This window comes from Xylanibacter brevis P6B11 (assembly GCF_000621825.1).
In the GTDB taxonomy this organism is placed as follows: Bacteria; Bacteroidota; Bacteroidia; order Bacteroidales; family Bacteroidaceae; genus Prevotella; species Prevotella brevis.
In genome coordinates this window covers 346,029-403,699 of sequence record NZ_JHXG01000003.1, presented here as the reverse complement: position 1 = coordinate 403,699, position 57,671 = coordinate 346,029, and the positions used below count along the sequence as shown (strand labels likewise).

The 57,671-nt window shown below is 52.0% G+C and carries 43 protein-coding genes (2 of these 43 cut by a window edge); 27 read left to right on the top strand and 16 right to left on the bottom strand.

The window, feature by feature from the left end:
• Both T496_RS0101660 and T496_RS0101655 read right to left on the bottom strand, forming a co-directional pair.
• A protein-coding gene (locus tag T496_RS0101660) for a cytidylate kinase-like family protein (RefSeq protein WP_027449206.1) crosses the window boundary here: on the bottom strand, nt 1-78 show its start. Its footprint begins 543 nt before the window's first position; 78 of the gene's 621 nt are visible here — the first part of the coding sequence; it begins with the start codon at nt 76-78; its stop codon lies beyond the left edge, outside the window.
• Nucleotides 75-1,427, bottom strand: coding sequence for an MATE family efflux transporter (locus T496_RS0101655; RefSeq protein ID WP_027449205.1), 1,353 nt, complete (start codon nt 1,425-1,427; stop codon nt 75-77). Before T496_RS0101655 ends, T496_RS0101660 begins: the two co-directional genes overlap by 4 nt.
• Nucleotides 1,428-1,549: 122 nt before the next feature.
• Between T496_RS0101655 and T496_RS0101650 the strand changes: the two genes are divergently transcribed.
• The 10 genes from T496_RS0101650 to T496_RS0101600 all read left to right on the top strand — a co-directional run bounded on the left by T496_RS0101650 (nt 1,550) and on the right by T496_RS0101600 (nt 11,119).
• The gene (locus T496_RS0101650) at nt 1,550-2,959 is read left to right on the top strand and encodes a S8 family serine peptidase (RefSeq protein ID WP_027449204.1); all 1,410 of its coding nucleotides are present in this window, start codon (nt 1,550-1,552) and stop codon (nt 2,957-2,959) included.
• Nucleotides 2,956-4,191: an exodeoxyribonuclease VII large subunit gene (gene xseA, locus T496_RS0101645; protein ID WP_027449203.1), complete on the top strand. Its 1,236-nt coding sequence runs from the start codon at nt 2,956-2,958 to the stop codon at nt 4,189-4,191. The genes T496_RS0101650 and xseA overlap by 4 nt, the downstream gene beginning before the upstream one ends.
• Nucleotides 4,188-4,367 (top strand): exodeoxyribonuclease VII small subunit, encoded by a 180-nt coding sequence (gene xseB / locus T496_RS0101640; RefSeq protein WP_044109015.1) that lies wholly within the window; start codon nt 4,188-4,190, stop codon nt 4,365-4,367. Before xseA ends, xseB begins: the two co-directional genes overlap by 4 nt.
• Before the next feature lie 86 nt (nt 4,368-4,453).
• A complete protein-coding gene (locus tag T496_RS0101635) occupies nt 4,454-5,470 on the top strand; it encodes a branched-chain amino acid aminotransferase (RefSeq protein WP_027449201.1) in 1,017 nt (338 codons plus the stop codon).
• 35 nt (nt 5,471-5,505) lie between these two features.
• Nucleotides 5,506-5,835 carry a CD225/dispanin family protein gene (locus T496_RS14615; protein ID WP_081783500.1) on the top strand — a complete coding sequence of 110 codons (330 nt, stop codon included), beginning with the start codon at nt 5,506-5,508 and terminating at the stop codon, nt 5,833-5,835.
• Nucleotides 5,835-6,224: a DUF2752 domain-containing protein gene (locus T496_RS0101620; RefSeq protein ID WP_044109014.1), complete on the top strand. Its 390-nt coding sequence runs from the start codon at nt 5,835-5,837 to the stop codon at nt 6,222-6,224. The genes T496_RS14615 and T496_RS0101620 overlap by 1 nt, the downstream gene beginning before the upstream one ends.
• Nucleotides 6,225-6,348: 124 nt before the next feature.
• Complete coding sequence (gene trmB / locus T496_RS0101615) at nt 6,349-7,113, top strand: tRNA (guanosine(46)-N7)-methyltransferase TrmB (protein WP_027449199.1); 765 nt, start codon at nt 6,349-6,351, stop codon at nt 7,111-7,113.
• Between the two features lie 12 nt (nt 7,114-7,125).
• On the top strand, nt 7,126-8,865 hold the full coding sequence (locus T496_RS0101610) for a leucine-rich repeat domain-containing protein (RefSeq protein WP_027449198.1): 1,740 nt from the start codon (nt 7,126-7,128) through the stop codon (nt 8,863-8,865).
• A gap of 23 nt (nt 8,866-8,888) precedes the next feature.
• Nucleotides 8,889-10,016: an Mrp/NBP35 family ATP-binding protein gene (locus T496_RS0101605; protein WP_027449197.1), complete on the top strand. Its 1,128-nt coding sequence runs from the start codon at nt 8,889-8,891 to the stop codon at nt 10,014-10,016.
• Nucleotides 10,017-10,291: 275 nt separating this feature from the next.
• The gene (locus T496_RS0101600; protein WP_027449196.1) at nt 10,292-11,119 is read left to right on the top strand and encodes a hypothetical protein; all 828 of its coding nucleotides are present in this window, start codon (nt 10,292-10,294) and stop codon (nt 11,117-11,119) included.
• Nucleotides 11,120-11,195: 76 nt separating this feature from the next.
• Here the strand turns inward: T496_RS0101600 and T496_RS13175 are convergent, their stop codons facing one another.
• A complete protein-coding gene (locus tag T496_RS13175; protein ID WP_155808573.1) occupies nt 11,196-12,347 on the bottom strand; it encodes a phosphatidylinositol-specific phospholipase C domain-containing protein in 1,152 nt (383 codons plus the stop codon).
• Between the two features lie 236 nt (nt 12,348-12,583).
• Between T496_RS13175 and T496_RS0101590 the strand changes: the two genes are divergently transcribed.
• Nucleotides 12,584-13,117 carry a hypothetical protein gene (locus tag T496_RS0101590; protein WP_027449195.1) on the top strand — a complete coding sequence of 178 codons (534 nt, stop codon included), beginning with the start codon at nt 12,584-12,586 and terminating at the stop codon, nt 13,115-13,117.
• Between the two features lie 264 nt (nt 13,118-13,381).
• On the opposite strand, the gene T496_RS0101585 is transcribed toward T496_RS0101590, so the two are convergent.
• The 6 genes from T496_RS0101585 to T496_RS0101560 all read right to left on the bottom strand — a co-directional run bounded on the left by T496_RS0101585 (nt 13,382) and on the right by T496_RS0101560 (nt 21,526).
• Nucleotides 13,382-14,635 (bottom strand): ABC transporter permease, encoded by a 1,254-nt coding sequence (locus tag T496_RS0101585; RefSeq protein WP_027449194.1) that lies wholly within the window; start codon nt 14,633-14,635, stop codon nt 13,382-13,384.
• Complete coding sequence (locus tag T496_RS0101580) at nt 14,619-15,788, bottom strand: ABC transporter permease (protein WP_027449193.1); 1,170 nt, start codon at nt 15,786-15,788, stop codon at nt 14,619-14,621. The genes T496_RS0101585 and T496_RS0101580 overlap by 17 nt, the downstream gene beginning before the upstream one ends.
• On the bottom strand, nt 15,789-16,778 hold the full coding sequence (locus tag T496_RS0101575; protein ID WP_027449192.1) for an HlyD family secretion protein: 990 nt from the start codon (nt 16,776-16,778) through the stop codon (nt 15,789-15,791).
• Nucleotides 16,779-16,840: 62 nt separating this feature from the next.
• On the bottom strand, nt 16,841-18,286 hold the full coding sequence (locus T496_RS0101570) for a TolC family protein (protein WP_027449191.1): 1,446 nt from the start codon (nt 18,284-18,286) through the stop codon (nt 16,841-16,843).
• Between the two features lie 7 nt (nt 18,287-18,293).
• Nucleotides 18,294-19,163 carry a coiled-coil domain-containing protein gene (locus T496_RS0101565; RefSeq protein WP_027449190.1) on the bottom strand — a complete coding sequence of 290 codons (870 nt, stop codon included), beginning with the start codon at nt 19,161-19,163 and terminating at the stop codon, nt 18,294-18,296.
• A 191-nt stretch (nt 19,164-19,354) separates the two neighbouring features.
• Nucleotides 19,355-21,526 (bottom strand): GH92 family glycosyl hydrolase, encoded by a 2,172-nt coding sequence (locus tag T496_RS0101560; RefSeq protein ID WP_027449189.1) that lies wholly within the window; start codon nt 21,524-21,526, stop codon nt 19,355-19,357.
• Between the two features lie 153 nt (nt 21,527-21,679).
• Between T496_RS0101560 and T496_RS0101555 the strand changes: the two genes are divergently transcribed.
• From T496_RS0101555 to T496_RS0101535, 5 genes are all read left to right on the top strand, one after another.
• Nucleotides 21,680-21,904 (top strand): DUF4492 domain-containing protein, encoded by a 225-nt coding sequence (locus T496_RS0101555; RefSeq protein ID WP_027449188.1) that lies wholly within the window; start codon nt 21,680-21,682, stop codon nt 21,902-21,904.
• 15 nt (nt 21,905-21,919) lie between these two features.
• Complete coding sequence (locus T496_RS0101550) at nt 21,920-23,440, top strand: cytochrome ubiquinol oxidase subunit I (RefSeq protein ID WP_027449187.1); 1,521 nt, start codon at nt 21,920-21,922, stop codon at nt 23,438-23,440.
• Nucleotides 23,441-23,487: 47 nt separating this feature from the next.
• On the top strand, nt 23,488-24,672 hold the full coding sequence (locus T496_RS0101545) for a cytochrome d ubiquinol oxidase subunit II (RefSeq protein WP_044110339.1): 1,185 nt from the start codon (nt 23,488-23,490) through the stop codon (nt 24,670-24,672).
• An 84-nt stretch (nt 24,673-24,756) separates the two neighbouring features.
• Nucleotides 24,757-26,610 carry a DUF4954 family protein gene (locus tag T496_RS0101540; RefSeq protein ID WP_027449185.1) on the top strand — a complete coding sequence of 618 codons (1,854 nt, stop codon included), beginning with the start codon at nt 24,757-24,759 and terminating at the stop codon, nt 26,608-26,610.
• 14 nt (nt 26,611-26,624) lie between these two features.
• Nucleotides 26,625-29,528 (top strand): M16 family metallopeptidase, encoded by a 2,904-nt coding sequence (locus T496_RS0101535; protein ID WP_027449184.1) that lies wholly within the window; start codon nt 26,625-26,627, stop codon nt 29,526-29,528.
• A 96-nt stretch (nt 29,529-29,624) separates the two neighbouring features.
• Here the strand turns inward: T496_RS0101535 and T496_RS0101530 are convergent, their stop codons facing one another.
• The gene (locus tag T496_RS0101530) at nt 29,625-30,485 is read right to left on the bottom strand and encodes an AraC family transcriptional regulator (RefSeq protein WP_052342015.1); all 861 of its coding nucleotides are present in this window, start codon (nt 30,483-30,485) and stop codon (nt 29,625-29,627) included.
• 174 nt (nt 30,486-30,659) lie between these two features.
• On the opposite strand from T496_RS0101530, the gene T496_RS13170 reads away from it, so the two are divergent.
• Nucleotides 30,660-32,288 (top strand): alpha-L-fucosidase, encoded by a 1,629-nt coding sequence (locus T496_RS13170; protein ID WP_044110336.1) that lies wholly within the window; start codon nt 30,660-30,662, stop codon nt 32,286-32,288.
• Here T496_RS13170 and T496_RS0101520 read toward each other — a convergent pair.
• Nucleotides 32,260-34,419, bottom strand: a complete 2,160-nt coding sequence (locus tag T496_RS0101520; RefSeq protein ID WP_027449182.1) for a S8 family serine peptidase — start codon at nt 34,417-34,419, stop codon at nt 32,260-32,262. The two genes, T496_RS13170 and T496_RS0101520, sit on opposite strands and share 29 nt — an antisense overlap.
• 124 nt (nt 34,420-34,543) lie before the next feature.
• Between T496_RS0101520 and T496_RS15075 the strand changes: the two genes are divergently transcribed.
• On the top strand, nt 34,544-37,876 hold the full coding sequence (locus tag T496_RS15075) for a hypothetical protein (RefSeq protein WP_052342013.1): 3,333 nt from the start codon (nt 34,544-34,546) through the stop codon (nt 37,874-37,876).
• A gap of 12 nt (nt 37,877-37,888) precedes the next feature.
• Here the strand turns inward: T496_RS15075 and T496_RS14305 are convergent, their stop codons facing one another.
• The 5 genes from T496_RS14305 to pepI form a co-directional block, all read right to left on the bottom strand.
• Nucleotides 37,889-38,350, bottom strand: coding sequence for a septal ring lytic transglycosylase RlpA family protein (locus T496_RS14305; protein WP_231477972.1), 462 nt, complete (start codon nt 38,348-38,350; stop codon nt 37,889-37,891).
• Between the two features lie 41 nt (nt 38,351-38,391).
• Complete coding sequence (gene gdhA, locus T496_RS0101505) at nt 38,392-39,729, bottom strand: NADP-specific glutamate dehydrogenase (RefSeq protein ID WP_027449181.1); 1,338 nt, start codon at nt 39,727-39,729, stop codon at nt 38,392-38,394.
• Nucleotides 39,730-39,862: 133 nt separating this feature from the next.
• Nucleotides 39,863-41,176: a GTPase HflX gene (gene hflX, locus T496_RS0101500; protein ID WP_027449180.1), complete on the bottom strand. Its 1,314-nt coding sequence runs from the start codon at nt 41,174-41,176 to the stop codon at nt 39,863-39,865.
• Between the two features lie 108 nt (nt 41,177-41,284).
• Entirely contained in the window at nt 41,285-42,571 is a 1,287-nt protein-coding gene (locus T496_RS0101495; RefSeq protein ID WP_044110333.1) for a glycoside hydrolase family 76 protein, read from the bottom strand.
• Between the two features lie 492 nt (nt 42,572-43,063).
• Complete coding sequence (pepI, locus tag T496_RS0101490; RefSeq protein WP_027449178.1) at nt 43,064-43,945, bottom strand: proline iminopeptidase; 882 nt, start codon at nt 43,943-43,945, stop codon at nt 43,064-43,066.
• A 220-nt stretch (nt 43,946-44,165) separates the two neighbouring features.
• Between pepI and T496_RS0101485 the strand changes: the two genes are divergently transcribed.
• The 9 genes from T496_RS0101485 to T496_RS0101445 form a co-directional block, all read left to right on the top strand.
• Nucleotides 44,166-46,535 carry a TlpA family protein disulfide reductase gene (locus T496_RS0101485; RefSeq protein ID WP_081783498.1) on the top strand — a complete coding sequence of 790 codons (2,370 nt, stop codon included), beginning with the start codon at nt 44,166-44,168 and terminating at the stop codon, nt 46,533-46,535.
• A 133-nt stretch (nt 46,536-46,668) separates the two neighbouring features.
• Nucleotides 46,669-48,525: a rhamnogalacturonan lyase gene (locus T496_RS0101480; RefSeq protein WP_044110330.1), complete on the top strand. Its 1,857-nt coding sequence runs from the start codon at nt 46,669-46,671 to the stop codon at nt 48,523-48,525.
• A gap of 17 nt (nt 48,526-48,542) precedes the next feature.
• A complete protein-coding gene (locus T496_RS0101475) occupies nt 48,543-50,492 on the top strand; it encodes a glycoside hydrolase family 97 protein (RefSeq protein ID WP_027449175.1) in 1,950 nt (649 codons plus the stop codon).
• 76 nt (nt 50,493-50,568) lie between these two features.
• A complete protein-coding gene (locus T496_RS0101470) occupies nt 50,569-51,312 on the top strand; it encodes a heavy-metal-associated domain-containing protein (protein ID WP_081783497.1) in 744 nt (247 codons plus the stop codon).
• Between the two features lie 24 nt (nt 51,313-51,336).
• Nucleotides 51,337-54,069: a TonB-dependent receptor gene (locus T496_RS0101465; protein WP_027449173.1), complete on the top strand. Its 2,733-nt coding sequence runs from the start codon at nt 51,337-51,339 to the stop codon at nt 54,067-54,069.
• A 4-nt stretch (nt 54,070-54,073) separates the two neighbouring features.
• On the top strand, nt 54,074-55,291 hold the full coding sequence (locus T496_RS0101460; RefSeq protein WP_027449172.1) for a DUF4876 domain-containing protein: 1,218 nt from the start codon (nt 54,074-54,076) through the stop codon (nt 55,289-55,291).
• Nucleotides 55,281-56,804 (top strand): DUF6850 family outer membrane beta-barrel protein, encoded by a 1,524-nt coding sequence (locus T496_RS0101455; RefSeq protein ID WP_027449171.1) that lies wholly within the window; start codon nt 55,281-55,283, stop codon nt 56,802-56,804. Before T496_RS0101460 ends, T496_RS0101455 begins: the two co-directional genes overlap by 11 nt.
• Nucleotides 56,805-56,888: 84 nt before the next feature.
• Entirely contained in the window at nt 56,889-57,290 is a 402-nt protein-coding gene (locus tag T496_RS0101450) for an FMN-binding protein (RefSeq protein WP_027449170.1), read from the top strand.
• Between the two features lie 83 nt (nt 57,291-57,373).
• Nucleotides 57,374-57,671 carry the beginning of a fumarate hydratase gene (locus T496_RS0101445; protein ID WP_027449169.1) on the top strand. The gene runs 1,352 nt beyond the window's last position, so 298 of the gene's 1,650 nt are visible here — the first part of the coding sequence; the start codon lies at nt 57,374-57,376; the stop codon falls past the right edge of the window.

The following is a 57,671-nucleotide window of genomic DNA, read 5'->3' as shown; positions in this document are numbered from 1 at the left end:
CAACAACTGGGCCACCATGCGTCCTCCGCTGCCCAACTGTCGTCCTACGTTGATTATCAATTTATCACCGCCATTCATACCTTTCCCACTTTAAAATCGCGCATATACTTCCACAACACAAAGGCTGCCATCATAGCTGCCAGACCATCACTTGTTGGCAATGCTGCCCAAAGGCCGTTCAATCCCCAGATCATAGGGAACAAGATGATGAGCGGCAACAGGATGGTGAGTTGTCTTGACAGCGAGAGGAAGATAGATATTTTCACTCTGCCTATACATTGGAAGAAGTTTGTAGTCACTGCTTGGAAACCTATCAGCGGGAACAACAGCATATTAATCAATATGCCATCGGCCGCCAAGCTAATCTGCACGGCATCCTTCGTAAAGATGCGTGCCATCTCTGAAGGGAAAAGAATAGCCATCAACCAGCCCAGCACCATGATGGCTGTGGCCGAAAGGATGGCTAGGTTAAGACAGCGAAGCATGCGGTCGAAATGCTTCGCACCGTAGTTATATCCCACGATGGGCTGCATGCCCTGGTTTATTCCCATGATAATCATGAAGAAGAACATACCAAACGTATTGGCAATGCCGTATGCACCTACCGCCATATCGCCGCCGTAAGACAGAAACTGGCGATTCATGAAGATCACGATGATGCACGAGGTGGCATTCATCAAGAAAGGCGAGATGCCGATGGCGATGATGTTTTTCACCAGATCGGTCTTCAGGCCATAGATGCCACGCTTCAGATGAATCAGTTCTTTGGGGTCGGAAAAAATCCACAGCTGCCAGCATAGCGCCAGCGTCTGCGAAGTGATAGTGGCCAAAGCGGCTCCTCTGATACCCCAGCGAAGCACCCATACGAAGGCGATGACCAGCAGGATGTTCATCATCACCGTGAACAGGGTGGCATACATCGCATGTCTGGGTTTTCCGCAGGCACGCAACAAGGCATTCATACCGAAGTACATATGGGTCACGATGTTACCAGCCAGGATAATCTCCATGAACTCCCGGGCATAAGGCAACGTCACATCGCTGGCACCAAAGAAACGAAGTATCGGGTCGAGAAACAACAGGCAAACCGTCATAAAAAGGAATCCCACGATGAGATTCAGCGTGATCGTGTTGCCCAACAAATGCTCAGCCGTGTCGTAGTCACGCTGTCCCAGTTTCACGCTGATGCAAGTAGAGGCACCAACGCCCACAGCAGCACCAAAAGCTGCGCTAAGGTTCATGAAGGGAAACGTAACCGATAGGCCGTTGATGGCATCGGCTCCCACCAGTTGTCCAATGGAGGCACGGTCGATAATATTATAGAGTGACGAGGCCGTCATAGCCACGATGGCTGGCAACGCATACTGCCATAGCAGCGCTCCCACCGGCTTCTGTCCCAGTTCTAATGCTTTCGCTTTACTGTCCATATCTTATATTAACGTCTGCAAAGATACGAAACTTTTTCGATTTACCAACGTCTTTCATGCCAAAAGTTTGGCTATTTCATTTTTTATTCATACTTTTGTAATCATTTAAATAATAATCATTCATGAAACGTCTCATTCTCTTCATGACTTTACTGCTTGCCGGCCTGACTGTCCATGCCGGAAAAATAAAATATCCTGGCAGTAAAGTCTATATCTACAGATACACACTTACCGACAAGAAGACGACGCATCATTCGCTGAAGGAAGCTGGCAAATTTCTTTCTAGAAAGAGTCTGAACCGCCGTCGCAAGCAGGGCATCGCCATCGACTCCACCGACCTGCCCATCCCTCAGAGCTACATCCGCATGTTTTCATCAAAGGGAACCACCGTGCTGGGCACCAGCAAGTGGCAGAACGCCGTGCTGGTCAGCTCGAAAGACACCACCGAGCTCTGTCGTCTCGGCACGCTCCCCATCGTCAAGGCAAGCCGCTGTGTGTATATCTCGCCCGACTCTATCGAGCGCCCAGCCGACATCCGCTGGAATGTTCATGAGACGTTCAACCGCTGGGACTCTATCCATAACGACCCCTACGGCATGTCCAGACCACAGATTGAGACACTGGCCGGCCACTGGCTCCACGAGCAAGGTTTCACCGGAAAGGGGGTCACCATTGCCATTCTCGATGGTGGTTTTCAGAACTACGACCGCATCCCTGCCCTCAGAGAGAGCCGCATCGTGGGCACACACGACTTTGTAGTCACGGCCCTCGACCATCGTTTCTACAACGACAAAGAGACGTGTTTCAACAGCATTGACCACGGCACCAAGGTGTTCTCGGCACTTGCCGCCAAAGCACCCGAGGTATGCATGGGCACTGCGCCCGATGCCAATTATTGGTTGTTGCGCTGCGAAGACTACAACACCGAACAGCCCGTAGAGGAAGACCTTTGGACGATGGCAGCCGAATTTGCCGATTCCGTTGGCGTGGATATCATCAACTCCAGCTTGGGCTATTATAAGTTTGACAACGACCGTGGCAACTACCGCCTGCAAGACCTCGACGGCAAGACGGCTTTCATATCTCGAACGGCCTCCATGCTGGCCCAGAAGGGCATCGTGCTCTGCAATTCTGCCGGCAACTCGGGCATGGGACCGTGGAAGAAGATCAGCGTTCCCGCCGATGCCACCGATATACTGACCGTTGGCGCCATCGACCAGAAGCTGATCATTGCCGCTTTCTCCAGCCTGGGTCCCACGCAAGACGGGCGCATCAAACCAGATGTAGTCGCCATCGGAGCCCCCACGGCCCTGATCTCTGGCCGCGGCACACTGATAAACGACATGGGCACATCGTTCTCAACACCCATCGTCGCCGGCCTCGTTGCCTGTCTCTGGCAGGCACTTCCCCACAAGAATGCCTACGAGATCATCGACCTGGTGCGCCGCAGTGGTGACCATCACAAAGAGCCAACCAACGTCTATGGCTATGGTATTCCCAACTTCTGGACCGCTTATCAATTAGGACTATGACCACTTTCACGCTCTACGAGCTCAACAGTTTGGTACGACAGACCATCGAAGGCTCGATGGATCAGGACTACTGGGTGGATGCAGAACTGTCGGAATGCCGCGAGAGCAGAGGACACTGCTACATGGAGCTCATCCAAAAAGACGAGTTCTCCAACACGCCTGTGGCACGCGCCTCGGCCAAGTGCTGGAAGAACACATGGGCCATGCTGCAACCACACTTCGAGCGCATCACCGGACAACCCCTGCATGCAGGCCTGAAAGTGCGTCTCAAGGTCTATCCGCAATTTCACGAAGCCTTCGGATTCTCGTGGATTGTCACCGACATCGACCCCACCTACACCATGGGCGACATGGCGCGCCGCCGCCAGGAGATCATCAAGCAACTGAAGGAAGAAGGTGTCTTCGACCTGCAAAAGGAGCTGGCGCTCTCTGCTTTTGCCCTCAACATTGCCGTCATCTCCAGCGAGACGGCCGCAGGCTATGGTGACTTTGTCAACCAACTGGCCGACACGCCTTTCGACTTCCACACCCAACTCTTCCCCGCTATCATGCAGGGTGAACAGGTAGAGCAAAGCATCATTATGGCTTTGAACAGAATCTACCAGCAGCTAACCGAACTATTCTCTTCACCATTCGACTGCGTGGTCATCATTCGCGGTGGCGGAGCCACTGCCGACCTGTCGGGATTCGACACCTTGGCCCTGGCAGAGAACGTGGCCAACTTCCCGCTGCCCATCATTACCGGTATCGGACACGACCGCGACGAGTCTGTGCTAGACATGGTCAGCCACACCAGAGTGAAGACACCCACGGCTGCCGCACAGCTTCTCATCTCCAACATCGAGAAGACCCAGCACCAGATAGAGACGTGCGAAGAGCGCATCGCACACTACGCACAGAGCAGAATTGAGGTCGAACAGCTACGTCTGGCCCGTCTTTCAGAACACATTCCCCCACTCTTCTCGCTGGTGAAAGCCCGCCAAGAGGCCCTCTTAGACCGCCATCTGCAGGCCATCGTCTCTCACCTACAGAGGACGCTTGAAAAAGAAGGACACCGACTAAACCTTCTGGAACAGAGAGCACAGGCGCTCGACCCGACCCTCTTGCTGAAACGAGGCTATAGCATCACGCTCCATAACGGCAAGCTTCTGCGCGACCCGTCACAGGTGAAACCCAACGAAGAAATAGAAACCCGCCTTGAAAAGGGCACCATCATATCTATCGTCAAATGAACTACGAAGAATCATTACAGCAACTGGAAACCATCGTTCGCAAGATGGAGAACAACGAATTTGGCATCGACGAGCTGTCCGAACAGTTGAAATCCGCACTGGAGATTATCAAGCAGTGCAAAGAGAAACTTAACAAGACTGATAGCGAAATTAAAAAAATACTGGAAAAAAGTTAGAAATACTTGCTGAAAACAGAATTTTTGTATAACTTTGCATCACTTTTTAAACATTTCTAAACGGATTTAATGATCACAAAAAGATTATGAAAGAACTGGATTGGAAGAATCTATCGTTCGGCTATATGCCAACGGACTACAACGTACGCTGCTACTATCGCAACGGAAAATGGGGAGAAATAGAAGTATCGTCAGACGAGTATCTGAAACTTCATATGGCAGCCACCTGTCTGCACTACGGTCAGGAAGCATTCGAAGGTCTGAAAGCCTACCGCTGTCCTGACGGAAAGGTACGCCTGTTCCGCGTGAAAGACAACGCAGAACGCCTGCAGTCAACCTGCCGCGGCATCATGATGCCCGAGGTTCCCACCGAATTGTTTATCGAGATGGCAGAGAAAGTGGTTCGCCTGAATCAGGAATGGATTCCCACCTACGAGAGCGGTGCTACCCTCTACCTGCGCCCACTGCTGATTGGTACCAGCGCACAGGTTGGTGTACACCCCGCCAAAGAATACCTTTTCTTAATCTTCGTAACGCCCGTAGGTCCCTACTTCAAGGGCGGTTTCTCTAGCAACCCCTACGTCATCGTGCGCGATTACGACCGCAGTGCACCTCTCGGCACAGGTAAGTATAAGGTGGGTGGTAACTATGCCGCATCGCTGTTTGCCAACAACCTGGCTCACGAGAAGGGCTACGCCTGCGAGTTCTACCTAGATGCTAAGGAGAAGAAATACATCGACGAGTGTGGTGCTGCCAACTTCTTCGGCATCAAGGACAACACCTATATCACACCAAAGTCAACCTCTATCCTGCCCTCTATCACCAACCGCTCGCTGATGCAGGTGGCAGAAGACCTGGGCATGAAGGTAGAGCGCCGTCCTATTCCAGAGGAAGAGCTGTCAACCTTCGAGGAAGCCGGTGCTTGCGGCACTGCTGCTGTGATCAGCCCCATCTCGTATATTGACGACCTGGAGACTGGCAAGCGCTATGACTTCGGACCCAACCCCGGTCCTCAGTCTAAGAAGCTCTATGACACACTGCGTGGCATCCAGTATGGCACCATCGAGGACAAGCACGGATGGACCACAGTTGTCATTGACTAAACAGCATTTTTATCAACCTAAAATACCTATAACTTATGGACAACTTTAATGGAAATGCCTTTCCACAGCAGCCCAAGGACTATAAGACTTGGTCTATCGTGAACCTCATCTTATCCATCATCTGTTGTGGATGTCCGGGAATCGTCCCACTAATACTGTCAATTATCGCCGTCGTGAAATCTAACGAAGTAGCGAGGAATAACAGCATCGGCGAATCGGCCTTACCTGCGGCAATGAATGCCTCTCAGACAGCCAAGACACTGAACATCATCAGCACCGTCTGGATTATTGCATCTCTTATCATTGAGATTATTTACTTCAGCATCTTTGGAGTAGCTCAGATTATGGCCTTGATGAACATGTAATGAAGTCCATAGGCAAAAAAGTATTTATCACATCAGGAATAGCAGCCTCAGCATTCGTGCTGTTGCTGCTATTCCTTTTTAACCCCACGGAGGTCATTCTCGTTCCCAAATGTTCTTTTCATGAGCTAACGGGGCTGAACTGTCCTGGATGCGGCATGCAGCGTTTCCTTCATGCGCTGATGCATGGTCATTTCTCAGAAGCCATCCACTACAACTATCTACTCATCATCATCCTGCCCTACATTGTTCTCTTCGCTATTGAAGAGCTGCTGCTGACTGGCAAAAGCCAACAGAGATGGCGCAACATACTGACCAGCAAATGGATTCTCTACGCCTTATGTATTCTGGCACCCGCATGGTTTATAGCCAGAAATCTACTACACATCTAACGTAATTATTCATATCAGCAACCCTCTTTCCTTCTGTATCAGCGCTGAGTATGAACTATCATTTCCATCCTATTTATTTGTAATATCGGAAAATTATTCGTACCTTTGCTCCAAAATAAAAAAGATGAGCAAAGGAAAACTGGCAAAGTTTGCCGACATGGAGACCTACGAGAATGTGTTTCAATACCCCTATTCGGTAGTGGACGAAGTCCCGTTTGAGATGCGAGGTCGCTGGCGTGAAGACTATTTCCACAACGACAACCCCATTGTTCTGGAACTGGGTTGTGGAAAGGGCGAGTACGCCGTAGAGTTAGCAAAGCTATATCCCAAGAAGAACTTTATTGGTGTTGACATCAAAGGTGCACGCATGTGGACCGGTGCCACCCGCGCCCTGAAGGAAGGTCAGAAGAACGTGGCTTTCCTGCGCACCAACATTGAGATCATCGACCGTTTCTTTGCCCCCGACGAGGTACAGGAGATCTGGCTCACCTTCAGCGATCCACAGATGAAGAATCCGCGCAAGCGACTCACCTCCACCTACTTCATGGAGCGCTATCGCCGTTTCCTGATTGACAAGGGCATCATTCACCTGAAGACCGACTCCAACTTCCTCTTCACCTATACGGGCTATATGATCGACAAGAACCAGTTGCCCGTGATTGTGAAGACAGAAGACCTCTACCACGACGACCAGATTGACGACAAGGAGCTGCTCTCCATCCAGACCTACTACGAGAGCATGTGGCTGGCTCGCGGCCTCAACATCCGTTACGTCAAGTTCCAGTTGCCGCACGACGGACTCCTCGCAGAGCCCGATGTAGAGATACCACTTGACGACTACCGCAGCTATCACCGCTCGAAAAGGAGCTCGCTTGATACTGCCAAATGAATACTTTGCCTTATGAAGAAAATCCTTACTACCATCCTACTACTACTGACCTCACTATGGACTACCGCCCAACAGCTGACCATCACCACCGATGCCGAAGGCCAGTTGGCACAGCTGCTGCCCGATAGCAGTCGCAATTCCGTAGAAGAACTGGCCATCAGCGGTCCGCTGAACGGCAATGACATGAAGATTATTCAGCTGATTGCCAACCGAAACCGCATCAAGAAAGGCTCTGACCGCATGCTCAGAGTGCTTGACCTATCAGAAGCCACCCTCACTGGTGGCAAAAGCAGTTTTCGAATGAAAGCGGGCACACTGCCTGCCGCCATGTTCCTGAACTGCAAATCACTTCAGAAAATTATCCTCCCCAATACCACTAGCGAGGTGAGTCGCAGCTGCTTCAGTGGCTGTGTGAACCTGGAAGAGGTCATCATCCCCGAAGGCACCGAGGTCATTGGCGAGTATGCCTTCAATAACTGTTCTGCTTTGAGAGCCGTCACACTGCCTCAAAGTCTGACCACCATCAAAAACCATGCTTTTGATGGTTGTCTGTTGTTCACCGAAATAGAAATCCCCGCCAATGTCACGAAGATGGACGCCTATGCTTTCAATAACTGCGTTCACCTGCAACAGGCCCATATCAAAGCCGACATCAACCGTCTTGCCGACAATGCCTTCTCTGGTTGCGTGGCGCTGCAGCAAGTTGAGATTCCTACATCCGTCACCCTGATTGGCAACAATGCCTTCAAGGGGTGTGCGGCCTTGGAACAGGTGCAGATGCCCGATGCCATCTCCCAGATTAGCAACAATGCCTTTGAAGGCTGCACCAGTCTGGCACAGGTAGAGATGGCCACAGCCACCATTGTGGGCAGCGAGGCCTTCAAGGGGTGCATCGCACTGACGAGCATCAGCTTCGAGAATGCTCATCGCATCGGCAGCAGCGCTTTCCAGAACTGCAGCAGTCTGGCTTCGGTCCAAATAGACGGCTTTATCAAGAACCTGGGAGAGGAGACTTTCTCGGGGTGCAGCAGCTTGGCAGAACTATCGATCCCGACCACCATCAAGGTCATCGGCGAGCGAGCGTTCTACGACTGCAAGTCATTGCAAGAGATCAAGTTGCCAGAGGCACTCACACGCATACAGGATCATGCTTTCGAGAATTGCGCCAGTCTGCACTGGATACACATTCCCAGCATGGTGAAGCAGATGGGAAGCGACGTCTTCGAGAACTGCGTCTCGCTGGACAGCGTGTTCATCCAGGGATTCATAGACAAGATAGAGAGCGACGCTTTCCGCGCTTGCAGGTCGCTGCGCGTGGTCCGTCTGCCCATCTCCGTGAAAAGCATCCAGGACAACGCCTTCCAGGACTGCACATCGCTGAGCAGCATCAACCTGCCCATCTCTATCACCAGCATTGGCGACAATGCCTTTGAGCGCTGCGCCTCGCTACGCACCGTCATCGTGCCTGCGGCGTGCGCCACCATCGGCACCGCAGCCTTTCGCGAGTGCAGTTCGCTGACCCGACTAGAGTTGCCTGCAGCGATGAAGAAGATTGGCGGCAATGCCTTTGCCAAATGCGTGTCTCTGCGCGAGTTGGCCATGCGCTGTCCCCTGCCCCCCTCTATCTCGCACAGCACCTTCAAGGGTGTCACTCTGAATGCCTGCAAGATAACAGTACCCAGAGGTTGCTTGGACAATTACACCGAAGATAAATCATGGAAAAAGATGCCAATTTTATTGGATCAGGAATAACACTTAAATAACAAAACACACATATGACATTATATCCAAAACTGATTATGGATGCGCTCGCTACGGTAACCTATGCGGGCACGAAGAAAAATCTGGTAGAAAGTGAAATGGTGGCCGACACGCCAACCGTTGTTCCCCTCGACCCTGCCGTGGAGGGCAACAACTGGAAGGTCACCGTGGTTCTGGTGTTCCCTCGCGACACCGACCCTTTCCTGAAGTCAACCGTCAAGGCTGCCGAGGCTGCCATCAAATATCACTGTGGACAAGACATCGAGGTGGTGATCGAGACGGAGTTCAAGTCAAAGCCCCGTCCAGAAGTAGAGAAGCTACTGCCCCAGGTAAAGAACATCATTGCCGTGAGCTCTGGCAAGGGCGGCGTCGGCAAATCGACCGTCTCTGCCAATCTGGCCATTGCCCTGGCTCGCCTGGGTTATAAGGTCGGTCTGCTCGATACCGACATCTTTGGTCCTTCAATGCCCAAGATGTTCAACGTAGAGGATGCCCGTCCCTATGCCACAGAGAAAGACGGCCGACAGCTCATCGTGCCCGTAGAGCAATATGGTGTCAAACTGCTCAGCATTGGTTTCTTTGTCAACCCCGACACAGCCACCCTGTGGCGTGGCGGTATGGCAACCAGTGCGCTGAAGCAGCTCATAGCCGATGCTGACTGGGGCGAGTTAGACTATTTCATCCTCGATACCCCTCCTGGCACCAGCGACATCCACCTGACTCTGCTTCAGACGCTGGCCATCACGGGTGCCGTCATCGTGTCAACACCACAACAGGTGGCACTGGCCGATGCGCGCAAGGGCATCGACATGTATCGCAACGAGAAAGTGAACGTGCCCATCCTGGGACTCATTGAAAATATGGCGTGGTTTACGCCTGCCGAACTGCCAGAGAACAAGTACTACATCTTTGGCAAGGAGGGCTGCAAGCAGTTGGCTCAAGAAATGAACGTGCCCCTCTTGGCACAGATACCACTGGTGCAGAGCATCTGCGAGAGTGGTGATCAGGGTGCACCCGCTGCCACCAAGGTTGACACCATCACCGGACAGGCCTTTATCAACCTGGCCCAGGCTGTAGTGACGGTGGTGAACCGCCGCAACAAAGAGTTGCCAAAAACCAAGATTGTTGGTATGAAGGGTTAATAATTCGTCACCTTTATAGACTATCCAACCCATCCGAGGCCGTGATAGATAAAACTGGCACGGCCTCGGTTACAATGACAGGTATAAGCATAAGAAATATGTTACTTTACTATAACATTTGATACACCGAACTGTTTTTATCACTTAATGTATCAATTTTTATAATCTTTACTCTCGGAATTACATACTTTTACAAGTACAAAACAATTTATTAATTTATTATTAACTCTAACAAAACAACGCTTATGAAAAAATTATTTTTACTTATGTGTTTGATGGCATCCACTGTAATTGCTTCTGCTACAGACGTATGGACTGGTGAACAGCCCGTATCGGGGACTAACACCATTCAAATTGATACTGCTAAGTTTGCAGATATAAAGGTTGGCGACAAGCTAGTTGTTGAATTCAAAGATGCGGAAGGCGAAGCTATCGAGCTGCACAGCAATGGCGGAATGTTGCCTGGCACACGCTACGCCCATTTTATTTATCCCGAAAATCGCAATATAGATGTGTTCGTCACCCAAGCAATGTGTACATCCTTAAAAGAGCATGGCCTAGAGATTTGCGGTTCAAAATTCACCGCGACCAAGGTATGGTATGGTGACGGCAAGCAAAATATAGACGAGAACATCGTATGGACTGGCTATTTCTGGATGGATAACTGGAGTACATTGGAGATTACCAAGAACAGCTTCGCAGGTGTTGACTGGAGCGAAGTCTCAGCCATCCGTTTCTGTTCAGAAGCTGGTCGAACCGATTACATCATCAATGTTCTGATTAATTGGGAAGATGGAGGTAAACTAGGTGATCAGAGCACGATGACCATGACCAACGACTATGCAGAGCTTAGCCTTGATAATATTAATATGGAAGAAAGACTGAGCAATACAGACCGACTCATGATTCAGTGCAACAAAGAGGGCGGCGAACCATTCAACTTCACCGATATCATACTCATCAAAAAGACTTCAACAGGTATTAATACGATTAAAGGTTCGGCAAAAGCTTCTAAGGTGGCTTTCAACCTTGCAGGTCAGCGTGTGACTCAGCCAACCAAAGGTCTGTACATCATCGATGGTAAAAAGGTGATTCTGAAATAGTCTAGAATAGCTATTAGCCCCCTTCCATGGTAACGGTTAATAGTTCGCTATAAACGAAAAGAAGAGGTCACGTCAGTTACATCTGGCGTGACCTCTTGATTATTTTCTGTCTGTCAACGACAATCGTGCCCTGCCGCAGACCTTGCACCTTTCTACCTAAAAGGTCATAGACAGGCGATGATTTTTCCGTATCCACATCTGGTTGTCTGATGCCCGAATGGTCTGCCTTTTTCGCGGGTGTGTAGCGCTGATTATTATTAATAATGGTGTTGACCAGTTCCAGTCCCTTCACGTCGTAAGAACCAGACCTATCCTTTCCGGCAAAGTCCATCATCACAATGCCAGTTGGTCCTGCCTGCGTGTCCACAGCCAGATAGTCTATCACCTTCTGATTGCACTTTGCTGCATTATCCTTGTTGCCATTGGTCGAGGCCGACTGTGTATAGCCAGACGTATGGTTGATGCACACCACCAGATGACGGGTGCCCTGTTCCACATTATTCTTTGTAGAGAAGTTAAGGAGCTTTTCAATACCATTGAGCTTGGCCGTCATATTGTCCAACACCTCGTAGAAGTCCTGCACGTAGAGCGTTCCGATGTTTCGGCCCGTGCCCCTGATGCTGGCAGTGACATAGTCGGTCTGATGTCCCCACCCTGTGACAAAAGCCCCCACAGGCTGACTGCCATAGCTATCGCGCGAGAAGACGAGCACCTTGCCGCGCAGTTCGCCCACCGTCAAGTCGCGCCTGTAGGTGGCCAGCTGCGGCAGTATGTCATCGCTATTCAGACAGTCACTTATCATGTCAGCCCATTTGTCGCTGTTGCTGTCGCCATCGGTCTCATGGCGCATCACCACCACCACAAACTCAGACGGATGACTGCTGACGAACTGGCAGAGTTGTCTCATCGTGTTGGCAAACTTTGCGTTGGTTGCTAGGATGCCGTGGTTAATCACCAATTCATTGCCCGACACACAAGGACGGAGATCAAAAGCCCTCACGCCGCATGCCAGTTGTTGTTCGATGGAGAGGTCTTGCGTTTGGGCCATCGCAGCCCCCACTAAACTCGTCAGTCCAGGCCAACCATCGCCCGTGGCACTATCGTGGGTGCCGGGAATGCTCACCTGTGTCCAATAGGTGTTATCGTCAAGCTGTGCCATCCAGTCTTCGGCCATAGTGGTGTTCATCATCCCCCCGAAGACCAGCATCAGGAGTACCATTCTTTTCATCTTGCTTTGCATGTTCTTACCATTTAGTTTTAGGTTTTTATTTCCAAATCGTCTGCAAAATTAATCATCCGGAATGGAACGACCAAGAAAAAGCCGCAATTATTTTCGTTTTGGTAAATTTAAATAAATAAAATCTTAAATTGTATATCTATAACAGAGTTTCGCATAAATTATCACCATCGTGTGGCAAAATCATTTATCTTTGCGACGTGAATGATTACTAACAATCACGAACCATGACTAGACTATTTGTTTTGATGGTATCACTACTGCCCTGCATCAACGGGACTTGTTGCATACAAGACACGGTGAGCACCGACACGCTGCCACGACGATTCATCGTCATCAACATGGAAACGGGCGTTCCCATTCGCAACGTGCTGATTACAACCGACGACGGACAAGAGACTGTCAGCACGTGGGAAGGAGTCCTCCAGCTGAAGAGCAGTTTCAAAGAACTGACGCTCATGCACGCCAGCTTCGAGAAGCGCAGAATGCGCAGCGACGAACTGCAGGGCGACACGATCGAGTTGTTGCCCCGTCTGTTTTCGGTCAACGAGGTCGTCATCTGGGGAAAGCATCGCGACAAGACTGCCACGGCCTTCCAGAAGCCTTCGAAGGTAGATATGCAACTGATGGAGGCCAACCCGAAAGGCTTCAATCCTCTTGGACTTATCTACTGGGGCATTGACGAGTTGTGGCTCAAAAAGCAACGACGCCGAAAAGCAGCCGAAAAGCAACGCAGAAAGATGATTCTTGATAACTATTAGTAGAGGTCTTGATAGGCTATAGTTACACTTTTGCTCTGCGTCCAGCCCCTGGAATGGTCAGTTCTAGCCCCTAGACACGGTCAATCCAGGGGCTGGATGAGTGCTCGCTAGGGGCTGGATGCAAGCTATCCAGGGGCTAGATGCGGAGCAAAAGTGCCACTATTGCAACACAAAAGTGGCACTTTAAGCCAACGAAAGTGCCGCTTTAACTAAGGCAAAGTGCCACTTTAGCGTAACTAAAGTGGCACTTTGCCGTAAGGAAACCTATGCTTGGGTATGCTTCTTGCGCTGCTCCACGCGCTCTTTCATTTCCTGATACTCCTGCTTGATACGTTTATGCGCCTGGTTGATCTGGAACGAATAAACGAGATAGGCCAACAGGAAATAGGCGCCGGCCTGAATCCACAGGATGCGATACTCAAACAGCACATCGGCGAGCGAGGCCCCCATGGAGTTGAGACGCACATAGGCACGGACGCCAAAGGTCGAGGGGAACAGCCACGAGATGCCCTGCCAGACGCCGGGAATGTTGGACTGTGGCCAACTGAGACCCGTCATAAACAGCAGTGGCACGGACACAAAGACCATGAGCAGCATCACATTCTCGCGATAGCGTACCAAGCACGACACCGTCATACCAAAGAAGATGCAAGCCAGCACGTAAGGGAGGGCCACGGCCAACAACGAAGTCCACTGGGCCAACTGCGGGAAGTGGAACAGACGGGGAACGGCCAACAGCAGCCAAGCGCCCATCACGGCATAGACCATGAAGTAGGCCAAGGCCTTGCCAGCCACAATGCGCGACACGCCATGATAGTGCTTACTCATGGGCACCAGCTGCCCGTAGCGGTTTTGCTCGCGCGCCGTACCTGCTGCCAGGCCGATGCCCAACACCAAGGTCTGCTGCAGTATGAGCATCAGCACACCTGGCAAGATAGACGAACCATAACCACCCGAGGGGTTGAAGATAGGCACCTCGTCGAACGCCAACGGCTTCGAGGCTATCAGCTCCTCCTGCTTGGTGTAGCGACCGGCCAACTTGGTCTTGATCTCTGTGCCCATCTGCATGGTCACGAGCTGGGCCGTCTGGAAGATGGCCTTATAGGTCAGCATCAGCGCCATGTCGCAATACACGCTGACGGTGGCTTGCTGCATGCGGTTGATGTTCAAATCGAAATCACTGGGAATATGGTACACGCCCTTCACCAACTGGCGACTGACCAGCGACTGGGCCTCATCCATATCCTGAGCATAGTATGCCACCCTGACGTCGGCCGAGGCATCGCACATGCGGATGAACTGTCGAGACAACGACGAATGCGAGTCATCGACCACCGCCACCGGCACCTCGTGCACCGTCTCGTTATTGTATATCCACGAATAAAGCAGCGGATAGACAATGGGCACCACCAAGAAGAAGATGATCACACCCTCGTCTCTGACCATCAGTTTCATCTCTCGCCACCAGATGAAACAGATGTCGTGAAGTCCTTCGTTCAGATTACGGAATATAGACATAGGTAAGCATTGCGTTCTTTATTTTCTTCAACACAAACCAAGGCAACAACAAGAAGGCTACCAAGGCTGCAAAATGGAACCACGCATCAATGAGCGGGAAACCATTGAAGATACATATCTGATAAATCATGAAATAATGGCGCAACGGAAAGAGCCACGACAGCGATTGCAGCGCACTATCCATGCCCATCACGGGATAGGCCGAACCAACCATCGAGATGCTGAGCACGGCCCACAGCGAACAGATACTGAGCGACATGCGCAGCGAGGGCATCAGACCGAAAGCGAAGATGCCAAAGCCCTGGGCCGAAAGCACCTGAATGAGGCCCAGCAACACCAGCATCCACGGACTGCCCAGATGCGGGAAGCCCAGCACGATAAACACGTAGTACTCGTATGCAAAGATGATGGCCAGGAAGATGAGTGTCTGCACCAGGAACTTGCCGACGATGGCCACAAGGATGTTGTTGCCAGCCATCTCCATCAGCTGCTTTCCGGTGTCGAACTTAATCTCTGTGCCCAGCGAATAGGCTGAGATCAGGAAAATGAACAACATGATGATGCCCGGCACCATCATCGTTGTGAGGTAGATGTTATAGCTGGTCCACGGATTGGCAATCTGGTGCAGGTCCACACGGATGGGCTGCAGCAACGTCTGTATCTGTTCGTCGGTCATGCCCTTGGCCCGCATCGTGGCCTGTCCCAAGGCTGCCGACCCGAGCGTTGAGACGGTCTTCATGTCCTTCATCACCAAGGCACCTGCCGCCATCGTGGTGTATGTGTAGTAGAAGGAAATCTTAGGCTGACGATTGGCCAGCAGCTCGTCGGTGGTTCCCTTCGGCAGATACATGAAGCCATAGATCTCGTTGCGCTGAATGGCGCGCCGTGCCTCCGCCACACTGGGGTAGCGCGCCACGACATGCGACATCTGGAAAGCATCCAAGCGATGGGTCAGCGAACGCGTCATCGAGGTGTTGTCCAGGTCAACAACACCCAGAGGCATCTCGGTGGGCAATCCTTCGTTCAGCATCGAGGTGAAGAACACCGTCACCAGGATAGGAAAGACCACCATGCAGAAGGCGTAGAGGTGATTCCGTCTGAGAATCGCCAGTTCGCGCATCATCAAATGGAAAATTCGCAATAGATACTTCATTTACTTGATAATCAACGACATTCCCGGACGGAGTCCTTCCATCTTCTCGACCGGACGTGCCTTTACCTCGAATGTTTTCAGGTCATACTGGCCATTGGCCTTCGTGGCTTTCCACACGGCATAAGAGCCCTGATCCTTCAGGTAGTACACCTTCATCTTGACATTCTTATTGAAGGCAGGCACAAAGGCTTCAAACTCAGTGCCGATGGCCAAAGAGCCCAACTGATCCTCGCGCACGTTGAATGTGCCCCACATGTCGTTCATCATGGAGATGGTCATGATGGGACTGCCCGTGCCAACGAGTTCGCCAATCTTTGGGTAGATGTTGCTCACCTCACCATCCATCTGGGCTATCTGCACCGTCTCGCTGATGTATGAGTTCACCTCCTGCACAGCACCTTTGGCGCGGTTCACCTGTGCCTGGGCAGCCAATTTCTCCTCACGGCGTGCACCATTCTGCGCCATGTCATACTGACTCTGCGCAGCTTTCATCTGAGCCTCAGAGGCTTTATACATAGCCTGAGCCTCATCGCGCTTCTGAGCGCTGACCACGCCCTCGTCGAACAAACGCTGAACGCGGTGGTATGACTTCTCGGCAATCTCGTAGGCAGCCTTGGCCTGCTGCAGCAACTGATAGGCACCCTGCACCTGTTCTTTGCGGGCACCATTCTTTGCCATCAGTTCCATGGCCGAAGCTGCATCCTCGGCACTCTGCGCCTGCTGTCTCTTGGCGTTCACCTCGGGGGCATCGAGGATGGCCAGCGTGTCGCCGGCCTTCACAAAGTCGCCCTCTTTCACACGTATCTCAAGGATACGACCGGGAACCTTGCTCGACACACGATATTCAGACACTTCCACCTGACCCTGAATCAGCTCGGGGTCGCGGCCCAGGGCAAAGAAGCCTATGAGTGCTACTAGTATGACCACGCAAGCGAAGCCCAGGATGGCATACAAAATATTCTTATGTTGCGTTGATGCTTGTACTGACATAATTCAAAATGATTATAAAACTAAAACTCTTTTCTTTGAACTCTTAACTCTGAAACGGTGAACTATTTAAGTTGTCCCATGGCTTTCTGCAAATCTACCTGCGCCATCTTCACATCGATGTCGGCATCTATCTTCTGCGACTTGGCCTGTAGCCAGGCGGTCTGTGCCTCCATCACGGTGGTGGGAGTAATCACACCTTCGCGGAAACCGATTTCCGCTGTACGCAGGTTCTCTTCGGCCCGCTTGATACTGGCCTCAGCCATCGCCTGACGTTTGTTGGCCTCGTCAACCTTGAAGTTGGTTTGATTGACCTGCAGCTCTATTTTCTCGCGAGCCTCCTCCAGTTCCAGGTTGGCAATGGCAGTAGCGCCCTTGGATGCTCTGACCTTATAGTTCACGTCGCCCCAGTTCCAGATGGGCACACGCACCATCACACCGACATTCCACATGCCTCCAAACTTCTTCTCGAAGCCATTGAGCAGGTTGGGATTGGAAACAACATAGCCACCAGTGAGCAGCACCTGAGGCAGGTTGCCGGCACGCAAAAGGTTGGTGGACTGTCTCGACAGATCAACCGCACTCTCCAGCAGTCGCAGTTCTGGACGATTCTCCATGGCAGCTGCACGGGCATCATCGTCGTCGGCAGCTAATGCTGGCGTCACCTCTGCCAGGCTGTCGGCATTTTCATCGACCAAAGTGATTTTGCTGTCTGAAGGCAGACCTATCTGCTGGCAAAGCAACATCTTGGCCAGTACAAGTCCGTCGTTCACTCTTTGAAGATTCATTTCGGCTTCGCTCACCTTCACACTGACGCTCAGACCATCGCTGCGAGTGGCCACACCCTCGGCGATCATCTTCTGCACGTCGTCGTCCAGTTTCTTCACCACCTCGAGATAGCTCTCGGCCAGACGCTGCTTGTGTCTCAGCGAGACAACGAGCCAATAGGTCTTGTCGGTTTCATAGAGTGTCAACTGGCGGGTGGCATCCTGCGTGTGTTCGGCCATATCCTGATTGATACGCGCCATCTTGTTCATGGCCACGATGCTACCGCCCATGAACACAGGCTGTGTGAGCATCACCGAACCGGCAAAGATGTTGCGACTGTCGGTCTCCAGCGCATCGACAATGCGCTGACCAGTGGCATCGAGCACGCCGAGCAACGTTGAAATGGCGGGGGCCGACGATGCGCCAGGCACCACTTGTTCCATCCGCTGACCAGCAGCCGTGCCCAACTTAGGGAAGGTACTCTTCTGGTCGTCGTTCAGCAAAGACACCTCGCGACTGGTGTACTGATAGGTACCTATGGCGGCTACATGTGGCAGATACTTGGTGCGTGCAGACTTACGCAGGTTCTCGGCGACGTCCTGCTTCAGCTGCTGCACGTTCATCTGCTTGTTGTTGCGCAGGGCCATTGCTCTACAACTGTCCAGGCTCAACAACTGCTGTGCACCAGCGGTTGCCGCTCCCAGCGTCAGAAGGCAAAGCCCTAAAGCCAAACGTTTCTTCATAGTTAGTTTATTTGAAATTGAATGTTCTAGATCCAATCATATGCCCATCGGCAAAGATGCTGACACGGTATTCACCGGCCTCGAGGAATTCGCCCACCGTCCAGAAGGTCTGCACGCTGGTTTCCTCGCCATTGTATTCGATGACCTTCTTCATGGCATACTCCAGCTGACGGTTCTCGTAGGCAAACGTGCCGGCCGAGAACGACTGTCCGTTGGGTTTGGTCATACGCACATAGATGGTGCGATTGCCATTAGAAGCCGTCACGTTGCGTGCTATATTGAAGCTGACCTGCAGGGTCTTGGCATTCTTAATCTTCTTCTCTGCCTTTCCGCGCTTGTTCAGTGGGGTCAGGGTGATGCCTGTAGCGTCAAGCTGGGCTGCGATGGCCACCTTCTCAGTCAGGTTCTGCTTCTCTTGTTGCAGGTCGCGTTTCTCCAGATTGGTCTGCTCCAGCTGACCACGGATCTGGCTATTCTCAGCCATCAGGCTCTTGTTGACCTGATTCAGCGAGTCCACCTGGCGGATATAGGAGCGCAGCACCTCACGCACCGTGGCCAGTTCTTTCTTCAGTCGGGCTATCTCGCGAGCATCGCTGGCCTTCACATTCTTCAGCTCTTCCAGCAGTTGCTGGGTGCGCAGCTGTTCCTGCGTCAGTTGTTCGATGATAGAGTCGTTGTTGATCTGCGTCATCATCTCGCTATACTGCAGCGTGAAGCGCTCATACTCATTTTCCATTTCCTGTTTATCCAACTCAGCCAGCTCTTGCATCTCAGCCACCTGTTGTTTCTGCTGTTGCAAACCAATAAACAGGGCTACAGCCAAACCAATCAGTACTGTGATAACAGCTATGCCAATAACAATCCAACTTTTCTTCATTTTTCTTATTTTTCTTTTCTAAATTAACTGCGTGCAAAAATAATAGATTTTCACGAATGCGCCAAATATATCTTTACTTTTTCGACCAATATAAATAATAATAAGGTGAAAAGGAAGAATACGACGATAAAAAAAGGCCGCCCCCTGAATATCAGGATGACGACCTCTCTTCCAATAGTTTTACATACATTTTATTCCACCTTGATGACCAGCGTCTTGCCTTGTGCCAGGTCGGCATGATTCACAAACCAGCCTTTCAGGGATTTATCGCCGATCGTGATCTGACGGATCTTCTCGCCCTGACCTTCTTTCTTGATGACGAAGGTCTTGCCCGTGGTTCCCAGCGTGAACTCCACCTTGTCGAAGAGGGGCACAGTGACGATGTACTGCGGGTCGGCAGGCGAATAGGTATAGATGCCCATGGCATTGAGAGCATACCACGACGACATCTCGCCGGCATCGTCCATACCGGCATAGGCCAGATGATGCTCGCCCATGCCATAGTAGTTATTCATCAGCGTGTTCAGAATGCGCTGCGCCTTCTCCTGACGGTCAATGAAATAGTAGGTATAGGGAATGCCGTGACCAGGCTGGTTGCCATGACAATAGGTGCCCAGATAGCCGGTGAGGTTCCACGCCTCGTAGCCTCCACAAGGTGTAGAGAAAAGCGAGTCGAGCTTTTGTTCTACAGCCTGATGCGATGGGTAGAGGGCAATCATGCCTGCAGGATCGTGGGGGGCAAAGAACAGCGAGTTCCAAGCATCTGCCTCACGATACATATACTGATAATAGGGATAGTTAGGACGGAAGTCTTCTATCCACTGGCCTTCGCCATCACGCAACACCTTGCCACGCCAGAAGCCAGTGGAGGGGTCGAACAGGTTCTTATAGTTCTGCGCATGCTGGAGCAGCATCTTTTCATTCTTCTTATCTTTCAGCACACGAGCCACGAGGGCAGTGGCATAGTCGTCGTAGGCATATTCCTGTGTCTTGGTGACAGCGCCTTTGTACTCGTCCTCTGTAGGAACATCGGTGGTATCCTTCTCTGAAATCCAACCACGCTCCAGATACTCATCGAGGTAGGGACGGCCACCACGTCCGGGGACGGTGGCGTTCTTCAACATCAGTTGGTAGGCACGACGCAGGTCGAAATCGTGAATGCCTCTCAACCAAGAGCCAGCCACAAAGGCAGAAGCATGATCGCCATGGAAGAAGGTGGGCATATAGCCACCGTGCTTCTCTCCTCTGTCAACACACGACTTGATGATGTCTGCCACCACCTCGGGCGAGATCATGCCCAGCAGGATGAGCTTGTTGCGATAGGTATCCCACAGCGAGGGGTCGGTATAATAAGCATAGTCGCCGCGCACTACCTGTCCGCGGTCGTCGCGATACTCACCGTTGGCATCGCTACGCAAGCTGGGCCACAGGAAAGCGCGATAGAGCGTAGAGTAGAACATGTCCTGCTGCTGAGCGGTACCGCCGCTGACACGCACATGCCCCAGGAGCTTCTCCCAGGTCTGGTCGGCATCCTGACGTACTGCGGCAAATGACTTATTCTCCTTCAACAACTCGGCTTCGAGATTGGCTTTCGCATTCTCGATGCTGACAAACGAGAAGCCGATGCGCACCTCGAGTGGTTTGGCAGCACGTGACTGCTTGAAGGTGACGATGCCCACGCTGTTGCGATGCTCTGACACCATCTTCACATCCTGAATATCATAGTTGGTAACAGCATAGAAATAGGCGCGACCTTCACCATCCTGAAAACCGGAGAAAGCATTATTGGCAGCCTGCTGCACCTGATAGTTGCGCGGATGGGCATTGGAATGGGTGATATCTACCATCAGCATTTTCTCATCGCCGGCGCGGAAAGTATAACGGTGGTAGGCACAACGGAGCGTGGTGGTCAGCTCGGCATTGACCTGATAGCGCTCGAGCCATACCTGGTAATAGCCAGGCGCGGCCGACTCGCGCTCATGACTGAACCACGAGCAATAGTTGTCGGGGCGGAATTGTCCTTCGGTGGTGACGGGCAGAATGGGCACATGCAGCAGGTTCCAGTGGCCTTTGCTGGTGTGGGCAAAGCCATAGATCTGACGGTCTTCATACTGATAGCCGGAACCTGAGTGATACATGGTGACGGGTGTCGCCTGAACCATGGCGTTTGGCATGGCAGCACCTGGGAAGGTCTCTGCGCCCCAAGCGCGTTTGGTTTCGGTTCGGGTGTAGCCAAGGTCCTGTGGCGACCACAATGTTTCTGTACCCATCAGGGGGTTGACATGCTTTGTAATGTCTCCTGCCTGTGTAGGTACTACTGCAAAGAATGCAGCAGAAAGGAGTAATAAAAGTTTTGTTTTCATTCGTTATTTTACTATTTATTGAAACTCTGGTTTTTAGCGTCTAGACAGGGTGTAAACCCGTTTGGACTGCAAAATTATAAAAAAAGAATCAATTATTTGGCGGTTTAATGTTTTTTATCTATCTTTGCCCGCAGACTATCGGATTGAATGCCTATGAAAAAGGACAGTTTTATCTATCGAGCCTTTGACCTTTATTATGACGGTTTCCGGCATATGACACTGGGCAAGACGCTATGGATTATCATCCTGATCAAACTGTTCATCATGTTCTTTATCCTAAAACCATTCTTTTTCCCCAACTACCTCAAGCAGAATGCGCATGGCAACGAAGCAGGCTTCGTGGCCAATGAGCTGACTGAACGTGCCAATAAAAACTAAAAACAAATAAACGCTATGGAGAATCTACTGTTAAACATCGATGCTGGAACGATCGACTGGTCGAGGGCACAATTTGCACTGACGGCCATCTACCACTGGCTGTTTGTGCCGTTGACGCTGGGACTGGCCATCATCATGGGCATTGCCGAGACGATCTATTACCGAAAGAAGGACGTGTTCTGGAAGCACACGGCCCAGTTCTGGCAGAAGCTCTTCGGCATCAACTTTGCCATGGGTGTGGCCACAGGCATCATCCTGGAGTTTGAGTTTGGTACAAACTGGAGCAACTACTCCTGGTTTGTGGGCGACATCTTCGGGGCGCCACTGGCCATAGAAGGCATCGTGGCTTTCTTCATGGAATCGACGTTTGTGGCCGTCATGTTCTTTGGATGGAAGAAAGTGTCGGCTGGTTTCCATCTTGCTTCGACATGGCTCACGGGCTTAGGAGCCACCATCTCTGCCTGGTGGATCCTGGTGGCCAACGCATGGATGCAGTATCCCGAGGGTTGCGAGTTCAACCCCGACACGATGCGCAACGAGATGGTGTCTTTTTCCGAGGTGGCTCTCTCGCCTTTTGCGGTGTCTAAGTTCTGCCACACGGTGACTTCGGCATGGATCATCGGAGGCATCTTTTGCGTTGGTGTGTGCTGCTGGTATCTGTTGAAGAAGCAACACGAGAGGATGGCTGTGGAGAGTATGAAGATTGGAGCTGCAGTAGGACTGGTGGCAGCCCTGCTGGCTGGTGCCACAGGGCATAAGTCGGGCATGGATGTAGCCAGGGTGCAGCCCATGAAACTGGCAGCCATGGAGGCACTCTACGACGGAGGCACCGAACAAGGACTTAAACTGATTGAGGGTATCGAGGTGCCTTATGGCCTATCCATCATGGCCACCAACGACCCTCAGGGTTTTGTGCCTGGCATCAACGACATTCTGAATGGCTATACAACGCCTGATGGGCGCGTGGAGCCATCGGCCGACGAGAAGATAGAACGCGGCAAGAAGGCCATCAACGCTCTGGCTGCCTATCGCAAGGCGAAGGCTAATGGCGAGGATGGTGCCGCACACCTGGCCACGCTACAGGAACACATGAAATACTTTGGTTATGGCTATGTGCGCAACAAAGAGGAGCTGGTGCCACCGGTGCTGGTGAACTTCTGGGCTTTCCGCGTGATGGTAGGCGTGGGATGCCTGCTCATCCTGTTCTTCGCAGTAGTGCTGGCCACGTTGTATCATTGGCCAAAGTTCCTATTTGCCAAACGCGACATCACGAAGTTGCCTGCGTGGCACTACTGGGCTGCCATCATGCTGGTGCCTCTCAGCTATCTCGGTTCGGAATGTGGATGGCTGGTAGCCGAATTCGGCCGACAGCCTTGGACCATCCAAGACATGCTTCCCACGTGGGCAGCGGTGAGCGACCTGCAGTCGTCGAGCGTCATCATCACGTTCTTCCTGTTCCTGATCTTGTTCACCACCATGCTGGCTGTGGAAATCAGTATTCTCTTTAAACAGATCAAGAAGGGGCCAAAGAGCTGAGCATCACACGTTGATTATTACTGCTAACTGTCAAAAACGAAATCACTATGCTAACATATTCATTTCTGCAACATTACTGGTGCTTCCTGGTGTCGCTATTAGGAGCCCTGCTGGTATTCCTGCTGTTTGTTCAAGGTGCCAACTCCATTATATTCTCATTAGGACAGAATGACAACGAGCGTCGGCTGCTAATCAACTCAACAGGACGCAAATGGGAGTTCACGTTTACCACCCTGGTAACCTTTGGTGGCGCGTTCTTCGCCTCGTTCCCACTGTTCTACTCCACCTCTTTCGGTGGGGCCTACTGGTTGTGGATGCTCATTCTCTTTACGTTTGTACTACAAGCAGTGAGCTATGAGTTTCAAAACAAGATAGGCAACCTGCTGGGACCGCGCACCTTCCAGTGCTTCCTGGTCATCAACGGCATCTTTGGTCCGCTGTTACTGGGAGGAGCTGTGGCCACCTTCTTCGAGGGGTCAAACTTTATCGTAGAGAAAGGCAACCTGATCAACGCTGATGCTATCACCCCCATCATCAGTCGTTGGGCTAATGCCTCACACGGACTCGACGCCTTGCTGAATCCCTGGGTGCTGGCGTTTGGCTTAGCAGTGATGTTTCTGGCACGCACACTGGGCATTCTCTACGTCATCAACAACGTGAACGACGAGAACATACGCAGTCGTGGCAGGGTACGACTGGTGGGTACGGCCATTCCGTTCGTCATTCTCTTTGTGAGCTATCTGGTCCACCTGCTACTGAAAGACGGCTATGCCTGGAAGCCTGAGAACGGCGAGATCTTCATAGAGCCCAACAAATACCTCCATAACATGGTGGACATGTGGTATATCACCGTGGTGATGCTGGTGGGCATCGTGCTCGTGCTTTGGGGAATAGTCACAGAGATACTGCGCGACAGCAAATTCTGTTCGCGCCATTCCTCTCTCTTTAAGTTTGCAGGCATCTGGCCAGCTGGCGTTGGGACGGTACTGACGGTACTGTCACTTCTTCTGATGAGCGCATGGAACCACACCGCCTACTACCCTTCCACGGCAGATCTTCAGTCGTCGCTGACACTCGAAAACTCGTGCAGCAGCTATTTTACGCTCAACACGATGTTCTATGTTTCTCTACTCATTCCGTTCGTACTGGCCTACATCTGCTACGCATGGCGCAAGATTGACAGTAAGCCTATCGACCAGGAAGAGATAGCCAACGACGAGCATGCCTATTAAAAAAACGACAAAAATATGTCGTTTGTGAAAAAAAATATCTATTTTTGCAACCGAATCAACAAAAGACACTATTAAAGACCTTTTATGAGAGAGTATAGATTACTGAACCAAGACGAAATTAACGTGCTTGAAGCCAACGGTTGTTGGGCAGAAGACTGGAGCCGCATACAGGTGGCATCTGATTTTAAACCATATAACTTTCACCGTGTGATTTTCTATGGCGACATATGCCTGGGATCGTTCAACAAGCAGGTTGAGGTTAGTTCCGGCTTTTTTAAGCATTCAGGCATCAACGATGCCACACTGCGCAATGTCAGCGTTGGCAACGACTGTCTGATAGAAAAGGTTGGCAACTTTATCAATAACTATACCATCGGTGACGACTGTTACATCTCTAACATCTCTACCATGGAGACGCTTGAGGGGGCCAGCTATGGTGCCGGTTCAACCATTTCTGTGCTGAACGAAATGGGCGACGGTAACGTGACGTTGTTTCGCGAACTGAACTCACAACTGGCTTCGTTCATGGTGAAGCATCATAGCGACAAGGCTCTCATCAACCAGCTGCGTCAACTTATCGATGATGAGGTACGCATCAGCACGCCAGAACGTGGCATCATTGGCAATCGCGTCAAGATCACCAACACGAAAGACATCACCAACACCGTGATCAAGGGCGACTGCGAGATTAGTGGTGCTGCCCGACTGAACGAATGTACCATTCTGAGCAACGAGGATGCCAGCGTATATATCGGCACAGGCGTTATCTGTGAGAACTCTATCATCTGCGATGGATGCTCCATCAACAACTCGGTGAAGATGCAAGACTGCTTCGTAGGCGAAGCTTGTCAGATCACCAATGGCTTCACTGCCGAGGCAAGCCTGTTCTTTGCCAACTCGTTTATGGCCAACGGTGAGGCTTGTGCCGCCTTCTGCGGTCCTTTCTCGGCCTCACACCACAAGAGCTCTCTGCTGATTGGAGGTGAGTTTTCGTTCTATAATGCAGGTTCTAACACCAACTTCTCGAACCACGCCTACAAGATGGGCCCCATGCACTATGGCACCCTGGAGCGCGGAACCAAGACCGCCTCGGGCTCTTATGTGCTGATGCCTGCCACGATCGGTGCCTTCAGCGTTTGCTTCGGCAAACTGATGCACCACCCCGACACACGTTGTCTGCCGTTCTCATATCTGATTGCCTACGGCGACACCATGTACCTGGTGCCAGGCCGCAACATCACCACCGTAGGACTCTATCGCGACATCAAGAAATGGCCTAAGCGCGACAAGCGTTCGAAGCAGTCGAAGAAGAGCATCATCAACTTCGACTGGCTCAGCCCCTTCACCGTGGGCGAGATCATGCAAGGCATCGAGATACTGAAAGCGCTGCGCAACGCATCAGGTGAGAACGTAACGGCCTATAACTTCCATGAGTACGTCATCAACGCATCATCACTGAAGAAAGGACTGAAATACTACGACATAGCCCTGCGCATCTACATGGGTGCCGTTCTGAAGCGTGCCCAGAAAGAGGGCTATATAGGCAAGCCCACCAGCGACATCGGCAAGGGCACATGGGTTGATATGAGCGGTCTGCTGCTGCCGCAGAGCGAGGAACAGCGCCTCATCGACGACATCAAGGGAGGTAACATCGACAACATCCAGCAGGTACTGGATCGCTTCGACGAAATCAACCGCCACTATAGCGACTATCGCTGGACTTGGAGCTACCAGATGATTCTGGACTATTACCACCTGGAAGAGCTTGACGAGGCTGCCTGCGAGCGTATCCGTGAGGACTATGTTCGAGCTCGTCGTGCGTGGATTGCTGAGATACGCAAGGACGCAGAGAAAGAGTTTCAGATGGGCGACGTGGAGCAGGATGTCTTCGACGACTTCCTCTCAAAGCTCGATCATGAAACTGACTATGAGAACTAATTAATCAAAGATAAATGAACTTTAAACTGTTTTCAGGAGCCTGTGTCCTTACACTGGCTCTTTCCTTATTGACTAGCTGCAGTAAGGACTATGAGACCGTCAAGGGCGATCCCACTCAAACACGAATTTACACACTTGACAATGGACTGAAAGTCTATCTGAGCGTCAACAAAGAGGCACCACGTATCCAGACCTACATTGCCGTACGTACTGGTTCTAAGAATGATCCTGCAGAAACAACCGGTCTGGCCCACTATCTGGAGCACCTGATGTTCAAGGGAACGGACAAGTTTGGTGTGACCAATGTCAATGCCGAGGCACCCCTTCTAGACGATATTGAAGTTCGCTACGAGCAGTATCGCAAGTTGACCGACCCCGAAGCACGCCGTCAGGCCTATCATGAGATAGACTCGGTCAGTCAGTTGGCTGCCAAGTATTTCATCCCCAACGAGTACGACAAGCTGATGGCCATCATCGGTTCTGAGGGTTCTAATGCCTACACCAGCGAAGATGTGACCTGCTATGTGGAGGACATACCTTCTAACGAGGTTGAGAACTGGGCCAAGATTCAGGGCGATCGCTTCCAGAACATGGTGATACGTGGTTTCCACACGGAGCTGGAAGCCGTCTATGAGGAATACAACATCTACCTCGCCAACGATTTAGACAAGCTGTTTGTGGCCATGGCTGCCAAACTTTTCCCCAACCACCCTTATGGCACACAGACCACCATTGGCACACAAGAGCACCTCAAGAACCCGTCTATCTCAAATATCAAAGCCTACTTTAAGAAATGGTATGTGCCCAACAATGTGGCTATCTGCATGGCTGGTGACTTTGACCCCGACGAGGTGATGAGCATCATCAAGAAATACTTCGGCGACTGGAAGGCTGGCGACGATGTAGAACAGCCCACCTTCCCCGAACTACCTGCCATCACATCACCCATCGACACCACAGTCGTAGGACTGGAGGCCGAGAGCATCTGGTTGGGTTGGCGCTTCGACAAGGCCAGCTCACTGCAGGCCGACACGCTGCAGGTTGTGGAACAGATGTTGAGCAATGGCACCGCCGGTCTTATCGACCTGGACATCAACCAGCAGATGAAGATGCTGGAGGCTGGAGCTATGCTGCAGACGCAAATGGATTATTCCATGTTCCTGCTTGCCGGTACGCCCAGCGAAGGACAGTCACTCGACGAGGGACGCAGTCTTCTTCTTAGCGAGATGGAGAAGCTGAAGAAGGGCGAGTTCTCCGACGACCTGTTGCCTTCTGTCATCAACAACCTGAAGCTCCAATATTACAATACACTTGAGTCTAACCGCGCTCGTGCCAGCATGTTTGTAGATGCTTTCATCAATGGCACCCCCTGGCAACAGAAAGTTGAGTGGCTCAGTCGTCTGGAAGGCATGACCAAGGAGCAGATCGTGGCTTTTGTCAACCAACATTTCCAGAACAACTACGTGGCTGTCTATAAGCGTCAAGGCGTTGATACCACACAGAAGAAGATTGAGAAGCCTGCCATCACACCTATTCCCGCCAACCGTGAACTGGTGTCCAGCTTTGTCAAGAGCATACAGAAGGCTGAAGTAGCCCCCATAGAACCTAAGTTCGTGGACTTCGAGCGCGACCTCACCTTCGGAGAGACCAACTCTAAGTTGCCATACATCTACGTGAAGAACGTGGAGAACGGCCGATTCACGCTGGCTTTCCACTATGCCTTTGGCGAAGAGAGCGACGTGCGCTATAACTATGCAGCCGACTATCTGAACTATCTCGGCACCGACTCGCTGTCTGCCCAGCAGTTGAAGCAGCAGTTCTATAAGTTGGCTTGCAACTACAATATCAGCGTGGGCGAGCGCGACATCTTCGTGACCCTGAACGGACTGAGCGAGAACATGGCCGAAGCCCTGGCACTGACAGAACACGTGATGCAACATGCCAAGGTGGATAGCGCCGCCTACGAGCAGTATATCGCCATCCGCGAGAAAGGTCGCATGGACCAGAAGGCAGACCAGGATGCCAACTTCCAGCGCCTGTTCAGCTACGGCATGTTTGGTACCTACAACCCCTATCGCAACGAGTACACCGCACAGCAGTTGGCAGAGACAAACCCTCAGGAACTGCTCAACCTGTTGCGCGACCTGAAGCGCTACCAGCACACCATATTATATTATGGTCCCATGGACGAACAGGAACTGTCGGCCGTCATCAGCGAGCAGCATCCCACGGGTCAACTGGCTGCAGTGCCTCAAGGCAAGCACTACACCCTGCAGCCCACCCCACAGAACGAGATACTCATCGCGCCCTATGATGCCAAGAACATCTACATGCGCATGTTCCACAACGAACCCCGCCAGTGGAACCACGACGACGATGCCATCCAGGCACTCTTCAACGAGTACTACGGTGGTGGAATGAACAGCATCGTATTCCAGGAGTTGCGCGAGACACGCGGTCTGGCCTATAACGCCCTTGCCCTCTATCTGCAGCCTCAACATGCCGATGCCACTGAGTATTTCTTCACACACATCATCACGCAGAACGACAAGATGATGGACTGCGTACACCAGTTCCACACCATTCTCGACAGCATTCCTCAGAGTGTCCATGCCTTCAACATTGCCAAAGAGTCGCTCACCAAGCGCCTGGCCAGTCAGCGAACCACCAAGTTTGGTCTCATCAATGCCTGGCTGCAGGCCAGAGAGCGCGGCATCGACTACGACATGAACGAGCGCATCTACGATGCCCTCCCCGCCCTGACGATGCAAGACATTGTGAAGTTCGAGCAGCAACGCATGGCTAAGAAGCCCTTCCGCTACATCATCCTAGGCGATGAGAAGGAACTCGACATGAAGGCCCTACAGCAGTATGGCCCCATCAAACGGGTTACCACCAAGGAGATATTTGGTTATTAAGAATAATCACATCCATAAGAAAGCCCCCGACAGCGTTTCATTGCTATCGGGGGCTTTTTCTGTCTTTTCATCATTCAAGTGTTGTATGCCTCAAGTCTATCGTGACTTATATCGATAGTCTTGTGGTGTAAATCCCGTCATCTTGCGAAACATGCGGATAAAGTAGCTATAATCGCTAAAGCCAAGGGCGTAGGCCACCTCCTTTACATGCATATCAGTGGTATAAAGCAGCAACTGGGCGCGCTCCACCTTTTTACTATTCACATATTGAAGTGGCGAAATACCTATCTCGTTTTTAAATAAGCGGATGAAATAAGGTTTAGTGACACAGGCCACACTGGCCAAGTCGTCCATATTCAAGTCATCAGTGATATGACTATGAATATAATCAATGGATTGACGAATACGGTCGTCATGCGTCCATACATGAGGCTTAGCCTCACGCATGAAACGCGAGAAGAGAACCAAGATAGCCCCGCGCAGTTCCATCTTCTGCCACAAGGGCATGTCACGATAACGCTCTATGTAGCTCTTGAACTGTGCCATCGTGTCGTAAACCTGCGGATCACTCCCCGGCAACTGCGCCTGCGGATGTTGTTCACACATGCCTTTCAATATCAACTCATCCTCACGTGAGGCGGCAACCTCCGTAGGGAAGTCATATTGTTCTTGAAGGTTCATCTCGCTCTTAAAACCTTCGTACACATGCAGGTAATAATGGTCAAAGCGACCGTCGCACACGTACGAGTGCTTCGTATAGGCAGGAACGATATAGAGATGAGCTGGTCGCAAGGTGATTACCCCATGTGGCAGACAGAGTTTCGCCCCGCCCTCCTTCACTAGAAATATTCTGGTGAAAGGCGATTCAACGTTTTGCCAGTTCCAATCACCATCATGACAGGCCAGCCCCACGTTCAGCATCTGCAAGTTTAGAGATTCTAAAGGTATCTGCATCATATTTGCAAAGATAAGTATTATCTGTCAATTGTGCTATAACTATCGAATTATTTATAGGACTATATTAACATTTATTCATTTTGTCCTATCACAAAGCAATATTATGACACCCACATTTATTATTTTTTACTATTTTTGCACGCAGAAACCAATCACTAACAATTTATACTACAAATGAAAAAAGCATTAACGACCGCATTGCTGACGATAGCAGCTATGGGCATGAGTGCCCAGGAAGGCGATGTGGCAGTGAAACAAGGAACCTTCGATTCATCTTGGGAAAGCTTGTCACAATGGGAATGTCCCGAATGGTTCAAGGACGCCAAGTTTGGCATCTGGGCACACTGGGGGCCACAATGTCAGGCAGAAGACGGCGACTGGTACGCCCGTTTCATGTATTATGAAGGCAGTGGCCAGTACAACTTTCACGTGAGTCACTACGGCAATCCAAGCGAATTCGGTCTGAAAGAACTCTGCAATGCGTGGAAGGCAGACCAATGGAATCCCGAGGAACTGGTCAACTTATATAAGAGTGTGGGGGCGCGCTACTTCATGGCACTGGGCAACCACCACGACAATTTCGACCTATGGAACTCACCTTATCAGGAGTGGAACTCTGTCAATGTAGGTCCAAAGAAAGACCTGATCAAGGGATGGAGCGAAGCTTGTCAGAAAGCCGGTCTGCCATTGGGCGTATCTATTCATGCTTCACATGCTTGGACCTGGCTGGAACCATCACAGAAGTATGACGGCAACCTCACAAAAGCCGATGGCACGGGCAAATGGTGGGAAGGACTCGACCCGCAAGAGCTTTATGCACAGGATCATGCTCATTCCACAGGATGGGAAAACAGTGGAACCATTCACAGCCAATGGGACTGGGGCAATGGTGCTTCTCTGCCCTCTGAAGCCTACAAAAAGAAGTTTCAGAATCGTGTATTGGAGCTCATCAACGACTACAATCCCGACATGATCTATTTCGACGACACCGCGATGCCATTCTATGGATGCGATGACAACATCGGACAGAACATCCTGCAGCACTATTATAACCACAGCGCTGCTCTGCACCAGGGCAAGGCCGAGGTTGTGGTCACAGGCAAGCAACTGACCAAGGAGCAGAAGAACTACATGATGTGGGACGTAGAACGGGGTATTCCCGACCGTCCTCAAGATACCTACTGGCAGACATGCACCTGTATCGGTCAGTGGCACTACGACCAGAACGTGTACAATCGTAATGGCTACAAGAGTGGTGCCACCGTCATCCGCATGCTCATCGATGTGGTTTCAAAGAATGGCAACCTGTTGCTCTCCATCCCCGTCAAGGGCAATGGCACTATTGACGACAAAGAGCGCATCGTACTGGCCGACATCAAGGCTTGGATGGATGTGAATAGCGAGTCCATTTACGGTACTCGTCCATGGAAGACCTTTGGCGAAGGACCTCTTGCAGAAGCTGCCAATCCCATGAATGCCCAGGGTTTCAACGAGGGACAGGCATATTCCGCACAGGATGTTCGCTATGTGGAGAAGGACGGTGTTGTCTATGCCACCATCATGGCATGGCCAGAGGCTGGCGCCTTCAACTTCAAGGCTTTCTCAATTGCAGAGAAGTCTTACAGCGGCGAGGTAGAGAAAGTTACCCTTCTGGGAGTTGGCGATGTAGAGTTCACACAGGGTATTGACGGACTAACCGTCATCATTCCTTCTACGAGACCAAACCCGATAGCACCGGTATTCCGCATCACTTTCAAAAACAAAAGATTGTTCGTTAACGTCGGACAAGCGTTGACCCACTGACGGAAGGCGGACCGTCAAGTTGAACGACATAGACACCTGAAGTCAAACGAGGCAGAGGGAAAGAATAAGACGATTGACCTACAGACAACGAAGAGGAATAAATCACCGTACCATTAAGCGAGAACAGACGAAGAACAGCTGGTTTCTCTAAGGACTGCGACAAACGCACATGAAGCATGCCATCGGCAGATAATCTGACGGTGGCATGCGTCTGTTTTTCAGATACCTCTTTAATCTTATCCGCACAGAGCAGATAGAGCAGTCCGCGATAGACGTCTATCTCACCATATCCATATTCATTATTAGGATACGTCAAGGTGGCATCGGGCTGACGACAGGTGTGAGCCAGCACCTCCTTCACCTCGGCAGGTGTCAGTGTGGGCTTGGCCTGAAGCCACAGTGCGATGGCGCCAGCCACTGCCGGGCAGGCCATAGACGTGCCGCTATTGGAATTCCAGGCATAGGTACGCCCGTCATAATCAAAATGAGCTACGTCCCATTTCACATCAGAAGCGTCGGGATGTTTCTCCAAATACCAACTACTATACGACGAAATGATGTTATTGCCTGGCGCCATCACGTCGGGCTTGAGGCGTCCGTCCATCGTTGGTCCCACCGAAGAGAACGGCACTCGCATGCCTTCAGGAGCATGCCAATACGCCTTCCACGCGCCTTGATAGTTCTCAATGCTGTCCCGATAGCTGGTGGCACCCACGCTGATGACGCACGGTGCCGACGAAGGCGAATGGACGTTGTGCGTCTGCTCGCCAGCTACCAGTTGGGGGTTCTGCCCATTCACCGTCAGAGTGCCTTTCATATTCCAGAAATCCACCTCCGCTTCGCGTCCCACGATCTCCACCGAGAAAGGCACTGTCTTCCCCACGCCACGCTCATTGCTCACCACCACATCGTAGCACACGTCCTGTGCATCGTAGCACGAAGCATAAGCACTCACGTCAAACAGATAGATGTCGTCCTCATGTCGCAGCGCCATCTGCATCATGCTGTCGGACTGTTCCGTCACTAGTCGGCTGTCCACCAGCACCGTGTCGTTGCGGGCGCCATACAGCACCATCCGCACCACGAAGTCATCGGCCGACTTCAGCGTGAAGGCCGCCTCACTCCCACTCGACGACATGAAAGCACCATCCGACAGTTCGCCATAAGGCTTGCGAAACCATGTCTTCACATGTCCTTTATTACCTGCTGATGCCACCAGGATACGTCCTGGCCCCACCAGACTGTCCAGCATCTCGTAGTACAACTGGTCGTAGCCGTAGAAGTCCTCGCTGCTGCCCTCACTAAACGAGATGACACATGGCTGGTGCAGACGTTCGGCCTGGTCGAAAAGGTACTTGAATCCCAGTGCATCGGTGGCAAACGTATATTTATAATAGTCGGCCGAGTCCACATAGACCGCATTGTCGCTCACCGCGTTGGCCACCAGACAGATGTCGGCATCGGGCGCCATACCTCTATATTTCGTATCGTATCCACCACCTGCAGCAATGCCCAGCGTATGGGTACCATGTGTCATGTCGCGTCCATCGGTCGAGCATCCCAGCGCCTTGATATCTGTGGACTCCGTATAGTCGCGCCCAACGGGGAAACCACTTCCCACCGTGTCGCGCGACAGCATATCCCAGAACGCCCGGATGCGATATCTGGACATGTCGCGACTATAGAAGTTGGGGTGAGTCAAGTCAAAACCAATATCCATCACGCCCACTGTAACGCCCTCGCCGGTGAAAGCCTGCGGCAGTCCAAGTCCCTCGTACACTGGCACTGCATTCAGGTGGATAGCCATCGCGTCTGTCAGCACCTGAGCACTGCGGTTGGCCTCGATGCGCAAGATGCGTGGATCCAGCGACAGCGCAGCCAACTGATTCAACGGCATATCCACGATGTAGAGTTGTCCTTTCCGCAACAGCACCTGGCAACCGTGCGCCTGCAACGCAGCTTGTCCGCCTGCCGTCACCTTCACAAAGGCACAGACCCGTTGCGGTGAAACCACAGCAGTCCTCACAGCCCGTCGCAACATTGGCGACAGTTTACCTAACCGTGCCCGTTGGGCTGCCATTGCCACCAACGCTAAGCCCATGAACATCAACGTTATAAAACGTCTTTTCATTCTCATAACTGCGGCAAAGATAACAAAAAATTCAAAAACCACACAAAAGGCGCCCCTTCTTTTACGCTCTTTCAAAAAAATTCTGTATTTTTGTAGCCCGAAAACAAATAACTAAATACTAACAATGAAGAAAATACTGCTCTTAACCATGTGGCTTGCTGTGGCACTAAATGCTATGGCACAAAATGCAGAACAAGCCATGAAGGCCGACTTGATGCAGATGTTGGCTAACTTTTCAACTTATCTTAAGAACGACTTCCAGGACTGTGCAGCCCCCAACAGCCTCAACGAGGTGTGTGGCTGTTTCAAAGGCGAGAACACGATGGGCAACGACGAGCGCGGTGTGCGCCCCAATGCCGACCTATCAATGATTTGCGCCTTTCTGGTGAAGTATGGCAAAGACCAGGTGACACTCCCTGCCAACGTGACGTGGGACGACCTGGAAACCATGGCCATGAAGAGCCTGGTGTTTGCCTACTCTACGCATAAGGCCAACAAGTTGAAGGTGTGTGCCGGCAACAAATACTGGGGGTCCATCTCCACAAGCGATGCCGTGTGGGAGAGTTCGCTGTGGGCCATGTCTGTGGCCTACTCAGCCTTCTTCCAGTGGGATAAGCTGACTGCCGACCAGAAAGGCTACGTCTATAATCTGTTGAAAGCCGAGTGCAACTATGAGTTGGGCCGCAACATCCCCACCGGCTACAATGGCGACACCAAAGCCGAGGAGAACGGTTGGGAGGCCGACGTGCTGGCAGCCACGCTGGGCCTGTTTCCTAACGATGAGCTGGCCCCCCGCTGGTTCCAGCGCCTGCGCGAGTTTGCCATCAACAGCTATTCACAGAAAGACGACGCTACCGACCAAACCGTGATAGACCCCGACTACGACCAGAAGCGGGTGATGGATCTCTATAAGGGCAAGAACCTGTATGACGACTACACGCTGCAGAACCATAACTACTTCCACACCTCCTACCAGAACGTGGTCATCCAGGAACTGGGCGAGGCAGCCCTGGCGCTGAAGCTGTTTCAGCAGGGACTCTATGGCGAAGAGAAATGGCATACCAACGCCCTGATGCACAACAACGACAAGGTGATGAGCGAAGTGCTCTACTGGTTGGCCCTGAGCGACGGCGAACTGGCCATGCCTAACGGCAACGACTGGAGCCTGTTCCTCTACGACCAGATCACCTCCTACTCCACCAATGCCTGTTTCCTGCGCGATCCCCACGCCCTGATGCTTGAGGAGAAAGCCTATCAGATGATTAAGGCTCGTCAGGCCACAACTACAGACGGCCAATGGCTGCTTCGTCCTGATGTGGGCGCTCGACGTATGGGCGTAGAGGCTCACCGCGTGATGATGACCTGGCTGATGCACGAGATACTCTCCACGGCCGACCTGACGCCCACACGTTGGGACGACTTCAACCGCGAATATGCCGAGGCCAGGGTGTTTGCATCGCAGAATATTGTGCGTGCTTCCAGCCCACAGCGTTTCACCACCTTCTCGTGGAGCACCGGACTGCAGAGCTACACGGGCTATATTGCGCCCCACGTCTCTGCTTTGGAACAGTCAAACCTCATCGTGCCTTTCCGTGCCAACAATACCGGTAACTTCCTGGGCTGGTACGACGTGAGCGGCAAGAAGACCAATGCCACACCCGTGGTGAGCGGCATCTACGACCTGCGTGGCAACAGCTATGTGATGAACGGCGAGCTGAACACCAACGATGGTGTACTAAACAATCGTTTCGCCATCTATTCCACCCCCGGCAATGCCGTTATCTATCTGGACTATGTGCGTGCCAATGCGCCTGTCACCATCACTGCCGAGAAAGGCGGACTCATGGCGATCAGCATGGATGAGTTTACAAAGATCAAGCGCACCTTCTACACAGCCGAAGGCGAACAGGAACTGGACGGCAACACACTGAAGAAGATGACAACACCCTGGGTGAACATCGACAACCAATTAGGCATTGTGACCAGCGGCAAGGGACAGATGGCTTTTGGTGAACGCGCCAACAACAATTCGGTGATGACGGCCAAGCTTTACACCTGCTACAATAATACCAGCAGAAGCGTGAAGAGCGGCGAGACGGTTGACCGTCGTGCCGTGGTCTATTACTCAAACACCGATGCGAAGACCACCTCACAGCTCTCTTCCTGTCTCACACCGATTACAACACCCGACGGATGGAACGCCGTCTTTGCTTTCGACCCTGATAGCACTGGTTATTTCATCCTGTCCAACTTTGCCAGCGACAAGCAGTTCCAACTGTCTGCTATAGAAACGCCATTGGGCTATCCCGTTCTGTCGGTTCCGTCACACTTTTACAGCTTCGCCTTAGAAGAGAATCATAGTCATATTGATGTAGTGAAGATCTACTATGACGACCCAAGCCTGATAACCATACAGGAAAAAGATAATCCCAACGTAGCCTACTTTACAAGCATGGCGGACTGCGAATGTGAGTACACCATTCGCGCCATCACGGAGAAAGGCATTGTAGAAAAGACTTTCAAGACCGTAGGAACCGTTAAGGCATCAATCGAGGGAGGCGACCTTCTGATCGAGGAAGGTGCCACGTTTCCAAGCATGGAAGAAAAAGAAGATCTCACGCAGGGGTATGAAGACATCACGGAGACGGTTTTGGAAAACGGCAACTTCGAAGCCGACGAAACCTATGGCAAAGCCGACGGCAATGTGACGCTGAATGGTGTGACCTATAACCCTTGTTACACGAATACCGTAAGTGCCACCAATGCGAAGTGGCCCAACATTCTGCCCGTCAAAGGCTGGAAGGCAGGCAACGCGCTGAGCGGCGGTTCCAACTTCTGTCGCATGTACTCCATGCCCTACAGCACCACACAGTATTGCGCCAGCCCCAGTTCGGTAGGCAACTACACCGCACGCTGTTCGCGCCCCATGGCCGATACGGCTTGTGGCGACCGCGTGCTCACCGTGCTGAACTCGTGGGATGCCGGCACTAACGCCATCACCCAGACCGTTGCCCTGCCCAAGGGCAAGTTCCGTCTGCTGATGGATGCTCGCTACGAATGTCCTAACCAGACCAACAACAGCGGCACCACCATCACCACCAGCGGCAACAACACCTGCACTTCGATGACTGGCGTCAAGATTGGCACCAAGACCGACTACCGCTATCCATCTGCTAACGCCTCATGGCAGCAGCTGTGCTTCGACTTCGAACTGACCGCGCCACAAGAGGTCACCATCTCCATGGGCTACAAGTCATCAATCAGCGCCGGCGCAGCCAACAACACGCTGCTCTACCTCGACAACGTGCGCCTGCTGCAAGACAGCAACACCATCGATGGCATCCACGAGCACCAGGCAGCAGCACCCCGCGGGGTGTGCTACGACCTCATGGGACGCCGCATAGCTGCCCCTGCCAAAGGGCTCTATATTTACAACGGAAAGAAAATTGTGAGATAAAAAAAGAGAATACTATCTGACCACGGGCATCGGTCGGCCAATCAGTGTCGAGTCGATCTTTGCCTTAGGCAGATGCAAGGGGCCTAAAGGCGAATGCAGGCTTTTGCCCTTAGAATCGAACCTGTTGACATCAAACCAAATGGTGTTTTCAGGTTCGGTTTGTTCTATACGCACATGGGCTGTGCCATGGCCCAGGATGCCTAGTCGTGCGGCGGCGCCATAGCTCAAGTCAACGATGCGTCCACGGATGTAAGGCCCGCGATCGTTCACCCTCACCACCACCGTCTTGCCCGTCTCGGTGTTGGTCACCTTCAGGAAGGTGCCAAACTTAAAGCTCTTATGGGCACACGTCATACTGTCGTGATGCAGTCGTTCGCCATTGGCCGTTCGTGTGCCGGTCATTCGTTTAGAATAATAAGAAGCCTTACCGCTCTGGCTCTGCGCCAAAGCAGTAAGGCTTATTGCCACTAACATTAGAAATATCGTTATCTTTCTAAGTTGCATTCAGTTTTTAATTATACGATGCCCTGCGCCAGCATGGCCTTTGCCACTTTCATAAAGCCTGCCACGTTGGCACCCTTCACGTAGTTCACATAGTTGCCCTCGCGACCATACTTCACGCACTGCTCGTGGATGCCCGACATGATCTGATGCAGACGCTGATCCACCTCCTCGGCTGTCCACGACATGCGCATAGAGTTCTGCGTCATCTCCAGACCAGAGGTAGCCACGCCACCAGCATTCACAGCCTTACCGGGGGCAAACAGCTGACCGGCAGCAATAAACTTATTCACAGCCTCGGCGGTGCAACCCATGTTAGACACCTCAGCCACACAGAGAGGCTTCTGGGCCAGAATCATGTCGGCATCATCGCCGTTCAGCTCGTTCTGAGTGGCACAAGGCAGATAGATGTCGGCCTTCTGCTCCCAGGGCTTCTTACCTGCAAAGAACTTCGAGCCGGGGAATTCCTCCTCGTAGGGCTGACAGACGTCGTTGCCCGATGCACGCAGTTCCAGCATGTATTCTATCTTCTCGGCATCCAGACCCTCGGGGTCGTAGATATAACCGTCGGGTCCACTGATGGTGATCACCTTGGCACCCAGCTCGGTAGCCTTCTTGGCAGCACCCCAAGCCACGTTGCCGAAGCCCGAGAGAGCCACGGTCTTACCCTTGATATCGATGCCGTGGGTGTCCATCATCTGGTGAACGAAGTAGAGAGCACCATAGCCCGTAGCCTCAGGGCGCAGGATGCTGCCGCCCCACTCCATGCCCTTACCCGTCAGGGTGGCGCCATGGAACTGCGAGGTCAGTTTCTTATACATGCCGAAGAGGTAGCCAATCTCACGACCACCCACGCCGATGTCGCCGGCGGGCACGTCCATATCGGGACCTATCACCTTGTAGAGCTCCGTCATAAAGGCCTGACAGAAGCGCATGATCTCGGCATCGCTCTTGCCACGGGGAGCAAAGTCGCTACCGCCCTTACCGCCACCCATGGGCAGTGTGGTCAGTGCGTTCTTGAAGGTCTGCTCGAAGCCCAGGAACTTCAGAATAGAGAGGTTGACCGACGGGTGGAAACGCAGTCCGCCCTTATAGGGACCAATGGCGCTGTTGAACTGCACGCGATAGCCGATGTTCACCTGTACCTCGCCCTTGTCATCGACCCAGGGCACACGGAATGTGGTGATGCGTTCGGGCTCCACGATGCGCTCCACGATCTTAGCCTTTTCAAACTCAGGGTGCTGGTTATATACATCCTTGATAGATTCGAGCACTTCGCGTACGGCCTGCAGGTATTCCAGCTCACCGGGATGCTTGCGCTCCAACTCTTGCATAATTTTCTGTACTTCCATAGTGTGTTATAGTTTTAAAGTTGTCAGATTGTTTATTTATACACCGCAAATATAGGGAAAATTACGTTACCGACCAAGAAAAAAGGCAAAAACTTTCGTCTTTGCCTTTCAATTTGCCATTCTTTAACGATTTTCACTGTTCTTCAATATTGTACAGGAAGTCGTTGTATGGGTATTTCTGCACATGCAACTCGCGCACCTTATTATATAGTACGCTTCTCAGCTCGTCGATGTTCTCCTTCTGTTTTGCCGAGATAAAGAGGCAGTCGCCCTGCATCTTGGCCATCCAGGTGCGCTTCAAGTCGTCCAGCGAGATGTTCTCCTTGGTGGGCTCACGCAGATCGTCTTCCTCCTGTGGAGTCCACTTATAGGCATCGATCTTGTTGAACACCACCATCGAGGGCGTCTCCGAGCAGCCCAGTTCGCCCAGCGTCTGCTCTACCACGCGTATCTGGTCTTCGAAGTCGGGGTGCGAGATGTCCACCACGTGCACCAGCAAGTCGGCCTCGCGCACCTCGTCGAGTGTTGACTTGAACGACTCCACCAGGTCTGAGGGCAACTTACGGATGAAGCCCACGGTGTCGGCCAACAAGAACGGCAGGTTCTCGATGGTTACCTTGCGCACGGTGGTGTCGAGCGTGGCGAAGAGTTTGTTCTCGGCAAAGACGTCGCTCTTCGACAGCAGGTTCATCAGCGTCGATTTGCCCACGTTGGTATAGCCCACCAGTGCCACACGTATCAGTCGGCCACGGTTCTTGCGCTGCGTGGTCTTCTGTTTGTCGATCTCGGCCAGTCGCTGCTTCAGCAAAGTGATGCGGTGCAGGATGATACGGCGGTCCATCTCCAACTGTGTCTCACCAGGTCCGCGCAGTCCCACACTACCTTTTCCGCCACCCGAGCCAGAGCCACCGCCCTGACGCTCCAAGTGGGTCCACAGACGCTGCAGTCGGGGCAGCATGTAGCGGTGCTGTGCCAGTTCCACCTGTGTCTTTGCCTCGGCCGTCTGGGCGCGCATGGCAAAGATGTCGAGAATCAGCGAGGTGCGATCCAGGATCTTCACCTGCAGTTCCTTCTCGATGTTACGTATCTGTTTGGCGCTCAGTTCGTCGTCGAATATCACCATACCCACGGGCTGTGGTGCCTCGCCCATGTCATCGGCCGAGATCAGCTGTTCTTCCTGCTGATCCATCCAGTCGTCGTAGGCATCCTGACACGCCTTGATATATTGTCTGATCTCGTCCAGCTTACCGCTACCCACATAGGTCACGCTGCTGGGTCCGCCCACTTTCTGCGTGAATCGTTTCACCACGCGGGCGCCAGCCGTATCAGCCAGAAACTCGAGTTCGTCGAGATATTCCTTGGTTTTAGCTTCGTCTTGTTGTGGGGTTATCAGTCCCACCAGCACAGCCGTCTCGGCCTTAGCTTCTGATATTACAAATTCCTTCATTCAATATAATTATCTGATAATCGGGTACAAAGGTATAAATAAAAAGTGGGATAACCATCAGGTCGTCCCACATTTTATTTATACAGATTGTATCTTACCGCTATAAGATTATTTCTTCTCTGCAGGGAACATCAGCATGAGGGCAGGCATACCGCTGGCACCATAGCTCTCGACTACATCGTTCTTGCTGGTCTTCTTTGCGAAGTTACCCATCTGGATGCCACGAGTCTTGTCCATATTAGCATATGCACTCTGCAGATTAATCTGAATGTGTGACAGGTATTTCTGCTTCGCCACGTCATCCAAGCCACAATCATAAACCAGCATTTTGATATACTGTGCATAGATGGCTGCATAGACACCCTGCTCATAACCTTTCTCAAAGTCGAGAATGGATTTGGTGCACATGTGATCTATGATATAGTCGGCAGCGCGCTGTGCCTTTGTCAGGTAGCTGGCATCTTGAGTCAACTGATAGAGCATGCAGCTGGCACCGATATAGGTGGCCTGATTGTAGAGGTGATCGCTGAAGCCTGGTGCACCACCATGAATACCGTCAGCCACACGGCCGTTGGCATCGACGAGCACTTTATCTGCCCATGCATACACTTCCTTAGCTTTTTCCAGATACCAGTCTTTCGTCTGATACGTAGGACGTGCCGCTGTAGATGGTGTGCGACCCTCTGGCACCAACTGATAGAGATGGCAAGCAGCAATCACTGTGGGGAAGTTGATGCAAGCCGAACGGAAGTCACCGGGCTTGTGAGGACGAGCGTGGTCAATGGGCTGCCACTCCCAGAACATACCGCCGCCAGACTTGCCTGCAAAGCGGGCAGGATCGGCATAAGAACCATCGTCGCCCACTTTCTCAGAACCATACCACACGCGGCAGAAGCTCTGCTCTGAGTATTTCAGATACTCGGCTTTTCCAAATGTCTCGTAAGCACGTGCCAGAGCACCTGTCCACCACATGATGTCGTCATATACAAACCAGCCATTGTTCGTGCTGGGGTTGTCGAAATCGAAGTTCACATAGTGCGTCTTCTCACCATTATAGATTTTGTCGTGCAGTTTCTTGTATTTCTTCATGCGCGCCTTGTTGCCCTCGGCCTTGGCACGATTATAGGCATTGACCACCATGTCGTAATAGATGGCCTGGCACCAGATGGCGGCAGCACATCCAGAGACATCGTTGTCGCGATAGCCGTTGCCGCGGTGGTCAGCTCGTGCCTGTTTGGTGTCTGCTTTATAAATAAACTCATCTGTGTCAAGGAATACGGCATTAAAGTCGTCGTAGGTTTTCCACTGTGTTTCGTTGTTGTAGGAAATGCTCACTTGGGCATTGACATGGCTCCACGCCATGAGACAAAAGAAAAGTAATGTTAGGTGTTTCATTGTTTTTAGCATATATATAAATTGAAGGCGCAAAATTACGAAATTAATCCTGATATGCCAAATGTTTTTTGTTCTATTAAGATTATTCGGCTATAGCAGGATGCTGACAATTGGCATCCACATATCATCTTCTTAACGTCACAAAAAAAGGCCCCTCAACGTGGCATCATACGGCTTTCATCGGCTCATTCAGGCCGAATCGACAGCTCACACTGCCCGTTTGAAAGACGAAAACAGGGGGTATTACAAACCATTAGTTTAACTCTTACTATCGACCTAGACTTTAGAATTGTCATTTCTAGAGTCTAGATGAGTGAATTCTAGACTTTAGGAAGGAGGAATCTAGACTTTAGAATGTGCAGTTCTAGAGTCTAGATCCGACACAAAACTTACCGAATTGCATCGCAAAACGGCCACTATTGCTTGCTAATAGTGCCACTATTGCCACGCAATACTGGCACTACTGGTATGAGAATGGGCTTAAATGAATGTTTAATCGTGCTCCTGCAGCCACGCCGTCAGCACTTGGCAATACTCTCGGTGGGCATCGACGAAGCACATGTGGCGCGAGCGGCGGAACAGATGCCATCGGCTGTTGAGGATGTGTTCATAGAGCGAAGCAGCCACAACGGGTGTGCAGATGTCTTGCGTGCCACTGCAGATGAGCGTTGGCTGCGTGATTTGGTTCAGCTTGCTGGTGTATTCAAAGTCCTTCAAACTGCCCAACGGCTGATACTCGTTGGGGCCCCAGCCATAGAGGTAGGCCTCTCTGCCTGCACGCTTCGGGCGCGTCAGGCACTCGGGCGACAGTGCATCGGTGCTGGTCACAAAGCGGTCGAAGTAATGATCGTTGGCACGCAGATAGTCGGGGTCATCCCAGTTGCCCGTAGCCTCGGCCCTGCGGATGGCAGCCTGGTCTTCTTCCGAGAGATAGGTGATGAGCCGATGTTGCTCGCTGGCCCACAGCGAACTGGACGCATGGCCAGAGGAGAGAATCAGCGACTTCACGCCCACAGGCTTTTGATCGATGGCATAGGCAATGGCCTGCATGGCGCCCCACGACTGTCCCAGCAGGTGCACCTCGCGCAGATGCAGATGCTCGCGGATGGCCATGAGCTCGTCTATCCACGTCTGCAGTGTCCACAGCTCGGGATGTCCGTCCAGATAGGAGTTGCCACAGCCTATCTGATCGTAGGAGATGATCTGTCTGCCCGTGTCGGCCAGCTCGTCGAGCACCTCGAAATAGTTGTGCGTGCTGCCCGGGCCGCCATGCAGCAACAACAAGGGTGCCTTGTCTGACGGTTCGCCCACAATGCGATAGTAGGTCTGATAGCCCAGAAACGGCATATAGCCTTCAGTGATGCGATGATTCATGTTGTTAATAGTAGCTTAGTAATTAATCGATTGACGTTGCGAAGATACAAATTATTTTGAATACTAACAAGAAAAAACGCAAAAATACATCGTTGACAGCGAAACGGAAGTACAAAATAGTTAAACTAACCTAATAAAATTATAAATGTACGTACCATATATTATTTAATTACTACATTTGCACTACTAAAAAACATTACCAACCAAAACCTGAATAATAATGAGTAAATATGCTGTCATCATGGCCCTTCTGTTACTATTCTCCCTAACAGGACGGGCAAAAGTTAAAACAACCGTGTGGGATAATCCCTCTACTGAGTATGGAAGCCATTACGGCAATGGTAATTTTCTGCTCGACCTCGACGTAAGTAAGGTGGAATTGAAAACCGACGAGACGATGGTACACATCACAGCACGTCTTCGCCAAGCAGAAACAGACTACGCCTTCCAACTGACAGGCGACACCTATCTAAAAGTGGGCGAAAAGCGTTTTTACAGAGTGTTGATTGACCCTAAAGAAACCAAGGAAAAAGGACTATACGAACTAGCCATCCACTTCCCACCACTTCCAAAAGGCACAAAGGCTTTCGACTTTTTCGCCAGCAACAATCAAGAGACATATCAGATCAAAGGCATCAAACCTGCAGAAGAACGCTGGAAACAGCTTTTCCCTTCGTATTGGAGCGACAAACAGGGCAACTGGAAAATAGCATTTCTGGATGATTGCGCCATCTACCAATGTAAGTTCTGGGACTATAGACAGTGCAGCGTGAACCAAAAGACAGGCGAGGCTGACATCGTCATGCAGAATGGCAATGACATAGTGAAAGTCAGCATTGGAAAGAACAAGAAAGGCATACGCACCATACAGATGGGCAACCAAAAAGAAGAACTAGCTATGATAACCTCTCGCTACATGCCCGACTACCCCACAAAGGACATGCGAACCGACTTTGTGGATACAGACTATAAAACCGACACTGTGACAGTCATAGGCTGGATTAAAGACATGCCCGACTTCATGAAACCCCAGAAAACCTTTGGCATCTGCCACGGGAATATCTATACCGATAATGAAGAAACTGTCAATGCCGACTTGGATGAAAAGGGCCGATTCATGATAAAAATACCTCTGCTAAACAGTTCGGAGCTTCTATGCGACTGGAATCTTTGCAATTTTAATACCATGCTTGAACCCGGCAAGACCTACTTCCTGCTGTATGACTACAAGGAGGGGCGACGTTACTTTATGGGCGACGACTGTAGGCTACAAAATGAACTTATCAAGTATCCACCCTGTTGGGATTCCAACAACTTTTATATTGGTTTAGAAGGAGCAGGACACGCTAGCGATGAAGAGCTCGAGCAGTATATGACATCGGTTGACAGTCTCTTAAAGGTTCAAACGGCCCAATTAGACGCTTTCTGCGAGCATCACCCTACCCTGTCTTCACGCTATCGTATTTTCAGTAAAGGAAACATGCTGACTAATCATGCACATTCATTCGGGCAGGCACGTTTCAGAATGCGTAATTTCATGCTAACCGACAATGCCCGCCGCTATGCTCACGACACCTTCTGGACTAAATTCGAGCATCCCTACACTTTGCATTCCTCTCTAAGCTATTTTATGAGCGATTATCTGGATGATGTACTAAGAGCTCACTCAAAACCAACTTCTTTGCAGATTGCTGACTATATCAACGATATTACATCCAACGATGAGGAGCAGGCGCTTCTGACACGCTGGAGTAAATGGATTAACGAGACAAATGCGAAAATAAATGCTGCTCCAACCAATGAAGAAAAGAAAAAACTGGTAGAAAAAATCAATGCCGACAATGCTGCACTGATCAGAGATATTAGTCAGATCCTGAACAGACCAAAGGTTCAAAAGTTCCTTCACAGCATGTACACCCTACATAAAATGGAAAAAGACTCATATCTTCTTGACTCAATGGGTATTGATCCATTTATCAAGAACGTCTGGCTCACACAAACTGTACTAGATACCTTTGAGCATGACCATTCGTCGCTAACGCCAACTGTCTTAGACTCGATGACAGCCATCATTAATAACCCTTACAGCACTGCCTTGATAGAGGAGGCCAACAAGCACTATCTAGCCATCGAAAATCGAGAATTTGACAAGCAGGTACTGAAATCGGCAGACCATCTTGCCGGCATCACAGAGGGCGAAGCATTACTCAAGAAAATCCTGGAGCCCTATAAAGGAAAGATGGTGCTGCTCGACATTTGGGGCACCTGGTGTAGCCCTTGCAAGGAGAGACTGTCGCACTCTAGTGAGGAGTATGCCAGACTGAAAGACCACAACATTCAGTATCTCTATCTGGCCAACCATAGTCCACAGGAATCATGGGAGAATGTTATCAAGGAGTATCAGGTTTATGGACCAAACGTGGCTCACTACAATCTGCCTGATGAACAACAGAAAGCCATTGAGAGCTATTTGAATGTGCATACATGGCCAACCTACAAGCTGTTTAATCAGAATGGTGAGCTCCTCGACGCAGACATTGATCCGATCGACCTCGACGAGCTGGAACAACAGATATACCGAATGCGATAGGGCTCAACTAAAGGATTCTTTTTCAAACATTAAAGCACGCCACCAGACAACAAAAAAGCAGAAAAGTCGTCATCTTTTAAAAATAATCATGTAACTTTGCAGCTGAAAACTGAAAGCTAACAATACAAACAAGATGAAAACTTTTCTACTGAACGGCATGGCGGCCCTCTTGACCCTGAGCGCCGGAGCACAATGCGCTTACGATGACCAGAAGTTGCGCACAGACAGCCTGGACAGAGGTGTGGTGGCTGTACGCGACGGCAACAGTGTGTTTCTGAGTTGGCGCACACTGAAAGGCGACCGCAAGAACGAACCCTTTTACGTTTATAAGAACGGTGAACTGCTAACGAAAGAGCCACTGACCGAAGGTGGCACCTGCTTTGTGGACAACACCCCTCTGGACAAGGTGAACATCTACGAGGTGCGCGGCGGAGCAGCCAACGGGCTGTTTACACTGCGCAGCGAAGCACCACATGGTTACGTGGCTGTGAAACTTGACAAACCGGCCGATGGTACGACACCCGACGGGCGGCCCTTCAGCTATACGGCCAACGATGCCAGCGTGGGCGACGTGGATGGCGACGGACAATACGAGATATTCCTGAAATGGGATCCGACGAACTCGCACGACAACTCGCACGATGGCTATACGGGCTCTACGATGATAGACTGCTACCGACTGAACGGACAGCGGTTGTGGCGCATTGACCTGGGCAAGAACATACGCAGCGGCGCGCACTACACGCCATTCATCGTCTATGACCTGGATGGCGACGGCAAAGCCGAACTGATGGTAAAGACGGCCGACGGCACCTGCGACGGCCAAGGCCACGTGATAGGCGATGCGGCGGTGGATTACCGCGAACTGCGCGGACGCATCCTGGAGGGACCAGAGTATATCAGCGTGTTCAACGGTCTGACTGGCGAGGTGATGGACACCAAGCCCTACATGCCCGGAAGAGGAAAACTGAGCGCCTGGGGCGATGACCGCGGCAACCGCTCGGAGCGCTACCTGGCTGGTGTGGGCTACTTTGGCCACAACACGGCCAGCGCCATCTTCTGTCGTGGCTACTACACCCGCAGCGTCATTGCCCTGTGGGACTGGGATGGCCACCAGCTGCAGAACCGCTGGACCTTTGACACCGACGATACCCAGTGGAACGACTACGCCGGACAGGGCAACCACAACCTGCGCATTGCCGATGTTGACGGCGACGGATGGGACGAGATAACCTATGGTTCGATGGCTGTGGACCACAACGGCGATGGACTCTACAACACAGGAATGGGCCACGGCGATGCCATCCACCTGGTGCCCGACCCACTGACCGACAAGCTATATATCTGGGACTGCCACGAGAACCGTCGAGACGGTAGTGACCTGCGCGATGCCAGGACGGGCGAGGTGGTGTTTCAGATCAAAAGCACCAGCGACGTGGGCCGCGCCATGGCTGCCGACATCGACCCCACCAACTACGGATGGGAGCTGTGGAGCAGCGACAGCCACGGCATACGCGATATGAAAGGCAACGTGGTGGCCACGGCAAAAGATGCACAGGACCCACAGCACCAAAACAGATTGGGTGTGAAGAAGGGACGCTGGCTGAGCATCAACTTTGGCATCTGGTGGGATGGCGACCTGCTGCGCGAGCTGCTGGATCATGAGAGCGTCACGAAATATAATTGGGAGAAGAAAAGCATCGACATGGTGAAACGCTTCGAAGGTATCCGCTTCAACAACGGCACGAAGTCGAATCCCTGTCTTTCGGCCGACATTCTGGGCGACTGGCGCGAAGAGGTGATGGCCCGCAACGAGGACTCGAGCGAGTTGCGCATCTATACCACAACCATCCCTACGGGCTATCGCATCAACTGTCTGATGAGCGACATCCCCTACCGCCTGTCGGTGGCCACGCAGAACGTGGGCTACAACCAACCTTCGGAACCGGGCTACTACATCGGTCCCGACAAACAAGACTACGTAAAATAAAAACTCCATACCTGACTATGAAAAGAATCATACTGACAGTGGCATTGATGATGCCTTTGATGCTGTCTGCACGCGAAGCAACAGTGACATCACCCAACGGAAAACTCCTTGTGGAAATAAATGACCAGAATGGTTGCGCCTCCTATGCTGTCACTCTGGACGGACAGCAGATGGTGCTGCCATCGGCACTGGGACTGAAGACCGACTTTGCCGACTTCACCCAGGGACTGAAGATTCTGAACACAAAGGCCACGCCAGTGGACCGCAGCTACGAGATGCGACAGGTGAAACAGTCGAAGATGCACTATGTGGCCACACAACTGGATGTGGACCTGGAAAATGCCAAGCACCAGAAGTTCACGGTGCAGTTCTCGGTGTCTGACAATGATGTGGCTTTCCGCTACAGCATCCCACGTCAGAAGAACGACAACCCCAAATGTGCTTTGATACTGGAGGAAGCCACTGCCTTCTCACTGCCCGAACAGACCACCACGTTTATCTGTCCGCAGATAGGTCCGTTCACCGGTTGGGAGCGCACCAAGCCCAGCTATGAAGAGGAGTACAAGGCCGACGCTGCGATGAACGTGAAGTCGCAATACGGACGCGGCTACACCTTCCCCTGCTTGTTTCACGAGGGTGACAAGGGCTGGGTGCTGATCTCGGAGACAGGCGTCAGCAGCCAGTACTGCGGTTCGCACCTCTCCGACTATGAAGCTGGCAAGGGCTACACCATCGCCTTCCCCGACGCCAAGGAGAACAACGGCAACGGATCGGCACAGCCCGGCATCATGTTGCCCGGCACCACACCGTGGCGCACCATCACCGTGGGAAAAACCCTGAAACCCATCGTGGAGACCACCATCCCTTATGATGTAGTGGAGCCGCTCTACGAGCCTTCGGAAGACTACAAGGCTGGTCGCTACACCTGGAGCTGGCTCATCTGGCAGGACAACTCCGTGTGCTGGGACGACCAGATTGCATTTATCGATCTGGCCGCAGAGATGGGCTACGAATATTGCTTGGTGGACGGCTGCTGGGACACGCAGATAGGGCGCGACCGCATGCCCGCACTGTCGAAATATGCACAGGAGAAGGGCGTGGCCCTGATGTTGTGGTACAACTCAAACGGCCACTGGAACGATGCACCCCAGACACCACGCGGCTGCATGGACACCAACATAGCCCGCGACAAGGAGATGCGCTGGCTGAAGGAGATTGGCGTGAAAGGCATCAAGGTGGACTTCTTCGGTGGCGACAAGCAGGAGACCATGAAGCTCTACGAGGACATCCTGTATGATGCCAACCGCTATGGCATTCAGGTGATCTTCCACGGTTGCACGCTGCCCCGCGGATGGGAGCGCATGTATCCCAACTATGTGTCGAGCGAGGCCGTGCTGGCTTCCGAGAATGTGTATTTCTCTGACTACCATGCTGCGCAGGAGTCTTTCCAACTGACCATGCACCCCTTCTGTCGCAACGCCGTGGGCACCATGGACTGGGGTGGCGTGATCATGAACAAATACATGAGTCGCGACAACAAAAGTCGCCACCAGCGTCAGACCACCGACGGTTTTGAGATAGCCACCGGCTTCATCAATCAGGCTGCCATACAGTGTGTGGCCGTTCAGCCCAACAACCTCGAAGACTTGCCTCAGCACGAGCTCGACTTCCTGAAGCAGTTGCCCACCACATGGGATGAGACCCGCTTCATCGACGGCTATCCCGGCAAATATGTCGTGCTGGCCCGTCGCCACGGCAACGACTGGTACATCGCAGGCCTCAACGCCCAGAAGGAACCTCTAAAGTTGACACTCGACATCGCTGGATACCAGATGCTGCTCAACGACCAGGCCGACAAGAAAGGACACATCACCGGAACAAGCATCACACGCATTGCGAACAAGGCCCTGAAGAAGGGAAAACTGAACATCACCGTACAGCCAAACGGTGGTTTCGTGGTCTTCTGATTTAGTTAAAAATTCAAATTTCGCACCGCACTTACATATAAAATATGTATCTTTGCACCAAATAAATGTAAAAACTATGAAAACATTACTTCTTTCGCTTGCTGTGCTATTAATGCCAGCATGCATGTCTGCACAGGACCATACAGACGCATTCACCATCCGCATCAAAGGGATGAGATGCGAGGAGTGTGCACACAAGGTGAAGACCAGGCTGCTCAAAGAAAAAGGTGTGGAAAGTTTGTCGTTCGACCTGGAGAAAAGAACGGCTACGATTAGTTACGACCAGACGAAGATCAGTCCCGACTCTATCAAGTCTATACTGAAAGGTACGCGCTACAAGGCATCCCCCTACAACGAGAATGATACCATTCTGCGCGGCATGGGGCTGCAGATGAGCGACATGCACTGTCAGAACTGTGCCAACCGCATCATGAAACGCATGGAGGGCATGGTGGGTATCGACAGCATAGCGGCACATGTGGACAGCCACTACGTGTTCTTCCGCTACGATGCCAACCGCACGTGCAAGGCAGCTATCCGCGAAGTGCTGGGCGAGATGGGATTCACGCCCGTGAACTACTACACCAGCAAGGACATCAGCTTTGCCTACTTCCTGATTCCGGAAGACACCGACGTCGAGGAAGCCATCGAGATGGCACTCTCGCTGGAGGCGGTGGACGATGCCAACGCCAACAAGCAGAAGCACTCGCTGGCTATCACCTATGCCAACAAGTACACCACGGAGGAGAAGTTGCTGGAAGGACTGCGCAACGCTGGCATCAAGGCCACACTGCCCGCCCCACACACGTGCAAAGAGTAACCAATCAGTATTGACCACAGAGACGTGAAGCGATTACTATCATTTTCATTACTGCTGCTGTGTGCAGTGGCCATGACGGCTGCCGACATACGCATCACCGTGACGGAGAAGAAAAGTCATGAGCCCATCATCATGGGTACCGTCATGCTGAACCCCATCGGACTGGGCGTGGTGACCAATATGGAGGGCGTGGCCGTGCTCAGCAACGTGCCCAACGGACAATACACGCTGGCAGTGAGCTACGTGGGCTTTCAGACCCGCCAGATACAAGTACGCGTGGACGGCAAGGACCTCGCCATGAAGGTGGAGCTGGAAGAGGCGTCACTGACACTGAAGGAGGTGAGCGTCACCGCTCGCCAGAACATCAGCGGTGCCTCGACATCGAGCGTCATTGGCCGACAGGCCATCGACCACCTGCAGGCCACCTCGCTGGCAGATATCATGCAGTTGGTGCCCGGCCAACTGATGGGCAACAACGACCTGACATCGGCCTCGAACCTGCAGTTGCGACAGCTGGTGAACAACAACACGTCTGCCTTTGGCTCGAGCATCGTGATTGACGGTGTGCCCATGTCTAACAATGGTGCTCTGCAGCAAGGCTCGTTCTCTTCGGCGACCTTCACGGGTACCGACCTGCGCCAGGTGGCTGCCGACGACATCGACGAGGTGGAAGTGGTGAGAGGTATTCCCTCGGCGGAATATGGCGACCTGACCAGCGGACTGGTGGTGGTGCACTCGAAGGTGGGCGTCACCCCCTGGCAGTTTAAGAGCAAGATCAACCCAGGCATGATGAACTACAGCCTGGGCAAGGGTGAGAACATCGGCAAGATGGGCGTGGTGAACGGCAGTCTGGACTACGCACAGGCTTGGGGCGACCCACGCATGAAGACGCGCTCGTTCCACCGCTACACGGCCACCCTGGGATGGGGCTACGACATCAACAGCCGCTGGCACACCAACACCAAGGTGCGCTACATGCAGGCCAAAGACTGGACGGGCAAGGATCCCGATGCCATTGCCGACGGCACCTACTCGGAGTCGAAGAACCAGACATTCTCGCTGACACACAACGGCAAACTGCAACTGAACAAGTTGCTGGCACGCACCGTTTCCTATACCATCGGTGTCAGTCTGACGCAGAACGACAGTCGCAACGCGTCGTTTGCCAGCGTCAGCTCGGGCCTTTTGCCCATCATCACGGCCACAGAGACTGGCTACTACGTGGTGCCGTTTGAGACTCGCTCTTATCTGGCGACAGGTATCACGGAGAGTCGTCCTGGAAATATTTACGCCAAGGTGAGCGATCAGTTCTTCTTCCGCTCGGGGAAGACTCGCCAGTCGTTTAAGATTGGCGCTGACTATCACTACGACTGGAACAACGGACGCGGCTACTACAACGGCGACGAGCGCTATCCGCTGCGCCCCAACAGCGACGGACGCCCGCGTGCCTTCAGCGACATCCCTGCCCTACACCAACTGGCAGCCTATGCCGAGGACATGTTCACGTGGAATATTAATAAGGTGAACCGACTGAGGGCCACTGCCGGTGTGCGCTTCACGGCCTTGCAACCTTTTGGCAAGGTGGCAACAATGGCACTTTCACCTCGTATCAACGCCTCTTTCACCGTAACGAAGTGGCTGGACCTGCGTGCCGGCTTCGGCATGAACTCGAAAACGCCCGGACTGAGCTACCTCTATCCTGACAAGAAATACAACGACCGCGTGTCGGCCAACTACATGCCGCAAGACGGTTCGGCACAACTGCTAGCCTACCACACACAGGTCTATGAGGTGGCCTACTCGAAGAACATGAAGAATGCCACCACTACGAAAGTGGAACTGGGCGTGGACTTCAAACTGCGTGGCGGCAAGAAACTGTCGCTGCTGGCCTACCGTGACAAGACACCCAACGGGTTTGGTCCGGTGACCAACTATTTCACTTATGCCGTCAACCACTTTGCCACCGTGCCCCCATTGGATGCCAGTGGCAACTATGACTTCACAAGAGGCTACGACCGTCAGGACATCATCGCCATGACAACAGGCGAGATAGGCAACACGAACACCACCGTGAACCGCGGCGTGGAAGCCGACATGGACTTTGGCACGGTGAAGATGCTGCGCACCTCGTTCTACCTGAGCGGTGCCTGGCAGGAGACCAAGACATGGTCCACCGACCTGAACAGCCAGTCGCCCAAGGCGGCCTTATTGCCCACAGTCTATTCGAGCATCGGCACAACGCCTTTCAAGGTGATCTATCCCTCGGGCTTGGACTATTCGAAATACCGCCGCTTTGTGACCACACTGCGCACGGTGACACACATCCCAGAACTGGGTATGGTTGCCTCGCTCACAGCACAGGCCATCTGGCAAGACTGGCACACCAGCTATCAGGCCGACAAAGACCCCATCGGATGGATTGACAACGACCTGCAGCGTCATGACATCACCAGCGAGATGCTGAACGGCTTCCTGGGCATGGATGCGAAATACTATGCAGCGAAGCCTGCCGGACAAAGCAGCGTGGCCATACAGGACCTGCTGATACGCGTCAGTGACAACGAGCCTTCGAAGGCACCCGTCACCTGGAACCTGCAGGCCCGACTGACAAAGGAACTGGGCAAGGTGGGCGGACTGTCGTTCTACGTCAACAACGCCCTCTACTACGAACCCTACATGAAGGGCAACAACACCAGCACGCTGAGTCAGCGAAATGTTGGCATGAGTTTTGGCGCCGAACTTTATCTGAACTTATAAGCACATGAAGAAGAATATACTAGCCCTTTTACCCACCATACTGCTCGTGGCCTGCGTTGACTATCAGGACGTGAGCCACGCCATCGACGCACAGGTGCAACTGCAGATGCCGGCAGAATTTACTCAAGGCCATGACTACGAGGGCCATGACATCGTGATGACCATAGGCGACAAGACTCTGACTGCACAAACAGATGCCAACGGCATTGCCACCTTCAAGGCACTGATACCCGACATCTATGGCATATCTACTTCGTGGTCGATCAGCAAGGCGCAATATGAACAACTGACAGGACACGTGCTGACAGCCAACGGATGCACCGTGTCGGGCAGTCTGAACGAACAGCTCATCTCGGAAGCGCAACAAGGTAAACCCATCGTGCTGCCTACATTCCTGGCCATCAAGCGCGATATTGTGATCAGCAAGATAGCCTCAGCTGGTTCGAAAGACCAGAACAACCGCAACTATATGGCCGGTAAGTATTTGGAACTCTACAACCAGGCCGATGAGACGGTGGATGCCAGTGGCCTGTATATCGGACTGCTTGACTCGACGAACCCGCAGCCTTTCACGCTCGACAACCTGCATGAGGTGTACAACGACGCCTATGTGGTGGTGAAGCAGGTGTTCCAGATTCCTGCCGACAAGCCCTACCCCGTGGCTCCCGGTGGTACGATACTGATTACCAACAGTGCGACGGACCACAGTGACATCAACGCAACTGAGCACGACCTAAGCGGTGCCGACTTCGAAGCGAAAGACGCCACGGGAAAAACCGTCAACAACCCTGCCACGCCGGCACTGCTGACTGCCTTCTCATCGACCAACGCCAACGCAACGATGAACCTGGTGCAGGGCGGTCCTTGCGGCGTGATCATCTTCAGAACCAGCGAGGACCTGACCGACTGGAAGCGCGACTACGCCTATGGCAAGACGTCGGGCATGATGTACCTGATGGTGCCTCGCGAACTGGTACTCGACGGTGTGGACTATCTGAAGAACAAAGCCACCGGCGTGGATATCAGTGCGAAGCGTCTTTATACTGACATCGATGCCGGCTACGCCCATATTGAAGCCACGAATGGTTATACCGGCGAGGTGGTGTATCGTCGTACGGAAAGCATTGCCACCGATGGTCACAAGATACTGATGGACACGAACAACAGCTTGAACGACTTCAAAGTTTCAACCACTATTAAACCCCGTGAATATGATGAATAGACGACTGACACTATCACTACTGGCACTGCTGGCTGCATATTCACAGGCACAGGAGAACAACTACCGCTATGCCGACGCTACACAGGCATGGCGACTGACCAACAATGCGGCTGCACTGGGACTGGACTCTACGGAGAACAGGGGCTATGCGCTCTTTAACGCCGAACATCAGAGCGGCGACTATAAACGGGTGCAGGAGGGATTGCCGACGAACCAGTTGCGATTCAAGACGGAGCGCTATCAGACGATTGGCAAATACCTGCACGGCTATGGTCGCTTTGACTTCGACTATGGCAGAGAGAAGAACAGAGCATGGTGCGACGTGATGCGCCCCTACGATGCAAACCCATACATGGCAGGAAGCGCCATCAAGGGGAAATACGACTTTCAGGACTTTGACTTCACAGCTGCCTTAGGAACAGTTGACCTGAACAACTGGCGCTACGGCCTCAGACTGGACTACAAGGTGGGCGACCTGAGCCGCCTGCGCGATCCGCGTTCCCGCTCGCAACTGCTGGACTACAAGCTTTCACCATCGGTCGTGCATACCATGGGAAGGCACACCGTGGGTCTCAGCGCCAGCTACCAGCGCCGCAAGGAGAAAATCACAGGCGTCACCACCGTTCAACAAGACCCTACTCTGAAATACTATCTGATGACAGGCATGGAACATGCCGATGGAACCACAGGCGGATACAGCAGTTTCGCACGTGAATGGGTGGATCACACCTTTGCAGCAGAGATTAGCTATGGCTATCGACATGCGGATGGACATTCCGTTGTTGCTGCAAGCATAGCGAGAGACAACGAGTATGTGTATGGTCAATATAAGTATGAACCGGGACGCTTCACCGGATTCACCTATGAACTTGATGCACACCACCGCAGCAAGGAGGGCCGTCTGCTTCATCAGCTGGATCTTCATGTGAGCTATCGCCAAGCCTATGCCGACGAATACCGGCAGAAGCTGCAACAGGAAAAGGATGCAAAGACGGGGTTCACCTCTTTTTATTATACGAACCTGATGACCTTCAAGAAGCGTTACCAGGTGAATTGTTTCGAGGCAAACATGCGCTACAGAGCGCATCTGACCAGTCAAAAAGATGAGAAAGCCTACTTCGGAGCCTCTATTTCCCTCAACGACAACGAGAACAAGTACCTGTTGCCCACATCAAGACTGTCACACGGAGGCACGTTGCTACTGACAGAAGGTGGCACCGCCATCGGCAAAAGGCTTTGGATAGATGCCGAAGCCGGCGGTTTCCTGTCACAAGAAGTTGCACTTAGCCTGAGTGATATGAACACAGACTATGCCCAACAGGTGCTGCTGACCGACATGAACTACTACCGGGCCAACTACTGGACTGGCAAAGTGGCTGTGAGCTATCAGTTCCCACTGACGCTGAAAGGACAGACGTCCTGGTGGTTTGTGCGTGCCTACGGAAGCTATGTCAGGGCTAACGGACAGATGGACAGTCGCTGTATAGGACTGAGCATCGGACTCTATAATTAAGATTTTTTGGCAACTGAGATATTAAACCGACAGGCCTTGAGCCCGTCAAGAAAATGATTGTATAAACTAAGAAAAAAGGATAAAATGAAGAAAACAAAGATGACACTTGTCAGCGCAGCAGCTCTGCTGATGCTGGCTACCATGTTTCAAAGTGCGAAACCCGACGAAGTGATGACCAAACAAGACGGTATGTACGTGGTCAACACAACCACACTTGGCAAGAAAGTGACTGGCTATGTAGGTGCAACACCACTGAAGGTATATATTCAAAAAAACAAAGTGGTTAAGATTGAGGCACTGAAGAACCAGGAGACGCCTAAGTTCTTTGCCAAAGTGAAGCGCGAAATGCTCAGCAAATGGAATGGTATGAAAGTGAACGATGCGCTGAATGCAAAAGTTGACGGCGTCACTGGTGCAACCTTCTCATCGGAAGCCGTGAAGAACAACGTACGTCTGGCACTGGAGTACTATAAGAAGAACAAGTAAAAAGTGTGTGTTTGTTTGGGTGTTTCGAAGATTATTCGTAACTTTGCCCACTGTAACAAATACTATATGAAAAAATAAAAGCTATGGCAACACCTGTTGAATTCAAGTACGCCCCAATGTTTCAGTTGGGCGAGGATAAGACCGAGTATAGACTTTTGAGCAAGGAAGGCGTGAGCGTCAGCCAGTTCGAAGGCAAGGAGATTGTAAAAGTATCAAAAGAAGCCCTGACCCTGTTGGCTCAGCAGGCCTTCCACGATGTGGAGTTCATGCTGCGTCGCGAGCACAACCTGCAGGTGGCTCAGATCCTGAACGATCCTGAAGCCTCAGAGAACGACAAGTATGTAGCGCTGCAATTCCTGCGCAATGCCGATGTGGCAGCTA

Coding starts and splice junctions, on each gene's coding strand:
- T496_RS0101655 (WP_027449205.1), bottom strand. CDS start 1,427: ATGGACAGTAAAGCGAAAGCATTAGAACTGGGACAGAAGCCGGTGGGA.
- T496_RS0101650 (WP_027449204.1), top strand. CDS start 1,550: ATGAAACGTCTCATTCTCTTCATGACTTTACTGCTTGCCGGCCTGACT.
- xseA (WP_027449203.1), top strand. CDS start 2,956: ATGACCACTTTCACGCTCTACGAGCTCAACAGTTTGGTACGACAGACC.
- xseB (WP_044109015.1), top strand. CDS start 4,188: ATGAACTACGAAGAATCATTACAGCAACTGGAAACCATCGTTCGCAAG.
- T496_RS0101635 (WP_027449201.1), top strand. CDS start 4,454: ATGAAAGAACTGGATTGGAAGAATCTATCGTTCGGCTATATGCCAACG.
- T496_RS14615 (WP_081783500.1), top strand. CDS start 5,506: ATGGACAACTTTAATGGAAATGCCTTTCCACAGCAGCCCAAGGACTAT.
- T496_RS0101620 (WP_044109014.1), top strand. CDS start 5,835: ATGAAGTCCATAGGCAAAAAAGTATTTATCACATCAGGAATAGCAGCC.
- trmB (WP_027449199.1), top strand. CDS start 6,349: ATGAGCAAAGGAAAACTGGCAAAGTTTGCCGACATGGAGACCTACGAG.
- T496_RS0101610 (WP_027449198.1), top strand. CDS start 7,126: ATGAAGAAAATCCTTACTACCATCCTACTACTACTGACCTCACTATGG.
- T496_RS0101605 (WP_027449197.1), top strand. CDS start 8,889: ATGACATTATATCCAAAACTGATTATGGATGCGCTCGCTACGGTAACC.
- T496_RS0101600 (WP_027449196.1), top strand. CDS start 10,292: ATGGCATCCACTGTAATTGCTTCTGCTACAGACGTATGGACTGGTGAA.
- T496_RS13175 (WP_155808573.1), bottom strand. CDS start 12,347: ATGAAAAGAATGGTACTCCTGATGCTGGTCTTCGGGGGGATGATGAAC.
- T496_RS0101590 (WP_027449195.1), top strand. CDS start 12,584: ATGACTAGACTATTTGTTTTGATGGTATCACTACTGCCCTGCATCAAC.
- T496_RS0101585 (WP_027449194.1), bottom strand. CDS start 14,635: ATGTCTATATTCCGTAATCTGAACGAAGGACTTCACGACATCTGTTTC.
- T496_RS0101580 (WP_027449193.1), bottom strand. CDS start 15,788: ATGAAGTATCTATTGCGAATTTTCCATTTGATGATGCGCGAACTGGCG.
- T496_RS0101575 (WP_027449192.1), bottom strand. CDS start 16,778: ATGTCAGTACAAGCATCAACGCAACATAAGAATATTTTGTATGCCATC.
- T496_RS0101570 (WP_027449191.1), bottom strand. CDS start 18,286: ATGAAGAAACGTTTGGCTTTAGGGCTTTGCCTTCTGACGCTGGGAGCG.
- T496_RS0101565 (WP_027449190.1), bottom strand. CDS start 19,163: ATGAAGAAAAGTTGGATTGTTATTGGCATAGCTGTTATCACAGTACTG.
- T496_RS0101560 (WP_027449189.1), bottom strand. CDS start 21,526: ATGAAAACAAAACTTTTATTACTCCTTTCTGCTGCATTCTTTGCAGTA.
- T496_RS0101555 (WP_027449188.1), top strand. CDS start 21,680: ATGAAAAAGGACAGTTTTATCTATCGAGCCTTTGACCTTTATTATGAC.
- T496_RS0101550 (WP_027449187.1), top strand. CDS start 21,920: ATGGAGAATCTACTGTTAAACATCGATGCTGGAACGATCGACTGGTCG.
- T496_RS0101545 (WP_044110339.1), top strand. CDS start 23,488: ATGCTAACATATTCATTTCTGCAACATTACTGGTGCTTCCTGGTGTCG.
- T496_RS0101540 (WP_027449185.1), top strand. CDS start 24,757: ATGAGAGAGTATAGATTACTGAACCAAGACGAAATTAACGTGCTTGAA.
- T496_RS0101535 (WP_027449184.1), top strand. CDS start 26,625: ATGAACTTTAAACTGTTTTCAGGAGCCTGTGTCCTTACACTGGCTCTT.
- T496_RS0101530 (WP_052342015.1), bottom strand. CDS start 30,485: ATGATGCAGATACCTTTAGAATCTCTAAACTTGCAGATGCTGAACGTG.
- T496_RS13170 (WP_044110336.1), top strand. CDS start 30,660: ATGAAAAAAGCATTAACGACCGCATTGCTGACGATAGCAGCTATGGGC.
- T496_RS0101520 (WP_027449182.1), bottom strand. CDS start 34,419: ATGAAAAGACGTTTTATAACGTTGATGTTCATGGGCTTAGCGTTGGTG.
- T496_RS15075 (WP_052342013.1), top strand. CDS start 34,544: ATGAAGAAAATACTGCTCTTAACCATGTGGCTTGCTGTGGCACTAAAT.
- T496_RS14305 (WP_231477972.1), bottom strand. CDS start 38,350: ATGTTAGTGGCAATAAGCCTTACTGCTTTGGCGCAGAGCCAGAGCGGT.
- gdhA (WP_027449181.1), bottom strand. CDS start 39,729: ATGGAAGTACAGAAAATTATGCAAGAGTTGGAGCGCAAGCATCCCGGT.
- hflX (WP_027449180.1), bottom strand. CDS start 41,176: ATGAAGGAATTTGTAATATCAGAAGCTAAGGCCGAGACGGCTGTGCTG.
- T496_RS0101495 (WP_044110333.1), bottom strand. CDS start 42,571: ATGAAACACCTAACATTACTTTTCTTTTGTCTCATGGCGTGGAGCCAT.
- pepI (WP_027449178.1), bottom strand. CDS start 43,945: ATGAATCATCGCATCACTGAAGGCTATATGCCGTTTCTGGGCTATCAG.
- T496_RS0101485 (WP_081783498.1), top strand. CDS start 44,166: ATGAGTAAATATGCTGTCATCATGGCCCTTCTGTTACTATTCTCCCTA.
- T496_RS0101480 (WP_044110330.1), top strand. CDS start 46,669: ATGAAAACTTTTCTACTGAACGGCATGGCGGCCCTCTTGACCCTGAGC.
- T496_RS0101475 (WP_027449175.1), top strand. CDS start 48,543: ATGAAAAGAATCATACTGACAGTGGCATTGATGATGCCTTTGATGCTG.
- T496_RS0101470 (WP_081783497.1), top strand. CDS start 50,569: ATGAAAACATTACTTCTTTCGCTTGCTGTGCTATTAATGCCAGCATGC.
- T496_RS0101460 (WP_027449172.1), top strand. CDS start 54,074: ATGAAGAAGAATATACTAGCCCTTTTACCCACCATACTGCTCGTGGCC.
- T496_RS0101455 (WP_027449171.1), top strand. CDS start 55,281: ATGATGAATAGACGACTGACACTATCACTACTGGCACTGCTGGCTGCA.
- T496_RS0101450 (WP_027449170.1), top strand. CDS start 56,889: ATGAAGAAAACAAAGATGACACTTGTCAGCGCAGCAGCTCTGCTGATG.